This window comes from Arthrobacter sp. Helios, from assembly GCF_023167125.1.
Taxonomy (GTDB): Bacteria; Actinomycetota; Actinomycetes; order Actinomycetales; family Micrococcaceae; genus Arthrobacter_B; species Arthrobacter_B luteolus.
Genome location: NZ_CP095402.1, coordinates 3,579,395 through 3,636,368 on the forward strand (window position 1 = coordinate 3,579,395; position 56,974 = coordinate 3,636,368).

Annotated in this window: 51 protein-coding genes (1 of these 51 only partly in view); 23 read left to right on the top strand and 28 right to left on the bottom strand. The window is 66.9% G+C overall.

The window, feature by feature from the left end:
- Positions 1-18: 18 nt before the first annotated feature.
- Positions 19-1,095: a 2,3-butanediol dehydrogenase gene (locus ArtHe_RS16480; RefSeq protein WP_248317928.1), complete on the bottom strand. Its 1,077-nt coding sequence runs from the start codon at positions 1,093-1,095 to the stop codon at positions 19-21.
- A 94-nt stretch (positions 1,096-1,189) separates the two neighbouring features.
- On the bottom strand, positions 1,190-2,089 hold the full coding sequence (locus ArtHe_RS16485) for a MurR/RpiR family transcriptional regulator (protein ID WP_248317930.1): 900 nt from the start codon (positions 2,087-2,089) through the stop codon (positions 1,190-1,192).
- A 209-nt stretch (positions 2,090-2,298) separates the two neighbouring features.
- Here ArtHe_RS16485 and ArtHe_RS16490 point away from each other — a divergent pair, with 209 nt between their 5' ends.
- The 8 genes from ArtHe_RS16490 to ArtHe_RS16525 all read left to right on the top strand — a co-directional run bounded on the left by ArtHe_RS16490 (position 2,299) and on the right by ArtHe_RS16525 (position 11,992).
- Complete coding sequence (locus ArtHe_RS16490; RefSeq protein WP_248317932.1) at positions 2,299-3,855, top strand: ABC transporter substrate-binding protein; 1,557 nt, start codon at positions 2,299-2,301, stop codon at positions 3,853-3,855.
- A gap of 57 nt (positions 3,856-3,912) precedes the next feature.
- Entirely contained in the window at positions 3,913-4,884 is a 972-nt protein-coding gene (locus ArtHe_RS16495; protein WP_248317934.1) for an ABC transporter permease, read from the top strand.
- Positions 4,881-5,768, top strand: a complete 888-nt coding sequence (locus tag ArtHe_RS16500) for an ABC transporter permease (RefSeq protein ID WP_248317936.1) — start codon at positions 4,881-4,883, stop codon at positions 5,766-5,768. Before ArtHe_RS16495 ends, ArtHe_RS16500 begins: the two co-directional genes overlap by 4 nt.
- On the top strand, positions 5,765-6,688 hold the full coding sequence (gene murQ / locus ArtHe_RS16505; RefSeq protein ID WP_248317937.1) for an N-acetylmuramic acid 6-phosphate etherase: 924 nt from the start codon (positions 5,765-5,767) through the stop codon (positions 6,686-6,688). Before ArtHe_RS16500 ends, murQ begins: the two co-directional genes overlap by 4 nt.
- Entirely contained in the window at positions 6,685-7,854 is a 1,170-nt protein-coding gene (locus ArtHe_RS16510) for an anhydro-N-acetylmuramic acid kinase (RefSeq protein WP_248317938.1), read from the top strand. Before murQ ends, ArtHe_RS16510 begins: the two co-directional genes overlap by 4 nt.
- 66 nt (positions 7,855-7,920) lie before the next feature.
- Complete coding sequence (locus ArtHe_RS16515; RefSeq protein ID WP_066299647.1) at positions 7,921-9,066, top strand: serine hydrolase domain-containing protein; 1,146 nt, start codon at positions 7,921-7,923, stop codon at positions 9,064-9,066.
- Between the two features lie 68 nt (positions 9,067-9,134).
- On the top strand, positions 9,135-10,790 hold the full coding sequence (locus ArtHe_RS16520) for an ABC transporter ATP-binding protein (RefSeq protein ID WP_248317939.1): 1,656 nt from the start codon (positions 9,135-9,137) through the stop codon (positions 10,788-10,790).
- Positions 10,791-10,792: 2 nt separating this feature from the next.
- Complete coding sequence (locus ArtHe_RS16525; protein WP_066299650.1) at positions 10,793-11,992, top strand: hypothetical protein; 1,200 nt, start codon at positions 10,793-10,795, stop codon at positions 11,990-11,992.
- Positions 11,993-12,012: 20 nt separating this feature from the next.
- On the opposite strand, the gene ArtHe_RS16530 is transcribed toward ArtHe_RS16525, so the two are convergent.
- The 5 genes from ArtHe_RS16530 to ArtHe_RS16550 all read right to left on the bottom strand — a co-directional run bounded on the left by ArtHe_RS16530 (position 12,013) and on the right by ArtHe_RS16550 (position 17,795).
- On the bottom strand, positions 12,013-13,371 hold the full coding sequence (locus ArtHe_RS16530; RefSeq protein ID WP_248317940.1) for a dipeptidase: 1,359 nt from the start codon (positions 13,369-13,371) through the stop codon (positions 12,013-12,015).
- A gap of 2 nt (positions 13,372-13,373) precedes the next feature.
- Entirely contained in the window at positions 13,374-13,817 is a 444-nt protein-coding gene (locus ArtHe_RS16535; protein ID WP_248317941.1) for a hypothetical protein, read from the bottom strand.
- The gene (locus ArtHe_RS16540) at positions 13,814-15,271 is read right to left on the bottom strand and encodes an APC family permease (RefSeq protein ID WP_248317942.1); all 1,458 of its coding nucleotides are present in this window, start codon (positions 15,269-15,271) and stop codon (positions 13,814-13,816) included. Before ArtHe_RS16540 ends, ArtHe_RS16535 begins: the two co-directional genes overlap by 4 nt.
- A gap of 150 nt (positions 15,272-15,421) precedes the next feature.
- The gene (locus ArtHe_RS16545) at positions 15,422-16,924 is read right to left on the bottom strand and encodes an MFS transporter (RefSeq protein ID WP_248317943.1); all 1,503 of its coding nucleotides are present in this window, start codon (positions 16,922-16,924) and stop codon (positions 15,422-15,424) included.
- A gap of 55 nt (positions 16,925-16,979) precedes the next feature.
- Positions 16,980-17,795 carry a serine hydrolase gene (locus ArtHe_RS16550; protein WP_248317944.1) on the bottom strand — a complete coding sequence of 272 codons (816 nt, stop codon included), beginning with the start codon at positions 17,793-17,795 and terminating at the stop codon, positions 16,980-16,982.
- A gap of 38 nt (positions 17,796-17,833) precedes the next feature.
- Between ArtHe_RS16550 and ArtHe_RS16555 the strand changes: the two genes are divergently transcribed.
- Complete coding sequence (locus tag ArtHe_RS16555) at positions 17,834-18,811, top strand: LysR family transcriptional regulator (RefSeq protein ID WP_248317945.1); 978 nt, start codon at positions 17,834-17,836, stop codon at positions 18,809-18,811.
- 23 nt (positions 18,812-18,834) lie between these two features.
- On the opposite strand, the gene ArtHe_RS16560 is transcribed toward ArtHe_RS16555, so the two are convergent.
- From ArtHe_RS16560 to ArtHe_RS16590, 7 genes are all read right to left on the bottom strand, one after another.
- Positions 18,835-20,436: a D-aminoacylase gene (locus ArtHe_RS16560; protein ID WP_248317947.1), complete on the bottom strand. Its 1,602-nt coding sequence runs from the start codon at positions 20,434-20,436 to the stop codon at positions 18,835-18,837.
- Positions 20,436-21,203 carry an amino acid ABC transporter ATP-binding protein gene (locus ArtHe_RS16565; RefSeq protein ID WP_066299680.1) on the bottom strand — a complete coding sequence of 256 codons (768 nt, stop codon included), beginning with the start codon at positions 21,201-21,203 and terminating at the stop codon, positions 20,436-20,438. The genes ArtHe_RS16560 and ArtHe_RS16565 overlap by 1 nt, the downstream gene beginning before the upstream one ends.
- Positions 21,196-22,146, bottom strand: a complete 951-nt coding sequence (locus tag ArtHe_RS16570) for an amino acid ABC transporter permease (protein WP_066299682.1) — start codon at positions 22,144-22,146, stop codon at positions 21,196-21,198. Before ArtHe_RS16570 ends, ArtHe_RS16565 begins: the two co-directional genes overlap by 8 nt.
- Positions 22,133-23,038: an ABC transporter substrate-binding protein gene (locus ArtHe_RS16575; RefSeq protein ID WP_248317949.1), complete on the bottom strand. Its 906-nt coding sequence runs from the start codon at positions 23,036-23,038 to the stop codon at positions 22,133-22,135. Before ArtHe_RS16575 ends, ArtHe_RS16570 begins: the two co-directional genes overlap by 14 nt.
- A gap of 173 nt (positions 23,039-23,211) precedes the next feature.
- Positions 23,212-24,087: a LysR substrate-binding domain-containing protein gene (locus tag ArtHe_RS16580; protein WP_248317950.1), complete on the bottom strand. Its 876-nt coding sequence runs from the start codon at positions 24,085-24,087 to the stop codon at positions 23,212-23,214.
- 116 nt (positions 24,088-24,203) lie between these two features.
- Positions 24,204-25,250, bottom strand: a complete 1,047-nt coding sequence (locus ArtHe_RS16585; RefSeq protein WP_248317951.1) for a quercetin 2,3-dioxygenase — start codon at positions 25,248-25,250, stop codon at positions 24,204-24,206.
- Positions 25,231-26,241 carry an alpha/beta hydrolase gene (locus ArtHe_RS16590; RefSeq protein ID WP_248317952.1) on the bottom strand — a complete coding sequence of 337 codons (1,011 nt, stop codon included), beginning with the start codon at positions 26,239-26,241 and terminating at the stop codon, positions 25,231-25,233. Before ArtHe_RS16590 ends, ArtHe_RS16585 begins: the two co-directional genes overlap by 20 nt.
- Positions 26,242-26,382: 141 nt before the next feature.
- Here ArtHe_RS16590 and ArtHe_RS16595 point away from each other — a divergent pair, with 141 nt between their 5' ends.
- The 4 genes from ArtHe_RS16595 to ArtHe_RS16610 all read left to right on the top strand — a co-directional run bounded on the left by ArtHe_RS16595 (position 26,383) and on the right by ArtHe_RS16610 (position 30,229).
- Positions 26,383-26,823 carry a helix-turn-helix transcriptional regulator gene (locus tag ArtHe_RS16595; RefSeq protein ID WP_066299691.1) on the top strand — a complete coding sequence of 147 codons (441 nt, stop codon included), beginning with the start codon at positions 26,383-26,385 and terminating at the stop codon, positions 26,821-26,823.
- Between the two features lie 14 nt (positions 26,824-26,837).
- Positions 26,838-27,245 carry a VOC family protein gene (locus ArtHe_RS16600; protein WP_248317953.1) on the top strand — a complete coding sequence of 136 codons (408 nt, stop codon included), beginning with the start codon at positions 26,838-26,840 and terminating at the stop codon, positions 27,243-27,245.
- Between the two features lie 47 nt (positions 27,246-27,292).
- Entirely contained in the window at positions 27,293-27,898 is a 606-nt protein-coding gene (locus ArtHe_RS16605; protein WP_248317954.1) for a class I SAM-dependent methyltransferase, read from the top strand.
- 303 nt (positions 27,899-28,201) lie between these two features.
- On the top strand, positions 28,202-30,229 hold the full coding sequence (locus ArtHe_RS16610) for a sialidase family protein (RefSeq protein ID WP_248317955.1): 2,028 nt from the start codon (positions 28,202-28,204) through the stop codon (positions 30,227-30,229).
- A gap of 102 nt (positions 30,230-30,331) precedes the next feature.
- Here the strand turns inward: ArtHe_RS16610 and tatA are convergent, their stop codons facing one another.
- The 9 genes from tatA to ArtHe_RS16655 form a co-directional block, all read right to left on the bottom strand.
- Complete coding sequence (gene tatA, locus ArtHe_RS16615) at positions 30,332-30,634, bottom strand: Sec-independent protein translocase subunit TatA (protein ID WP_248317957.1); 303 nt, start codon at positions 30,632-30,634, stop codon at positions 30,332-30,334.
- Entirely contained in the window at positions 30,631-31,644 is a 1,014-nt protein-coding gene (locus ArtHe_RS16620; RefSeq protein WP_248317959.1) for an alpha/beta hydrolase, read from the bottom strand. Before ArtHe_RS16620 ends, tatA begins: the two co-directional genes overlap by 4 nt.
- Positions 31,641-32,315 (bottom strand): N-acetylmannosamine-6-phosphate 2-epimerase, encoded by a 675-nt coding sequence (locus ArtHe_RS16625; protein WP_248317961.1) that lies wholly within the window; start codon positions 32,313-32,315, stop codon positions 31,641-31,643. Before ArtHe_RS16625 ends, ArtHe_RS16620 begins: the two co-directional genes overlap by 4 nt.
- Complete coding sequence (locus ArtHe_RS16630; RefSeq protein ID WP_248317962.1) at positions 32,308-33,279, bottom strand: ROK family protein; 972 nt, start codon at positions 33,277-33,279, stop codon at positions 32,308-32,310. The genes ArtHe_RS16625 and ArtHe_RS16630 overlap by 8 nt, the downstream gene beginning before the upstream one ends.
- A 5-nt stretch (positions 33,280-33,284) precedes the next feature.
- Positions 33,285-34,217, bottom strand: coding sequence for a dihydrodipicolinate synthase family protein (locus tag ArtHe_RS16635; RefSeq protein ID WP_248317963.1), 933 nt, complete (start codon positions 34,215-34,217; stop codon positions 33,285-33,287).
- Positions 34,218-34,244: 27 nt separating this feature from the next.
- A complete protein-coding gene (locus tag ArtHe_RS16640; protein ID WP_066299715.1) occupies positions 34,245-35,057 on the bottom strand; it encodes an ATP-binding cassette domain-containing protein in 813 nt (270 codons plus the stop codon).
- On the bottom strand, positions 35,054-37,180 hold the full coding sequence (locus ArtHe_RS16645) for a dipeptide/oligopeptide/nickel ABC transporter permease/ATP-binding protein (protein ID WP_248317964.1): 2,127 nt from the start codon (positions 37,178-37,180) through the stop codon (positions 35,054-35,056). Before ArtHe_RS16645 ends, ArtHe_RS16640 begins: the two co-directional genes overlap by 4 nt.
- A 2-nt stretch (positions 37,181-37,182) precedes the next feature.
- The gene (locus ArtHe_RS16650; protein WP_066299721.1) at positions 37,183-38,142 is read right to left on the bottom strand and encodes an ABC transporter permease; all 960 of its coding nucleotides are present in this window, start codon (positions 38,140-38,142) and stop codon (positions 37,183-37,185) included.
- Between the two features lie 70 nt (positions 38,143-38,212).
- Positions 38,213-39,823: an ABC transporter substrate-binding protein gene (locus tag ArtHe_RS16655; RefSeq protein WP_248317965.1), complete on the bottom strand. Its 1,611-nt coding sequence runs from the start codon at positions 39,821-39,823 to the stop codon at positions 38,213-38,215.
- Between the two features lie 205 nt (positions 39,824-40,028).
- On the opposite strand from ArtHe_RS16655, the gene ArtHe_RS16660 reads away from it, so the two are divergent.
- From ArtHe_RS16660 to ArtHe_RS16670, 3 genes are all read left to right on the top strand, one after another.
- Positions 40,029-40,766 (top strand): FadR/GntR family transcriptional regulator, encoded by a 738-nt coding sequence (locus ArtHe_RS16660; protein ID WP_248317966.1) that lies wholly within the window; start codon positions 40,029-40,031, stop codon positions 40,764-40,766.
- On the top strand, positions 40,763-41,506 hold the full coding sequence (locus ArtHe_RS16665) for a glucosamine-6-phosphate deaminase (RefSeq protein ID WP_248317967.1): 744 nt from the start codon (positions 40,763-40,765) through the stop codon (positions 41,504-41,506). Before ArtHe_RS16660 ends, ArtHe_RS16665 begins: the two co-directional genes overlap by 4 nt.
- Before the next feature lie 67 nt (positions 41,507-41,573).
- Positions 41,574-42,929: an amidohydrolase family protein gene (locus tag ArtHe_RS16670; protein ID WP_248317968.1), complete on the top strand. Its 1,356-nt coding sequence runs from the start codon at positions 41,574-41,576 to the stop codon at positions 42,927-42,929.
- Positions 42,930-43,016: 87 nt separating this feature from the next.
- Here the strand turns inward: ArtHe_RS16670 and ArtHe_RS16675 are convergent, their stop codons facing one another.
- From ArtHe_RS16675 to ArtHe_RS16685, 3 genes are all read right to left on the bottom strand, one after another.
- Positions 43,017-43,304, bottom strand: a complete 288-nt coding sequence (locus ArtHe_RS16675) for a DUF1905 domain-containing protein (protein WP_248317970.1) — start codon at positions 43,302-43,304, stop codon at positions 43,017-43,019.
- Positions 43,305-43,744: 440 nt separating this feature from the next.
- Positions 43,745-44,776, bottom strand: a complete 1,032-nt coding sequence (locus ArtHe_RS16680; protein ID WP_248317972.1) for a 2-oxoglutarate and iron-dependent oxygenase domain-containing protein — start codon at positions 44,774-44,776, stop codon at positions 43,745-43,747.
- A gap of 152 nt (positions 44,777-44,928) precedes the next feature.
- Positions 44,929-45,828, bottom strand: a complete 900-nt coding sequence (locus ArtHe_RS16685) for a hypothetical protein (RefSeq protein ID WP_248317973.1) — start codon at positions 45,826-45,828, stop codon at positions 44,929-44,931.
- Between the two features lie 123 nt (positions 45,829-45,951).
- On the opposite strand from ArtHe_RS16685, the gene ArtHe_RS16690 reads away from it, so the two are divergent.
- Positions 45,952-46,251 (top strand): type II toxin-antitoxin system VapB family antitoxin, encoded by a 300-nt coding sequence (locus ArtHe_RS16690; protein ID WP_066299736.1) that lies wholly within the window; start codon positions 45,952-45,954, stop codon positions 46,249-46,251.
- Complete coding sequence (locus tag ArtHe_RS16695; RefSeq protein WP_248317974.1) at positions 46,244-46,924, top strand: LytR C-terminal domain-containing protein; 681 nt, start codon at positions 46,244-46,246, stop codon at positions 46,922-46,924. The genes ArtHe_RS16690 and ArtHe_RS16695 overlap by 8 nt, the downstream gene beginning before the upstream one ends.
- Here ArtHe_RS16695 and ArtHe_RS16700 read toward each other — a convergent pair.
- On the bottom strand, positions 46,921-47,643 hold the full coding sequence (locus tag ArtHe_RS16700; protein ID WP_248317975.1) for a DsbA family oxidoreductase: 723 nt from the start codon (positions 47,641-47,643) through the stop codon (positions 46,921-46,923). The genes ArtHe_RS16695 and ArtHe_RS16700 overlap by 4 nt on opposite strands.
- 124 nt (positions 47,644-47,767) lie before the next feature.
- Between ArtHe_RS16700 and ArtHe_RS16705 the strand changes: the two genes are divergently transcribed.
- On the top strand, positions 47,768-48,562 hold the full coding sequence (locus tag ArtHe_RS16705; RefSeq protein WP_248317976.1) for a 4'-phosphopantetheinyl transferase superfamily protein: 795 nt from the start codon (positions 47,768-47,770) through the stop codon (positions 48,560-48,562).
- 21 nt (positions 48,563-48,583) lie between these two features.
- Here the strand turns inward: ArtHe_RS16705 and ArtHe_RS16710 are convergent, their stop codons facing one another.
- Positions 48,584-49,783, bottom strand: a complete 1,200-nt coding sequence (locus tag ArtHe_RS16710) for a heparan-alpha-glucosaminide N-acetyltransferase domain-containing protein (RefSeq protein ID WP_248317977.1) — start codon at positions 49,781-49,783, stop codon at positions 48,584-48,586.
- 513 nt (positions 49,784-50,296) lie between these two features.
- Between ArtHe_RS16710 and ArtHe_RS16715 the strand changes: the two genes are divergently transcribed.
- The 4 genes in view from ArtHe_RS16715 to ArtHe_RS16730 are tightly spaced (at most 13 nt apart) and all read left to right on the top strand, a layout consistent with a single transcriptional unit that may run on beyond the window.
- On the top strand, positions 50,297-54,385 hold the full coding sequence (locus ArtHe_RS16715; RefSeq protein ID WP_248317978.1) for a Pls/PosA family non-ribosomal peptide synthetase: 4,089 nt from the start codon (positions 50,297-50,299) through the stop codon (positions 54,383-54,385).
- A 13-nt stretch (positions 54,386-54,398) separates the two neighbouring features.
- Complete coding sequence (dapA, locus tag ArtHe_RS16720; RefSeq protein WP_248317979.1) at positions 54,399-55,346, top strand: 4-hydroxy-tetrahydrodipicolinate synthase; 948 nt, start codon at positions 54,399-54,401, stop codon at positions 55,344-55,346.
- Positions 55,343-56,698, top strand: a complete 1,356-nt coding sequence (locus ArtHe_RS16725; RefSeq protein ID WP_248317981.1) for a heparan-alpha-glucosaminide N-acetyltransferase domain-containing protein — start codon at positions 55,343-55,345, stop codon at positions 56,696-56,698. Before dapA ends, ArtHe_RS16725 begins: the two co-directional genes overlap by 4 nt.
- Positions 56,695-56,974 carry the beginning of a hypothetical protein gene (locus tag ArtHe_RS16730; protein WP_248317983.1) on the top strand. It continues 767 nt past the right edge of the window, so 280 of the gene's 1,047 nt are visible here — the first part of the coding sequence; its start codon is at positions 56,695-56,697; its stop codon lies off the right edge, out of view. The genes ArtHe_RS16725 and ArtHe_RS16730 overlap by 4 nt, the downstream gene beginning before the upstream one ends.

Consider the following 56,974-nt stretch of genomic DNA (forward strand, 5'->3'; position numbering starts at 1 on the left):
GTACGCGCCCAACCGAACTTACAGGCCCCTTCCCGAAGGGGAGACCAGGATCTTCACCGCGGTCTCATTGCGGTTGATGAGGGTGTCGAAACCCTCATCAACCAGGCCGTCCAAGCCGATCCGGCCGGTGATGAAGGGGGAGAGATCGATCTTTCCGGACTCCACGAGCTTGATGGTCGCCGGGTGGGAGTTGACGTAGGCGATGGTGCCGCGCATATCGATTTCCTTCATCACCAGCTTGTGCATATCGAAATCCGCCCGCTTGCCCCAGATGGACACCACCACCAGCACCCCGGTGGGGCGCAGCGCATCCATGAGCGTATCCAGGACCACCTGGACACTGGTGCATTCGAAGGCGATATCGGCACCCTTCCCGTCCGTAAGCCGGTGCACCTCTTCCACCACGTTGACCTCCGACGGGTCCAGGGCATGGTCGGCAACCCCGGATTCGACGGCTTTCTGCCGGCGCAGCGGGCTCAGCTCCGACATGGCCACCGTGACGCCCTGTGCCTTGAGGACGGCAGCTGTCAGGAGCCCGATCGGCCCTGCCCCGCCGACCAGGGCAAAGTCCCCGGCCTTGGCTCCGGAACGCTCCACCGCGTGATAGCCAACGGACAGCGGCTCAATCAGGGCAGCCTGGTCCAGGGGCACGGACGGGTCAATGGGATGGACCCAGCGGCGCTGCACCACAACCTTTTCTCCCAGTCCGCCGCCCCGGCCGGCGAGCCCAATGAAGTTCATGTCCGGCGACAGATGGTAGTCCCTGCTGTCCGGGCCGGTGTCGACGTCGTCCCGGATGATGTAGGGCTCGACGACGACGTGCTGGCCGACCTGAAGATCATCCACTCCCTCGCCCACGGCATAAACCACCCCGGAAAATTCGTGTCCCAGGGTGACGGGCAGGGATTCGCCGGAGATGGGATGCGACTGGCCGTGCGCGGGAGCGAAGATGGGCCCCTCAAGATATTCGTGCAGGTCGGTGCCGCAGATACCGCACCAGGCGACGTCGATCCCCACGGTTCCCGGAGCCACCTCCGGCTCGGGCAGATCATCAATCCGGATATCCCCGCGGTCGTAATAACGGGCGGCTTTCATGGTTGCTCCTTACATCTGCTGGATCGCGGATAACCTCCCACGCTCCTTCAATACTCACCGGTTCCGGCGGTGTAGGGAAGAACCAGCTGGTGGTCTATGCGTTGCCCTGTCCGCTGCGGTCGTGCACTATGCGGTAGGTATTGCGCAGCGCTTCCATGGATGAATCGTAGGAAGCCTGCGCGACGGCGGTGAAGAGGCAGTCGACAACCATCAGCTGGGCGATCCGGCTGCCCAGGGCACCGGACCGGAACCGGGTTTCCCGCGCGGCAGTCCGGAGCACCACGTCAGCGGCGGACGCCACAGGGGAATCCTGGAAATTCGTAATCGCGATGGTCGCAGCACCGGATTCCTTGGCCGCGGTCAGGAATTCCAGTGTGTCCCTGGTGTTTCCCGAATGGGAAATGGCGATGGCAACGCAGGTGCTGTCGAGCGTGGCCGCGGCGGTCCAGGCGGAGTGCGAGTCGGCCCAATTCAGGACCGTCCGGCCGATCCGCGACAGTTTCTGCTGGAGGTCCAGGCCCACGAACGAACTGGCGCCCATGCCGAACGTATCGATCCGCCGTGCCTGGGACAGCAGGCTGACAGCCTCGCCCAGGGCTTTGGTGTCCAGGGTGCGGGCAGTATCGGCAATGGACAGGGTTTCGTTGGTCGCAACTTTCGCCACGATGTCCTCGAGCGAATCGGTGCGGCCGATGTCGCCGGACACCGGCGGGAGGCTGGAGATGGCGAGTTCCTGGCGCATGGATTCCCGGGTGATATCCATCAGCAGGTCTTTGTAATGGGAGTAGCCCATCCGCTTGTAGAAGCGCACCACCGAGGTAGTCGAGGTTTTGCACAGTTCAGCCAGGTCGGCCACCGAGAGCGATGCTCCCGCAGTGGGATTGTCAACGAAAACCTGGGCGATCCGCCGCTCTGATGGGCGCAGAGAAGGAAGGGCAGCCCGAATCCGAATCAGCACTGTCTCAGACTCCGGTGCTTCCAACACGTGGTTCACGTTCCGCTCCCTCATCCGGGTCATTCTCCCCGGCCAGCCGCCGAAACGGCGGAAAGCAAGCCGGAAAATCTCTTTAGGGAATATCTTTACATGAATCGCGGGGTGAAGGTACGTTAATGACCAACCCGGACTTCCGATGCTCTACCGGGGGACCTGCGGGGGCCGACGCGGCATGCAGGATGCATCACTTGTCACCGAGGAGATCAACCATGCAAAGCGGTTCCAGATTCATCCGTGGCACGCTTTCGGCGTTCGCTGTAGCCGCTACTGCGTCCCTTGCCCTATCCGGCTGTGGTGCCCCGGCCGCACAGCCGGACCAGGAACCGGCGGCTACGGCCGGCGGAAGCCTCGTTATTGGGGTAACCACTGACCCGGACACCCTCTTCCCCTGGAAGGCCACCCAGTTCCAAGCGGTCTCGGTCCTCCAGAACCTCTACGGCACCTTGACCGAGTTCGATCAGGATCTGGCCGTTGTCCCCGGGCTGGCCGAGTCCTGGGAAGCCTCCGAGGACGGGCTGACAGTCACCTTCAAGCTCCGGGAAGGCGTGACCTTCAGCGACGGCAGCGCACTGGATTCCGAGGACGTCAAGTTCTCCCTGGACAAGATCAACGAGGAGGCGACCGGCGCCGTCGCCCGCACCTCCCTGGCGGCAGTGACCTCAGTTGAGGCTCCGGACCCGGCCACCGTCGTCGTGAACCTCTCGGCTCCGGACGCTGCCCTGCCCGCCAACCTGGCCGTGATTAACATGGCGATCCTCTCATCTGAGGACACGGAGACCGCCCTCATGACCGAGCCGAACGGCTCCGGGCCCTTCGTCCTGGAGGGCCGTGTCCCGAGCCAGTCGCTGACACTCGCGCGAAGTGATTCGTACTGGGGCGACAAGGCCAAACTGGACAGCGTGGAACTGCGGGTCATCCCGGATGAATCCTCGATTGTCTCGGCAATGCAGTCCGGGAATGTGGACTTCGCTGTGTTCAACAGCCCGCTGGTCGCCAAGACCGCTGAAGGTCCCAACCTCACGGTCGCGAAAACGCCGCAGCTGAGCTACCACGCGCTGCAGCTAAACGCCGGGCGGGAGGCCCTCGCCGATGAAAACGTCCGGCTGGCCATCCAGTGCGCCGTGGACCGCCAGGAAGTGCTGGACACCGCAGCCCTGGGCGAAGGTGAAGTCACCGGGCCCATCACCTCCCCGGCCTACAAGTCGGACCCTGCGGACCGCCCCTGCCCCGAGAAGGACCTCGGCAAAGCGGCCGAATACCTGAAGAAGGCCGGTAAATCAGACGGGGTGACCATCTCCACGATCGTCTCCCAGGGGGAATACGCCACGTCCGTTGACGAGGCCCAGAACCTCAAGGCCCAGCTCGCCGAAGCCAACATCACGCTCGACATTGAGGTGCTGGAGTCCGGTGCCTTCGTCAGCCGCTGGAAGGAAGGCGATTTTGACGCCGCGGTTGCCCTCAACGGCGGCCGGCCGGACCCGGACGGTATGTACGGACGCTACTTCACCAGCACCGGAAACCTGAACGCGGTTGCCGGCTACAGCTCGCCGGAGCTCGATGCCCTCTTCGCCGCCGGGAAGTCGGCCTCGGACCCCGGGGAACGCAAGGACATCTACACCCAGGTTTCCCAGGAACTGGAGAACAACGCGGCGTGGGTCTGGCTGTTCACCAGCTACACCTACACCACTACGAGTACCTCCGTCGACGGATTCATTCCGATGGCGAACGGCTCGCTCCAGTACCTGCGCACCACAACGAACAACTAACCGCCCCGAAGGCAGGCCCCGGCAACGGGGCCTGCCCCAGGCGAGAAAACCAGGCACATGCGCCAGACACTTACCCACAACCCCCTGCTGCGCCGCATCGCTGCTGCCGCAGGCACCCTGCTGGGAGTGGCAGTCTTCGTTTTCATCATGCTCCGTGCAATACCCGGCGATCAGATCACTGCCGGCCTCGGAACCGAAGCTGCCGCCCTCACCCCGGCCCAGCAGGCCGCGCTGGAGAGCTACTACGGACTGGACCAGCCGCTCTTTGTCCAGTTCTTTTCCTGGCTGGGAAACCTCTTTACCGGAAACCTCGGTTTCTCCTCCCGCGCCCAGGAAAGCGTCCTGGACCTCACCCTGAGGTCCCTTCCGGTCACCTTCGAGCTGGCCATCTTCGCGATTGTCCTGGCTCTGCTGATCGGTGTGCCGCTGGGCATGCTGGCCGCGTCCCGCCCGGATTCACCGCGCGACGGCCTGGCCCAGGTGGTCAGCCTGGCCGGACTCTCCGTGCCGGCCTTCCTGCTGGCCACGACACTGCTCTCAGTTTTCGCAGCCTCCTGGGGCTTCAACCCGAACGGCCAGGGCTTCGCCGCATTTACCGAGAACCCGCTGCTGAACCTGCAGCAGATGCTCCTGCCCTCGGTGGTGCTCGGTTTCGGCATCGCTGCCCCGATCATCCGGACGACGCGCACCGCGGTCCTGGAAATCCGCTCGAACGACTTCATCCGCACCGCCCGGGCCAAGGGCGTCCCGGAAGGCCGGCTGCAAGCCAGACACGTGCTTCGCAACGCCCTCGTTCCGATTGTCACGATGACGGGGCTCCAGTTCGGCTATCTGCTGGGCGGCGCCGTCGTTGTGGAGCAGATCTTCTCGATTCCCGGGATCGGCCGGCAGGTCCTGCTCGGAATACAGCAGAAAGAGTACGCCCTCGTGCAGAGCACCGTCCTTGTTATTGCCCTGACTTTCGTCATCGTGAATCTCCTGACCGACCTCCTCTACCGGGTCATCGACCCGCGGGTGCGTGCCGCATGACCGGCGTCCCCGTGACCACGGATAGCAGTCCGGTCCCCGCCGCCCCGGGCCGCCGGGTTCCGGCGCTGCTGAAGAGCCCTACAGGCCTGGCCGGGCTGATCCTCATCTGCCTGCTCGCCATCCTCTCTGTCCTGTCCTTCACCAACTCCCTGCCCTACGATCCGCTGACGCAGGACGCGCCGTCCAGCCTCCTGGCACCGTCCGCGCAGCACTGGTTCGGCACCGACCAGTTCGGCCGAGACGTCTTTTCCCGCGTCGCCGCAGGCGTGGCGAATTCCGCCCTCATCGCCGTCGTCGCGGTAGCCTTCGCCACGGTCATCGGCACGCTGGGGGGTCTGGTTGCCGGGTTCTACCGCGGTGCGGCTGACAGCGTTATCGGCGGGATCACGAACGTCCTGTTCGCCTTCCCGCCCCTGCTGCTGGCACTGGCCCTGGCCTCGGTCTTCAACCGCAACTGGTTCACCATTGCCGTGGCAATCGCCGTCGTATATGTCCCGATCTTTATCCGGGTCACCCGGGGACCCGTCCTCTCGCTGCGCGAAATTGACTATGTGCGGGCCGCCACCAGCACCGGCCAGAGCCGGGTGATGATCATGTTCCGGCATGTGTTGCCCAACATCACCTCCATCATCATTGTCCAGGTGGCCCTGTCGCTGTCCTGGGCGGTGCTGACCGAGGCGTCACTGAGCTTCCTTGGCCTGGGCACCCCGCCGCCAGCGCCCTCACTGGGGTCGATGATCTTTGAAGCCCGCACGCTGGTCTACGTCGCGCCGTGGACCATGATTGCCCCCGGCGTGGTGGTGGTCCTCCTCGTCGTTGGCCTGAACCTGTTGGGGGACGGGCTGCGCGACGGCTTCGACCCCCGGAACCGAGGAAAGCGATGACTTTGACTCCCGGTGAGATTGCCGGACTGACCGGACTGGAAACGGAAACCGCTGACCCCCGTTTTGCTTCCATTGACACGATGCCGGTCAGCGAACTGGCCCGCACCATGAACAACGCGGACGCCGCCGTTCCGGGAGCGGTCCAGCAGGCCCTGCCGCAAATTTCACCCGCCATCGAAGCCACCGCGGAGAGGATGAAAGCGGGCGGACGCATGATTTACGTGGGCGCGGGCACCCCCGGGCGGATCGGTGTGCTCGACGCCTCGGAGTGCCCGCCCACCTTCGGGACACCGCCGGATCAGATCTTCGCGGTCATTGCCGGCGGCCCTAAAGCGGTTGTGGCACCCTGCGAAGGGGCGGAGGACGACGTTGACGCCGGTGCGCTGGCGATGGACACGGCAGGCATCGGGCCGCTGGACACGGTGATCGGCATCGCTTCCAGCGGCCGGACTCCCTTCGTGATCGCCGCCGTCACCCGGGCCCGGGCCAGGGGCGCGCTGACCGTGGCACTGACCTGCAACACCGGAACCCCGCTGGCCGCTGCCGCGGCATACCCGATCGAAGTCATCGTCGGCCCGGAGGTTGTGGCCGGATCGACCCGGCTGAAAGCAGGAACCGCCCAGAAGCTCGTGCTCAACATGTTCTCCACCATTGTGATGGTCCAGCTGGGCAAGACCTACGGCAATCTCATGGTCGATGTAAAACCCACGAACGTGAAACTGCGCGAGCGGGCCCTGCGGATGGTGCAGGAGATTACCGGGGTAGCCCGGGCTGAAGCCCAGGACGCCCTGGCGGCGAACAACAATTCCGTCAAACAGACCATCACCGCGCTCCGGCTGGGACTGGATCCGGTGGCTGCTGCGGCCCAACTGACCAAGCACGGCGGCCTGCTGCGCGCGGCGCTAGGAGAGCAAGCATGAGAATTCTGGGAATGATCTCAGGCACCTCCCATGACGGGATCGATGCCGCCGTCGTGGAATTTGAGGAGAAGGACGGGCACCTGACCGGGACTCTCCAGCACTCCGGCAGCACCCCGTATCCCCAGGCTCTCCGGAGCCGGATCATTAACGCGCTTCCGCCCGCCTCGACCACGCTGGCAGAAATGTGCGAGTTGGATACCCTGGTTGGCCAGCAGTTCGCCCAGGTGGCAACGGAGACCATCCGGCAAAGCGGTCCCGTGGACCTGGTGGTCTCCCACGGGCAGACCGTATTCCACTGGGTGGACGGAGGGCAGGCCCTGGGCACCCTGCAGATTGGTCAGCCGGCGTGGATTGCAGAGGCGACCGGAACGCCCGTGCTCTCCGACGTCCGCGCCAGGGACATTACCGCCGGTGGCCACGGCGCGCCGCTGGTTTCCTACCTGGACGCCCTGCTGCTGGCCGGTCATCCCGGCACCGCCGCTGCCCTTAACCTCGGCGGGATCGCCAATATGACGGTTGTTCCGTCGGCCGGGGAATTGTTCGCGTACGACATCGGGCCTGCCAACGCCCTGATCGACGCCGTGGTGGTGACCCGGGAACTTGGCGCGGAAGGGTACGACGCCGACGGCAGGATCGCCGCCAGCGGCACCGTCGACGAGGACCTGCTCGACGTCTTCCTCAAGGATGCCTACTTCCAGCTGCCTGCTCCCAAATCCACCGGCAAAGAACACTTCCACCTGCCCTACGTCGAAGGCATCCTCCGGGACGCCGGCGCCGAGCCCGGTGACGCTGACCTGGTGGCAACCCTCACCGAACTGACGGTCCGGACCGTGGCGCAGGAGATCCGGGCGCACGGGATCGACCTGGTGGTGGCTTCGGGCGGAGGCTGCCGGAACGGCGTCCTGATGGAGGGACTCCGAAAGGCTCTGCCCGGCGTCGTCATCACTCAATCCGATGACTACGGTGCTCCCGCGGATGACAAGGAAGCGATTGCCTTCGCCCTTATCGGCTGGTGCACCGCCCATGGGCTGCCCGGCACCGTCCCGGGAGGAACCGGAGCCCGGGACGCACGCATTCTTGGCAGCATCACCCCCGGCAGCGGACCCCTCGTCCTGCCGCCGCCCGCCGGGTCAGCGCCCCGCACCCTGACCCTTTCCCGGGCTTAGGGCAGTGTCCATGCGTTCGGTGCTGCGGCGGGCAGCCTCCCGTATGGTTCCAGCGGCGTGGTCCGGATGAGCACACTGGAATCCGCGGCCAGCCTCCTGCTCTCCACCCGCCTGTCCGGAGCCGCTGCCCAGGAGCCGCCGCCCGGGGTGACGCTGGGGCTCCGGACGCCGGAAACCACGGCCGTGGTGAGCGCGGGGTTCCGCACCGTCAGCTGGTCCGGAGGTGGGCGCCGGGGCATCGACGCCATGCATCCGGACACCCACCATGACCTTGCCTCCGTCACCAAGGTGCTCGGCACCACCGCATGCCTTCTCCGGCTCGTCTCGGACGGACTGGTGGACCTCGACGCCGAAGTCCGCCGGTACCTGCCGCGGTTCCGCGGCGCCGGTAGGGAAACCGTCACGGTCCGGGACCTGCTGCTGCACCGGGGCGGGCTTCAGCAGTGGTATCCCCTGTATCTGGCGGCCGACGGCGAAGCGGACGCCCACCGCGTCATCGAAACACTTCCGTTGGCCTGCCCGCCCGGAACGGAACGCCGCTATTCGGACCTCGGATTCATTCTCCTGGGCCGGGTGGTCGGCGCAGCGGCAGGGCTGGACCTTGCCGCAGCGACCGCGCAGCTGGTCACCGGACCGCTCGGCCTCGAAGCAACCCGGTATGCAGCCCCCGCCGGTGCCAACGTGGCAACCGGTGCCCGCGATGACCGGATCGAAGCGGCCATGCTAGACACCCAGCGGCCCTATCCCGTTCCCTTCCGAAGCAGCGACTTCGCCCGCTGGCGGCGCTCGCCCGTGCACGGCCAGGTCGCGGACGGGAACGCCTACCACGCTTTCGGCGGCGTCTCCGGGCATGCTGGCCTGTTTTCCACGGTCCCCGACCTGCTGCGGTTCGCCGGGGCGCTGGCCGATTACCGAAACCACGATTCCCTCTGGAGCCCGGAGACCGCCGAAGAGTTCTTCGCGGCCGGGCCTGATGCAGGGCAATCGCTGGGCTTCCGCCGGTACCGGCTGACCGTGGCCGGTGAGGCCTTGACCATCCTGGGACACCCCGGCTACGTCGGGTGCGCGGTGGGGTTCGTGCCCGGCCGGCACCTGGCTTTTGCGCTGGCCAGCAACCGGCTGCTCGTGGACGGGGAACCGGTCCCGACCGAGACCCTGTGGGCGGAGTTCCTCGGGGCAGCCGGAACCCACCTCACCGGCGGTGCACCATGAACGCACAGATCCCGAGGCCAGGCACCCACGTTTTCCCGCAGCTGCAGCACCCAAGAGAGGCACCAGCCATGACCCCCCAATCACCGCTCCTTTCCATCCAGGACCTCTCCATTGCCTTCGGAACCGGGAAACGCCGGCAGGCCGTGGTCCACCACTTCTCCCTGGATGTGTTCCCCGGGCAGACAGTGGCCCTCGTGGGCGAATCCGGTTCGGGCAAGTCCACTACGGCCGCGGCAGTGAACCGGCTCCTACCCGGGACGGGCCAGATCACCGGGGGCGAGATTTTCTTTGCGGGACGCAACCTGGCCGAGGCCACCGAGCGGGAAATGCTTGCCATCCGCGGCGCCAGGATCGGCTTCGTTCCGCAGGACCCCATGTCCAACCTGAACCCGCTGATGCGTGTCGGCGACCAGATTGCCGAAGCGCTGGAGGTTCACGGGAAGTCCCGGGGCAAGGGCAGCCGGGAACAGGTGGTCGAGCTGCTGGAGATGGTGGGGATCCCGGACCCGGAACGCCGGCTCAGCCAGTATCCGCACGAATTCTCCGGCGGTATGCGGCAGCGTGTCCTGATTGCCATGGGCCTGGCCTGCCGTCCGAGCCTGCTGATCGCCGACGAGCCCACCTCGGCACTGGACGTGACGGTCCAGCGCCGCATCCTGGACAAGCTCGGTGAACTCACCGGGCAGATGGACACCGCGGTGCTGCTGATTACGCACGACCTTGCGCTCGCCGCGGAGCGTGCGGACTCCATTGTGGTGATGCGGCAGGGCGAGATCGTTGAGTCCGGGCCGGCAGCCCGGATCATGACTGATCCCCAGCATGACTACACCCAACGGCTGCTGACGGCAGCACCCAGCCTGGCCTCCCGGTCCATCCTCACCGCCGAACGCCCGGCCGCTGCTGCGGGACCCGGCATGGAAGCGCCGCCGGAGAACATTGTTGAAGTGCGCAACCTGAGCAAGGTGTTCACCATCCGTGGCCCCGGCAGCCGGGGCGGGACCGCTTTCACTGCCGTCGATGACATCAGCTTCACCATTCCCCGCGGCCAGACGGTTTCCATAGTCGGGGAATCCGGGTCCGGCAAGTCGACGACGGCGAACCTGATGCTGGCGCTCGAGGACATCACTTCGGGAGAGATCTTGTTCGAGGGGACGGGTATTTCCTCGCTGAGCCGCCGCGGGCTCTTCGAGTTCCGCCGCCGGGTGCAGCCGGTGTTCCAGAACCCGTATGCCTCCCTGGATCCTCGCTACACCGTCGCGGAGTCCGTGACGGAACCGCTGCGGGTGCACCGGTTGGGCACCAAGGGTGAACGGCACAAGCGCTGTGTGGAACTGCTGGACAAGGTCGCCTTGCCGGCGGCGCTGGCTGGCCGGCTGCCCCATGAGCTCTCCGGCGGCCAGCGGCAGCGCGTGGCCATCGCCCGTGCGCTCGCCCTTTCGCCTGATCTGGTGGTGCTGGACGAGGCCGTCTCCGCCCTGGATGTCCTGGTCCAGGCACAGACCCTGGAACTGCTCGCGGACCTGCAACGGGAACTGGGCCTGAGTTACCTCTTCATCAGCCATGACCTGGCCGTGGTCCGGATGATCTCCCATGCTGTCCATGTGATGCAGCGCGGCCGCATCGTGGAGAGCGGCACTCCCGCCGAGATTTTCGATGCCCCGCAGGCTGACTACACCCGCGAACTTCTGGCAGCCGTCCCTGCCGCCCGGGCAGTAGGCGGATAACGTTGCTCCGCAGCGGGAGACACCTTCTGAGCCTGCGGGCGCAGAAGGCCGGACTGTTCGCCGCCTTTGCCGGGATGGGCGGCACCGCGTCGATCATCCCCGCGTTGATCCCGCTCGCAGCACACAACGCCGACAGGCCGGTTGCTGGCTACCTCAGCGCTGTGCCGGCACTCTTCTTCGGGCTGATGGCCGGGGTGCTGCTGGCTTCGGTCCTGCTGCGGGTAATCACGCCTGCGGCCACCCTGGCTGCGGGATCAGCGCTGCAGGCCGCGGCGCTCCTTGCAGTGGCCGCCGCCCCGGATGGTGGCACTTTCACCGCCGCAGCAGCAGCGGCTGGCCTGGGCTTTGGCCTCTGCGAAGCCAGCGGCAGCATCCTGGCCCGGGTTCTGGCCGGGGAAGGAACCACCGGTCTGCTGTCAGCGCTGACGGGAACGGTGGCCCTGGTTGCAGCCCTGGGCCCGCTGCTGATTGCCGCGGGGCCCACGGGCGGCAGCCCGGCTCCCTTGCTGCTCGGCGTGTCACTGCTGCACCTCGCCACCGCTGGCTTGTTCTCCTTCCCGCGGTCCTCCCCGTCTCGCCCGGATGCTTCGGATGCTTCGGATGGCGCCGGAACCGCCAGGCCTGCTCTGTTCCTCCTGCTGGCGCCCATCTCCGCTGCCCTCTTCCTTTATGTGGGCATCGAAACAATCTTCGCCGGGTGGTCTGCGGTCATCCCCGCGGAAGTACTTGCCCTCGACGCCGCTTCCGCCGCAGCCGGAACTTCAATCTTCTGGGTCCTGATGGCCGTGGGCCGCTACAGTACCTGGTTCATCCTGAAGTCCAGGGTGACGCCGGCGGCGGTCCTCATCGTCACCTGCACACTCGCGGCAGCGTGTCTGGCTGCTGCGGGATTCCTCCGGGGACCGCAACCGGAAGCGGCGCTGGGAGCCACCGGCGTGGCAGTGGCCTGCCTTGGACCGATGTACTCACTGGTTCTCGGCATCGGGCTCACACGAGTGAGAGTGCAGGACGCCAAAAAAGCGGTCGGTCTGCTGGTTGTCAGCGGTGCAGCGGGTGGCGCCTGCCTTCCTGCGGTGATTCTCGCCTTCACGCCAAATCCGGGAAACGCGGGAGTTTTCCTGGCGACGGCGGCGCTGGCCGCCGCCGTCGTCGTATTAATCGTTGGTTCTGGTCCAGGAGCCTCCCGGTCCTCGGCGCCGTAGGTCCAGCGGCACTGCCGGAATCACACATTCCCTGAGCGGCCCTGGTCGGCGTAACGCCGCAGGAAAAGGACCTCGGTCAGGGCCATGTGCTCGATCTCGCCCGGGTCCACGCTTTCGTTGGGAGCGTGGATGAGGGCCTGCGGTTCCTCGACACCGATCAGGATGATCTCCGCACCGGGGTACGTCTGCTCGAACACGTTGCACAGCGGGATGGACCCGCCCTGCCCCAGCTTCGCCAGCGGCCGCCCGTAGGCCTCCTGCGCGGCGGCTGCCATGGCCTGGTAAGCCGGCCCGTCGGTGGAAGCCTCGAACGGAGAACCGGTTGCCTCGACATCCACCGTGACGTGGACACCCCAGGGAGCAGCGTCCTGCAGATGCGCTATGAGGGCCGGCTCCGCGGCGTCGGGCGCAGTGCCCGGCGGAATCCGGAGGTTCAGCCGGGCGGCCGCCCGCGGAACGATGGCCGCAGCCGAGCCGAGGACCGGCGGGCAGTCGATGCCAAGAATTGTCAGCGCCGGACGCGCCCACAGCATGTCGGCGACGCTGCCGTCGCCGAGCAGGGAGACCCCGTCCAGCACGCCGGCATCGGTGCGGAACTGATCAGCCGCGTAGGGCGCACCCGACCAGGACCGGCTGTTGTCCAGCCCTTTGACCGTGGTGTTCCCGCGCTCGTCACGGAGGGTGGAGAGGATGGCCACGAGCGCGGCGAGGGCATCAGGTGCGGGCCCGCCGAACATCCCGGAATGGATCTCGGTGGCCAGGGCTTCCACTGTGACGACGACGTTGACCATGCCGCGCAGGCTGACGGTGGCGGCCGGATAGCCCACTGCGGCGTTGCCGGTGTCGCAGACGAGAATCGCGTCGGCACGCAGGAGATCGGGGTGGGCTTCAACGAAGGCCTCGAGCCCGCCGGTGCCCTGCTCCTCCGAGCCTTCGACCACCAGTTTGAGGTTGACGGGGACGTCCTGGCCCAGGGCACGCAGGGCGGCCAGGTGCATCACGATGTTCCCCTTGCAGTCGGCGGCGCCTCGCCCGTACCAGCGGCCGTCTACCTCGGTCAGTTCGAAGGGCGGCGTCCGCCAGGCACCGTCGTCGAGAGGCGGCTGGACGTCATAGTGGGCGTAGAGCAGTACGGTGGGAGCCTGCGGATCGGCGCAGGGCCGGGACCCAACCACCACCTTGCTGCCGTCCGAAGTCTGTTCCAGGCGGGCATCGGCGAAACCGAGGTCCGCGAACCTTTCCCTGACCCACCCCGCGGCGCGCTCGCATTCTTCGGCGGGGAACTGGCGGGGATCCGCCACGGACCGCAGGGCCACAAGTTCGGTCAGTTCCTCATGGGCCTGCGGCATCAGCTGCGCCACGTTCTCCCGTGCGTCCATGCTCAGCCTCCCGTGTTTTCGGTCTTGAGTTCCTCGATGGAGGCTTTGAAATCGTCCAGATGCTCGGGGCAATAGACCTCGATGATGAGCAGCTGCCCCTTGACCGCGCGGCTTTCGGAAATGATCGGCCGCGCGCCGGGCCCGGTTGCCCCGTTGGCCAGCATCGAGTTCAGGGTTGCCCGGCTGAGCGCGGCGTTCGGATTGGCGCAGGCCGCACCGCCGTCGTCGCCCAGCACACGGGCCACCTGATCCTGGTCTGGAGCGGTTTGGCCGGATGCCTCAACCAGGGCAATAAACCGCTCCGCTTTCTCTTCTGCCTGGCGGTTGTTCCTGGCCGTGTTGAACGCCAGCAGCGCCCATACCGCCAGCCCGGCGAGGAGCACACAGGCCGTGATGTAGATCCAGGTGCGCTGGCGTTTGGGTTCATGCTCCGCTGGCGTGCTCACGAGTCCACCTCCGTGGCTGCGCCCTGCTTCCAGGACGGCTTCCGGAACCGGTAAAAGAGGAACGGCACCAGCAAGCCAAGGCCGAGGGCACCGCCGCCCACGACCAGGACGTAGATTCCTGGATTGCCGGACGCGAACTGCGACGGCGGGACGAACCCGACCAGCAGTGCGGCCAGGGAGGCAGCGAAGCCCACCCCGCACAAGCCCAGCAGCATGGGAGCCCGGAAACCGCGCGGGTGGTCGGGTTGCTTCCGGCGCAGTCGGACGGCGGCAACGAACATCAGCAGGTACATGATGAGGTAGACCTGCGTCGTGATTACGGAGAAGATCCAGTAAGCGCTGGAGACGTTTGGGAGCAGCGCGTAGGCGAGGCCGATGACCGTGGTGACGATTCCCTGGACCACCAGGATGTTCTGCTGGACGCCGTTCTTGTTCAGTTTCTGCAGGAACGGCGGCAGATACCCTTCCTGCCGGGAGATGAGCAGCAGCCCCTTGGAAGGCCCGGCCAGCCAGGTGAGCATGCCGCCAAGGGAGGCGGTGACCAGCATGATGCCGACGATCGGAGTCAGCCATTGCCAGCCAAAATTGGCAAAGACCGCGTCGAAGGCCTGCATCACCCCTGCGGTGAGGGACAGCTGCTCGGCGGGGACAATCCAGCTGATTGCCAGGGCCGGCAGGATGAAGATGGCGAGCACCAGGCCCATGGCCAGGAACATGGACTTGGGGTATTCCTTGTCCGGGTTCTTCAGCGAGGACACATGGACAGCGTTCATTTCCATTCCTGAGTAGGACAGGAAGTTATTGACGATGAGCACGAGGCTGGAGAGTCCGGCCCAGGCCGGGAGAAGATTCTCAGCGGTCATTGGCGCGGCAGAAACGTTGCCCTGGCCGAGAAAGACGATGCCGAGGGTGACGAGGACGACGCCGGGGACCAGCGTCCCGATGATCAGCCCGCCGCTGGCGAGCCCGGCCACACCCTTGGTGCCGCGGGAGGAAACCCAGACACCGGACCAATAGACGACGATGATTACGCAGGCCGTCCACACCCCGCTGCTGGCGAGCTGGGGATTAATGACGTACGCCAGCGTGCTGGCGACGAACCCCAGGAGACTGGGGTAGTAGAAAATGGTCATCGCGAACTGGCACCACACCGCAAGGAAGCCCATCGGTTTGGAGATGCCCTCCGACACCCACTTGTAGACGCCGCCGGTCCAGCCCGAGGCCAGCTCGGCGGAAACCAGTGAGGTGGGGAGCAGGAAGACGATCGCCGGGACAATGTAGAGGAAGACACAGGCCAAGCCGTAGACAGCCATGGTGGGCGCTGCCCGGAGACTGGCCACTGAACTGGTGGTCATCATCGCCAGCGCGATCCAGGAAATCCACTGGGTGTTGGTCGGGCGGGTGCGGGCGGGCGGCGGCGGTGCGGTTCCGTCCGGCGGTGCGTCGGCACTCACGTTGCTTCCCGAAAAATCGCTCGCTTACTCATGAGTGCCTCCGTTCGACGATGGCAAATCAGGGATGTGGCTCAAGTATGAAACCCGGCACCCCGGGGCACTAGCCGCAGTGCCCGTAATGGCCTGACAGGGTCCGTTATTGGGGCGCGCTCAGCGGTCCTGTTCCGTAGCCGCCGGTGTCGCCGAGGTCGGCAGCGTGAAGGTGGCGGCTGCGGCGGAGGCCGCGGCGTCGTGCACTGTGCCTTTCACCCTGCGGTGGCGCGCGATGACGAAGGCCATCAGGACTCCGATGAAGCTGAAGACTGCCATCGCCCACGACGCCGCTGCCAGCCCGGAGGCGAGGGCGTCGCCAGCTGATGCCCCGTCCGCCGTCCTGGCCCCGATGACGTTGCCGTAGATGGTGGCGGCCAGCGCGGTGGCAACCGCAGCGCCCACATACCGAGCCATGTTGGATACGCCGGAGGCCCCGCCCACCTGGTTCTCCGGGACGGCAGCGGTAGCTGCCGACGACGCCGGGCCGTTGGACAGGCCCATGCCGACGGCAATGGCGATCAACGGAGCCAGGAACAGGGAATAGGCCCACGATTCGTGGACGAAACCCACGATCACGAAACCAGCCGTCGTCAGGGCGAAACCGAAGCCGATCGTTTGCCGGCCGCCGATCTTCGCCGCCATCCTGGGCACGAACGGGGCAACCACCACGAGCCCGACCGTTGCCGGAAGCATTGCCAGCCCGGCTTGAAGCGGGTTGAGGCCCAAGGTCGCCGGATCCTGGAAATAAAGGCTCAGCAGGTACATCAGGGCGTTGATGGTGCCTGCCCCGATGAGGATGGCGATGGTCGAGCCGACCAGGACGCGGTTGCGAAGCAGGGCGAGGTCCAGGAGCGGAACGGCCACCCGCCCTTCGACGAGGATGAAGGCATAACCGGCGGCGATGGAGACCGCGAAGCAGCCGAGAGTGGCGGGGGAGAGCCACCCCCACTCCCCGCTTTGGGTGACGCCGAGGATGAGGGGGGTGAGGGTCAGGGCAATCAAACCGGTGCCGGCGTAATCGATCGTCCGCGGCCGGTTCGGGTCCCGCGACTCGGCAACGGTTGCCGCTGTCAGCAGCACGCACAGTGCGGCGATGCCAGCGTCGATCCAAAAAAGCCCCTGCCAGCCTGTGGCGTCAACCAGCAGGCCCCCGGCCAACGGGCCGGCCGCAGCGCCGACAGCCGCAGCCGCACCCCACAGGGACACTGCCCGCAGCTGGGCGTCGCCGGAGTTCGCAACTGACAGCAGACTCAGCCCGCAGGCCAGGATGGTTGCGCCGGCCGCTCCCTGGATGAGGCGGCCCGCAATGACCATCCCGCCCGAGCCGGCAAGCGCAATCATGACGCAGGACACGATGAACAGCAGCAGTCCGAGCTGGAATATCCGCCGGCGTCCGAAAACGTCGCCCAGCGATCCCGAGGTGACGATCACGGCCGCGCCAATCAGCGAGTAGCCGGTTACCGCCCACTGCAGGGTCGTCACCGGCATTCCGGTATCCGCGGAGATTGCCGGCAGCAGGATGCTGACTGCCGAGGTATTCGCGTTCACCACCAGGGTGGAGATACAGGTGGCTGCGAGCACTCCGCCCGTCCGGCTGCTGATCTTTGCGGCGTCGCTCATCGCCTGGTCCTTCCCGTCACCGGCCCGGCACCGTGCGCCTCCCACCTACGGTAAATCAGGCGTCAGCCGGGAGCGAGACAGTCAGCGCAGACTGCACCGCTGAAGCGACAGACCGGATCGCTTCCAGGGCCTGCTCCTGCTCGTAGCCCTGGGTACAGACGGCAAGCACATAAGAGCCGGCAGCGCCCGGGGTCCCAACGAACGCTACGTCGTGGTGAATGCCGTCCACCCAGCCGGACTTGCTGCCCCAGTCGGCGGCGGCGGGCAGAGCGCTGCCAATCACGGGATGCTCCTGGCGGCGCAGCTGCTCGAGCATAAACCGGGTGCCGGCCGGTCCGGCCGCTGCACCGGAAACGATGGTGTGCATCATCCGGGCCAGATCGGCGGCCGTCGTTTCGTGCGTGAACCCGGCATCCCGGGCGGGATGATCGCTGATGAGACGCTCCAGGCGCGACGACGCCGCCCCGCAGAGCTCAAGGGCTTCTGCCGCCGCTTCCATGCCGGTCAGTTCCAGGACCATGTTGGTTCCGGAGTTGGAGGAGGCATAAACCATCCGGCCCAGGGCTTCGGCCAGGGCAATGGTGCTGCCGGCCGGCGGCATCCCCTGGTCTGTCTCTGCGGGTTCGAAGACGAAGTCCCCGGCGCCCGGAACGCGGCTGGGGAACCGGTCCTTCACCGTGACCGGCTGCTGCAGGCTGAGCTGGCCCGCATCGATCTGCCGCACGGCAGCGATCAGGACAGCGAGTTTGATGGTGCTGGCGGAGTAGAAAACGGTATCGGCACCGCGGGAAGCCAGCACCCGGCCTGCCGCGTCGACGGCTTGGTAGGAGAGCTTTGGAACGCCGTCGCTGTAGGCGGAACTCACGGGCATGGCGAAATGCTCTCATATGGCCGGGACAAGGCGGAATAATGGCGGGCATGCTGTCCTTCGCCCGCTTGGTCGCCCTGCTCGAAGTCTCCCGGACGGGCAGCATCTCCGCTGCCGCCAAACGGCTGCAGCTGACGCCCTCCGCGGTGTCGCACCAGATCTCGACGCTCGAGCGCGAGCTGGAGACCCGGCTCATCGAGCGGGGCCCCCGGGGTGTGTGGCTCACCGCCGCGGGCAGCCGGCTCGCGGAGTACAGCGAGTCCGTCGCGGAGCTGATGCAGCGGGCGGAGCAGGAAATCCGGGAGCTCGGCGGGGGCGAGCGCGGCCGCCTGAGCCTGGGATTCTTCGCCTCGGCCGGCCTTGAGCTGGTGCCCACTGCCCTGTCCGCGTTTATGGCCGGACGTCCCCACGTTGAACTGAACCTCATTCCCGGCCAGCCCCATGAGCTGGTCCCGCGGCTGCTCAGCACGGAACTCGACGTCGCCGTCGTTTTCGACTATTCGGCGGGACCCCCCAAGACCAGCCCGGGCAGGACACCGAAGGTCACCTATGAACCGCTGCTGGTGGATCCGCATTTCATTGCCGTCCCCCCGGGCTACCGGCCCCGCGCCCGGGGACTGATCAGCATCGCGGACCTCTCCGGCGAGCAGTGGATCGCCACCGAGGGAATGGATAACGAGGTGGCCCTCGTGGACCGGATCTGCGCCGCGGCCGGCTACACGCCCAACGTCCGCTGCCGGACGGACCACTACGACGTCACCCTGGGCATGGTCTCGGCAGGCATCGGTTTTGCCCTGGTGCCGGCGCTCAGCCTGGGACCGGTCGCGGAACGCAGCCGGGTGCCGCTGCGCACACTGTCCACCCCGCATCCGTCGGCACGGCACATCCGGGCCGCCACCCGGGCGGACAATCCCAATCCGCTGGTGCCCGCCTTTATGGAGCACCTCCGGGACACCGCGCAGCGGCTGGATGCGGAGATGCGGCAGCTTGCGGCGGCCGTCGACGCCGCGTCCTCCTGACACGGTGTCCCGGTTCTGCACCGCTAGGGCCGGCGCCGCACGGCGACGCCCGGAGCTGCGCCGGTCAGCTGCTGGCCGCGGAGCACCTCCTGCCCGGCGACGAAGACGTGCTCGATGCCCAGCGGCAGCTGCAGCGGGTCGGTGAACGTTGCCTGGTCCGTCACGGCCGCCGGATCAAAAACGACGACGTCGGCCACGGTTCCGGGGGCAAGCAGGCCCCTGCCGGCCAGCCCGAACCGCTCGGCCGGCAGTGCTGTCATCCGCCGGACGGCGTCCTCGAGGGAGAGCAGGCCGAGTTCACGCACGTACCGGCCCAGGATCCGCGCGAAGGTACCGGCCCAGCGGGGGTGCGGTTTGCCGTCCCGCGGCACACCGTCCGAGCCGATCATGGTGCCGGGGTGGGCCAGCACGCGCTGCATGTCCGCCTCATCCATGGAGTGGGAAATGATGGTGACGGCTCCGGATTCGGCCAGCAGCAGGTCCGCCACGAAGTCCACCGGGTCCTGCCCGGCCTGCGCCGCGAGCTTGGCGATGCTCTGCCCTTCGGCTGCCGGATGCCGCGGAGCGCCGGCGACGTCGATACGGTCCCAGCCACCGTTGCCGATGGTGTTCTCCCAGCCGGGTTCACCGTGTTCGATGGAGGCCCGCATCCGCTCCCGCTGCACCGGTTCTGCCAGCCGGGCCAGCAGGGCCTGGAACCCGCCGGCTGACGCCCACGGTGGCAGCATCGCGTGCAGGGACGTACTGCCCGCCACATAGGGATACACGTCGCAGGTGACGTCCAGGCCTTCCGCCCGTGCAGCGTCCATCATGGCCAGCGTCGCTGCGGACTTTCCGACGGCGTACTTGCCGGCGGTTTTGTGGTGCGAAACGTGCAGGGTCGTGCCGGACTGCCGGGCGATTTCCAGCGCTTCGTCCAGGGCTGCTTCCACGCCGCTCATCTCGTCCCGCAGATGCGTCACGTAGGGCGCCCGGTGCCTGGCTGATATCCGGCCGAGGGCGATGAGCTCCGCGGTGTCAGCGTAGGTTCCCGGCGGGTAGATCAGCCCGGAGGACCATCCCGCCGCCCCGGCGGCCAGGGCCTCGTCGAGCAGCGTGCACAGCCGGCCGGTTTCCTCCGGCGCTGCGCTGCGCTGGGCGAAGCCCATAACCGCCGCGCGGAGGGTCGAATGCCCCAGCAGCGACGCGATGTTGTTGACGCGTGCGGCATTGTTGTGACGCTCGGCGAAGCCGTCCATGCCGGGAACCGGATCGCCGGCCGGGCCGAGCAGTGCGGTGCAGAAGTCCCGCAGGCCCGCGGCATGCGCGCCGTCCTGGGCGGCGGGGAAGAGGGAGTAGCCGCAGTTGCCGGCAATTTCCGTGGTGACGCCCTGCCGTGCCGCGGCCCAGGCCAGGTCCGGGGGAGTGGGGCGGGGATCCAGGGCGGTCGCATCGGAGTGGGTATGCACGTCGATGAATCCCGGGCTGACCACCAGACCGGTCACGTCGAGAACGGCCGCGTCCTGCGGGTCGACGGTTCCCGGCGGCACCACGCGCCCGTGGGACAGGGCGACGTCGGCAGGCACGGCAGGGGCCCCGCTGCCGTCGACCACCAGTCCACCGCGCAGCAGGTAAACGCCCGGCACTAGCGGACCCTGGCCAGGAAGTCGGCGGTGCGCTGGTGCTGCGGATCGGACAGGACCTGTTCGGCACTGCCGGACTCCACAACGACGCCGTCCGCCATAAAGATCACCCGGTCGGCGACCGTCCGGGCGAACGACATCTCGTGCGTGACCACCACCATCGTCATCCCGGAGTCCGCCAGGTCCTGCATCACTGCCAGCACTTCACCCACCAGCTCCGGGTCCAGCGCCGAGGTTGGCTCATCGAAGAGCATCAGCTGGGGTTCCATGGCCAGCGCCCGGGCGATGGCCACGCGCTGCTGCTGGCCGCCGGAGAGCTGGGCCGGGTGGAAATGCATCCGATCCCCGAGCCCCACGCTGGTCAGCAGATCCTCGGCGCGGGCTACCGCCGCCGCACGCGGTTCACCCTTGATCTTCCAGGGGCCTTCCACCACATTCTCCAGCGCCGTCATGTGCGGAAAGAGGTTGAAGCGCTGAAAGACCATGCCGATGCCCTGGCGTTGGCGCCGCAGGTCGTCATACCGGCGCTCCAGGAGTGTTCCGTCAGGCTGTTCCACGAACCCCAGCAGCTCTCCGTTGATCCACACCCGGCCGGAATCGATGGTTTCCAGACGGTTGAGGCAGCGCAGCAGGGTGGTTTTGCCCGAGCCTGACGGGCCGATGATGCAGACAACCTCTCCGGCGGAGATGGAGAGGTCAATTCCCTTGAGGATGTTGTTCTCCCCGAAGCTCTTCCGGACGGAGCGGGCATGGACAATCAGGTCATTCATGGCGCCCTGGCTTTCTGAGGGATGACGGGGAGAGATTTGCCAGTACTTTGCTCCGTACGGGAGTTCTGCCGTCAAAGCCTTTGGAGTACTTCTTCTCGAGGAAGTGCTGGCCGACGGTGGCCACCGTGGTCAGGACCAGATACCAGATGGACGCGACAATCAGCATCGAGATCACCTCGAAATTGCCCAGATAGATCCGCTGCACCACCGTCATCAGGTCGGAGCCGGCGATGATCGAAACCAGCGAGGAGGTTTTGAGCATTGAAATGAACTGGTTGCCGGTGGGCGGCAGGATGATGCGCATGGCCTGGGGCAGGATGATCCGGCTCATGATGCGGCCCCGGGACATGCCCATGGCCTCGGCAGCTTCACGCTGCCCGCTGTCAACCGAGAGGATGCCGGCCCGGATGATCTGCGACATGTAGGCCCCCTCGTTGATCGCCAGGCCCAGCAGTCCGGCTACGAAGGGCGTGATGATGGACGCCTCCACGCCAAAGAGCTTGGGCCCGCCGAACGGGATGCCGAACTCCAGCCGGGGGAAGATCACGCCGAGGTTGAACCAGAAAAGCAGCTGTACCAGCAGGGGCGTGCCGCGGAAGAACCAGGAGAAGGCGCCGGCGACGAGCCGGAGCACCGGGTTTTTGGACAGCTGCATAACCGCAGCCACCAGTCCGATGACGATCCCGATGACCATGGAGATGGTGCTCAGGGCGATGGTCACCCACAGGCCCTCCAGGACCGGCCCGGCGGTGAGGGAGCCGGCCACCACGTCCCAGTGGATGTTCGGAGTCACCACCAGGACGTAGAGGACCCACAGCCCGAAAACCGCGGCGGCCGCACCGCCGATCCAGCGCCCCCACGCGGGTGCGCGCCGGGCATTGAGCGGAAGCTCCGCGGCGTCCGTGCGCGCTGAATCCGAGGTGTCGGTATTACTGGCCGGCATTGATTTCAGCGGTCTCGACGGCGGCACTGGACACTCCGTACTTCTCCAGCAGGGCCTGGTACCGGCCGTCGTCGATCAGTTCCTGCAGGGCGGCCTTCACCGCGTTGGTCAGCTCCCGGTCGGCTTTGTCCACGGCGATGCCCCAGGGGCCTGCCTCGTACTGCTCTTCCAGCACCTCGTACTTGCCGGACTTGGCCGCCAGCTCGGCGGCGACCGGGTAGTCGACCACGGTGGCGATGGCCCGGCCGGTGTCCAGCTGCAGCAGCCCGGTGGGAGCGTCCTCCGACTCCGAAATGGTCATCGGAGTGCTGCACTCGGTCTCCGAGTAGTCCTGCAGGATGGCGAGGTTCGAAGATCCCTTGGCTCCGACCACATTCGTTCCGCACAGGTCGGCGATGCCGGTGATGCCTTCCGGGTTGCCCTTGTTGACCATGATGGCGCCGCCAGCAACGAAGTAGTCGACAAAGTCGACTGCCTGCCGGCGTTCCTCGGTGTCGCTCATGGAGGAGATAGCCAGGTCCCACTGGTTGGACTGCAGGCCGGGAATCAGGCCGGGAAAGGAGGCATTGGTGATCTCGAACTTCAGCCCCAGCTGCCCGGCAATCAGCTCTGCCAGTTCCGGATCCACACCGATCAGTTCGGTGGTGCCTTCCTTGTACATCTCCATCGGGGGATACCCCTCGGCGGTCGCGGCCTTCAGGACTCCCTTCTCGCGGAGGTCCGCCGGAACCAGGCTCTCGGCTGCTGCGCCTGCGTCCACGGAGGCGGAAGCCGAGCTGCCGCCGTCGGCTGCCGGGGCCGCGGACCTGCCGCATCCGGTTGCCGTGACCAGCAGAGCGATCATGCCGATGCTGGCTGCTGCCCGTCCGAATCCTCTGGATTTCGCCTTCATGACTCTGCCTGCTTTCCTAGGTCTTCCTGTCCGGCCCGGCCCAATGCAGCGCGGTGCGTTGCAAGGATGCTTCCAGCCAAACCGGTGGACCACAATAATTTTCATGAATTAGATGCCTGGCATCGATTTATGTCATATCGGAGGACAGATCATTCAGGCCGCGGACCGCAGGTTCAGGAATTTGCCAGCGCTGTTGCCAGACCAATGAATTGATCCAGCGCCGGTGAGGTCTTGCCTGACCGGAGGAACAGTGTGGTGGTGGCCGGCGGCGCGTCTTCGATCGGGATAAAGCGAAGTCCCGGGCGGTCGTACGTGTCTGCTGCGGCAGTTCCGGCGATATTGACGCCCAGGCCGGCGCTGCACAGTTCCAGGACCTCTTCGAAGTTTCGTGCAGCGGCCAGCATCCGCGGTGCACCGCCGACGGCGTCCAGTGCGCCGAACCAGCGGGTGGATGCTTCCGCGTCCCGGACGCTGATAAAGGTTTCCTCAGTCAGATCGGCCAGCTTCACGGTTGCCCGGCCGGCCAGTGGGTGCTGTTCGGAGGCGACGAGCACGCAGGGTTCCTGCCAGAGCGGGACAGACCGAAATTTGGGAGGCAGCTCAAGGCCGAGGTCGATGATGAAGGCACAGTCCACCTCGTTCTTTTCCAGCGCATCAAAGCAATGCAGGAATCCCAGCTGCCGGATGTCCCACTGCACCCTGGGCATCTGTTGAGCAGCGGCAGCCATGATGGTGCGGAAGCCGGTGCTGGAGACCATTAGGCCCACCCTGAGGTGGGCTTCTTCCGCTGCCTTCTCACCCCACTCCAGGACTTTGTCCATCGCTGCGGCCGCTTCCTGCGCCAGGGGAAGCAGCCGCTGACCGTAGTCGGTTAGCTCCACAGTGCGTGAGGAGCGGTGGAACAGCGGGTGGTTCAACCGGCCCTCCAGGTTTGAGATCTGCTCGCTGAGCGCCGACGGGCTCAGATGCAGCTGCGAGGCCGCCCGGCCAAAGTGCAGTTCCCGGGCCACGGCTAAGAAACACCGGAGGTGATGAATGGTGAGGTCCATAGTGCTGCTCGTCTGTTTGGTGTGGTCCTGCCACAAGTGGCGGGTTTGGACCTATCCTGCCAGCAGGGCCCGGGGCGGCACGGCAGGCATCACGGCAGCGTGGACCAGCCAGACCGCTACAGTCCGGCGGCCCGGACACGTTCCGGCGGACCGCCCACGACCACCAGGTCCAGATCCGGGGTGCTCTGGATCCCGCGCATAACCACGGACGGGTCGATCAAGCCTTCGGTGTGCACGAACTCATCAGTGGGTACACCCGTGACATCGAAGAACGGCTCGAAAACGTCCGACGTGAGCAGTCCGAGCATCTGGGTGTTGTGGGCAGCGATCGCAAAGCTGTGCACCGTTCCGGCAGGAGCATGCAGGAAGTCCCCAGCCGTGAGGAGAAGCTCCTGGCCGTTGACCCAAAGCCAGATGCGTCCGGTGAGGCAGAGGAAATTTTCGGTGTGCTGCTGGTGGAAGTGCCGGATGATGTAGGGCTGCGGGGCGGCGAGGGTGTTGACCGCGAAATACCGGCCACCCGTGGTGCGGCCCCGGGCCGCGTAGGCGTTAAGGGAGTCGGGCCACCCGCGCCGGTCACCTCCGCGGGAGCGGACGAAGTACCCCTCCTCCGCTGCTGGAAGGGTTTCGTCCCAGATCTCCTGTGCGGCGACGCGCGGCAGATCATGCAGTTGGGCGGTGCCGGGCAGATACAGTTCGCCTGTTCCTTCCGTCGAATAGACGTGGCGGTCCACGGTCCGGCGCGTTCCGGTGAGCGCGTCAAGCGCCCCGGAGGGGGCGGAGAAGAACAGGAGCCTGGTCATGTGGGACAGCATCCGGTAGGCCACCGGAGCCCCTTCGGGGACGTGGATGGAGTCCCCCGGCACCAGGATCCGGGATTGCCCCGAGAGCCAGAACTGTACGCTTCCCTCGATAACGAAATAGGAGCGCTGATGTGACGGAAGGCTGTGGAAGGGCGACTCCGCCCCGCGCGGACCGAGGATGTAGGCGGCATCGAACAGCCCGCCGGTGTCGGTTCCTCTGGCAATGACTGTCCATAGCTGGCCATCGCATTCGTAACGCAGCCCCTCGCCCGAAGCGAGGTAGTAGGGGACGGGCTCACCGGGCAGGGCATTCACAACGGGCGCGAGCCCCTGCATGGTCTCAAGATTGGTACTGGTCAAGGGGTTTTCCTTCCGTAGATTCTGCTGTTTCAGCGAAGAGATGGCGGCGGAAGAAAACCTCGATGTCTTCGAAGGCGAACACCGTCTCCTTCAGGTCAGGTTGAGCCGAGGTGCGGCGCAGGGAGGGGGTTGGTTCCTCGGCCAACAGCCGCCCGTCGTCCATGACCCCGCTGAGCTGCACGTCCAGCAAGCCGGGCGGATTGAGGAATCCGTGCCGGTAGCCATCGAGAAGGTGAAGCTCGCTGGAAGCGCCGGCTGCGGTGAGGGCCTCATGCAGCAGCTCACTCTGCCGGTGGGAAACCAGGACGTCACCGGTGCCGTGGGAGATCTGGAACGGAGGAGCGGCCGCACTGATCCAGCTGAGTGGGCTGGCATACCGTGCGAGGTCCGGTAGTCCGGCCGGGTGGCCTCCCAGAAGCCGGGCCTCGGGCGACGATGCTCCGTTCATTCTCGGGATAGCGGCCTCAGCTTCGGCGACCACGGCGGCCAGGTCAACCGGACCGTAGGATTCAGCCACAGCCTGCACGGAGGCATCAGCCTCGCCCTCTGGTGCAGGTTCGCCGGGGAGCTGGGCAAGGTGACCGGTGAGTCCGGCCAGAGCAGCTAAGTGTCCGCCCGCCGAGGCACCCCACACCCCGACTGCGCACGGATCCAGGCCGAACCGTTCAGCACCGGCACGCAGGAAGCGGATGGCCTCGCGCACATCGAAGAGCTGGGCGGGGAAGAGTGCTTGCCCGGACAATCGGTATTCGATGCTGGCCACGGCGCACCCGGTGGCTGCGGCATGCCGGGCCAGGTCCGGTGCCAAGGCACGGTCGCCGGTGAACCAGCCGCCGCCGTGCAGCCAGAGCACCACGGGTACAGGGCCCTCAGCCCGCGGCGGATGGTAGAGGTCCAGTAACAGGTCACCGGAAGGCCGGGAGGCAAAGACGATGTCCGCCTCTACGCGGGCTCCTCCGTCATTGGAGGTCTCTGGAGCGGACAGGTTCATAAGTCCATCCTGTGGGGAGGGGACGGCGGAGGCCAGCGGGTTCTTCCGCAGACCCGTTCGGTGGTTCCGAACGATGGGCGGACGGTCAGTGCCTGCCGTACCCCCTACCGCTGTCCCCTCCCGCGGGCCTAAAGTAGCCGCATGCCCACCCGTGCACCCCATGAACAGCGCCTGCGCGATCTCGTGGTGCTGCGGAGGGTCAGGGATCGGATCGACCGGGAATACGCGCAGCCGCTGAATGTGGAGGCGCTCGCACGCGACGCACACCTTTCCCCCGGGCACCTCAGCCGGGAGTTCAAGCGGGCCTTCGGCGAAGCACCGTATTCCTACCTGATGACCCGGCGGATCGAACGGGCCATGGCACTGCTCCGCCGCGGCGACCTCTCCGTCACCGAGGTGTGCTTCGCCGTCGGCTGTTCCTCGCTGGGCACGTTCAGCACCCGGTTCACCGAACTGGTGGGTGTGCCGCCGAGTATCTACCGGCGCGAGCATGCTGAGTCGGTGAACGGGATTCCCGCCTGCATGGCCAAGAGGGTCCTCAAGCCGGTCAGGAATCGAGAAGCGCAGCCCGCGGCCCGGTAACTATCGTTACCGGCATGAACCTCAACATACACAACAGTTTCCTGCCCCAGACCGACCCCGATGAGTCCCTGGCCTTCTACCGCGACGCCCTGGGCTTCGAAGTACGGAACGACGTCGGCTATGAGGGAATGCGGTGGATCACCGTAGGCCCCGCCGACCAGCCGGAAGTCTCCGTGGTCCTCTACCCGCCGTCGGCGGATCCCGGCATCACGGAGGAGGAGAACCGGATGATCGCCGAGATGATGGCGAAGGGAACCTTCGCCACGATCGTCCTGGCCTCGCCCGATGTTGACGCTGCCTTCGACAGGGTGCAGGCCGCCGGTGCCGAAGTCATCCAGGAACCGACCGACCAGCCCTACGGCATCCGCGACTGCGCATTCCGCGATCCGGCCGGCAACCAGATCCGCATCAACGGGGTCTAGGCCTGGCCCCAGGACTTCTATCACTGCTGGACGCGTAGGCTTGAGGGGTGCGCAAAGAAACCCTGTGGGAAGCCAAAAAACGCCAGAACCCGGAGCATTCAGCCTGGTACATCGAACGCTTCGAGAAGATGCGGGAGCAGGGTGCCGACCTGGCCGGTGAAGCCCGGCTGATCGACGCCATGCTGCCGCGCGGAGCCCGGATTCTCGACGCCGGCAGCGGCCCGGGCCGGGTGGGCGGGGAACTCGCCCGCCGCGGACACGACGTCGTCGGTGTGGACGTGGATCCGGACCTGATCGCAGCCGCGAAGAAGGATTTCCCGGATGTCCCCTGGTTCACCATGGATTTGGCCGAACTGGACCTGCCCGCTGCCGGGATCGACGAGCCGTTCGACCTGATCGTCAGCGCCGGCAATGTGATGACCTTCCTCGCGCCGGGAACCGCCCCCGAGGTCCTGGCACGCATGCGCGGGCACCTCGCCCCCAACGGACGCATCGTGGCGGGCTTTGGAGCCGGCCGCGGTTATGACTTCGGGACGTTCTTCGAGGACGCCTCGGCGGCCGGGCTGGTTCTGCAGCAGAAGTTCTCCACCTGGGACCTGCGCCCGTTCGACGTCGAATCGGACTTCCTGGTCGCCGTGCTGGGACGCCGCTAGAAACACCGGCCGTTCGGAGCCGGGAAGCCAGCGGGGGCCGGGGAGTCCGCGGAGGCATCCCGGCCCACCCGGGGCCACTTCGATCGGCAGTCACAACAACTTTCGGTTCCCCGACTCCAAAAACCACGGACTCCATTGCTCCTAGTGAGACGCATCACTACGGTTGTAGGATGTCCAACGTTGGATTTCGTCAGGCTGTGCAGCACTGCAGCGGTGACTGTCCGGGGGAGGGCTGGCTCTGCCGCCGGTTTGGCGGCAGAAGCCCCAAGCCGGTGCCCGTGCCGGCCCACTGAAAGGACCGGAATGTCCCGAACATATCGCCGAAGGCCCTTCAAGCGCCTGAGCGCCGCTGCCCTGGCCGGCGTTGTAGCCCTCTCCGGAATGCTGGTGGCGGCAGTCCCCGCTGCGGCGGCTCCCACCGACCCGCCGGGGACGTTCAGCGAGCAGAACCTTGGCTCAACTGTGGTCAGTCCGTTTGCTGCCTACCGCATCCCCGCGCTCAGCTACCTCGGCGACGGCGTGGTGGTCGCAGCCTGGGACGGACGGCCCACCAACGCCGCGGACTCACCGAACCCCAACTCGATCGTGATGCGCCGCAGCACAGACGGCGGCGCCACCTGGGACACCCAGCGAACCATCCTGGCGGGCTTCGCGGACGCGGCCAACAACGGCACGGGCAAGTACGGCTACAGCGATCCCAGCTTCGTCTACGACGCCGAGACCGGAAAGCTGTTCCTGTTCTCGGTTTATTCCAAGAACACCGGCTTCGGCAGCGGTTCGTTCGGCAACGATGACGCCAACCGCAACGTCCTCAGCGCCCAGGTCACCGAATCCAGCGACGGCGGCCTCACCTGGGGGAAGCCCCGGCTGATCACCACCGTGGTCAAGCCCGGCGCCAGCACCACCAACCCGCAGCCCGGGGACGTGCGCGCCATGTTCGCCAGCTCCGGCGAAGGGATCCAGCTGCGCTACGGTGCCAACGCCGGCCGGCTGGTCCAGCAGTTTGCCGGTGACATCCGGCAGGCTGACGGCACCAACGCGATCCAGGCCTACAGCGTGTACTCCGATGATCACGGTGCCACCTGGGTCAAGGGTGCCAACGTGGGCACCCGGATGGATGAAAACAAGACCGTGGAGCTGTCCGACGGCCGGGTCATGCTTAACTCCCGCTCCAACAACGCCGCGGACAATGCCCGCAAGGTGGCCATCTCCACCGACGGCGGCGCCACCTATGGGCCCGTCACCCTGGACACGGCCCTGACCGATCCCGCGAACAACGCGGCCATTGCCCGGCTCTTCCCGGATGCTCCCGCCGGCAGCGAGGACGCGAAGAAGCTGATCTTCACCAATGCCGACCATCCGGACAACCGGCAGAATGTTTCCGCCCGGGTCTCCTGCGACGACGGCGCCACCTGGGGAGTTCCCCGCACCATCCGCTCCGGATTCTCCGCCTATTCCACCGTGACCCGGCTGGAAAGCGGGCAGGTCGGTGTGCTCTATGAATCGAACTACAGCAACGGGATTGTATTCGCCAATTTCAGCGACAGCTGGCTCAACAGCTGCACCCCGGCCCCGGCGCCCAGCACCACCACCATCGCCGGGGTGGAGATCTCCGGGACCCGCATCGATACCTCCCGCGACCTCGCGGCCAACCCGTACACCGCGGGCCAGGCAGTCAGCTACAGCTTTACCGTGACCAACAAAAACACCGGCACCGTCGCCGTCGCCCCCACCGCAGGCAACTTCGCGCCGCTGACCGCTCCGGGCACGGGCAACTGCCGCTACCTCTCGCTGGCTGCGGGGGCGTCCTACACCTGCAGCACACCGGCCCATACGGTGACGGCGGAAGAAGCCGCCGATGGCTACTTTGTGCCGGATACCACCTGGTCCGTTTCCGGTGCTGCCACCGGCACCGACAAGGTGCTCGGCTATCCGGTTGCGCTCAAGTCCGGAATCCAGGCTCCGACGGCGGCGGTCGCCGGGGTAACCGTCACCGGCAGCCGCACGGATACCGGGCGGAATGTCACTGCCAACCCCTATACCGCGGGTGAATCGGTTCCGTACCGGTTCGCGGTCAGTAACACCGGGACTGCGACGGCGTCCGTAACCCCCGCGGCCGGCAACTTCAGTCCGTTCCTGCCGCCCGGAGCGGGCAACTGCCGGTATCTGGGCCTGGGTGCTGGTGCCAGCTACACCTGTTCCACCCCGCAGCACACGGTGACCGCCGCGGATGTAACGCGCGGCTATTTTGTCCCGGACACCACCTGGAGCGTTGCCGGTGCGGGCAACGCAGCAGGGCGGCTTCTGGGTGAGCCGGTGCGGCTGAAGTAGAGCGCTCCGGCTGAACCCAAAGAAACAGAAAAGACTCCGGGGCTGCCGGTCACCAGTGGTGACCGGCAGCCCCGGAGTCTTTGTTGCTGGGTTTGCCGGGGGCTAATCCCTGGGGTGCGGCACTCCGGCGGGCGGCACCGGAGCGCCGGCCGGGGGTGTGGAGGCCGGGGGTGTGGAGGCCTGGGCGGTGCCGGCCGCAGGAACCACCGGCGGAATGACGGCGCCGGTCACGGGGTCCGTGACGGGTGCCGACGGGCCGTCCTCGTCCTTCAGCTGCCGCACCTCGGACTTGAAGATCCGCAGGGACTGGCCGACGCTGCGCGCCAGGCCGGGGAGCTTCGGTGCACCAAAAAGCAGGATCGCCAGAACGACGATGATGACGATGTGCCAGCCTTCGAGCCTCATAACAGTGAACCTTCCGCGGGGGTATTGGGGGTGGGGGTGGAAATCGTTGGGGAAACCGGCCTTGGCAGCGCAGCAGGCAAAGCCGCACCGTGCAGTGCCCGGACCAGCGCCTGGTCCCGGTCTCGCAGGCACTGGCTGCCCACTGAGGATTCCGGGCAGTTCAGTTCAAAGCCGTGATACACGCCCGGATAAACGTGCAGCTCGGCCGCAACGCCGGCCTGGAGCAGCCGCAGCGCAAAGCTGATGTCCTCGTCCCGGAACAGATCCAGCTCACCGGTCTGGATCAGGGTGGGCGGCAGTCCGGACAGATCCTGTGCCAGTGCCGGCGCAGCGTACGGCGAGGCACTCCCGGCACCGGCACCCAAATAGCAGTTCCAGGCGAACTGGCTGTGGGCCCGGTTCCAGGTGGGAATCCCGGTGAACTCGCGGGCTGAGCCGGAGCTGTGGGTGGGGTCGAGCATGGGGTACATCAGATACAGGTACGCGGGTGAGGGACCCTGCTGGTCCCGGTTCAGCAGCGCCAGCCCTGCCGCCAGGCCGCCGCCGGCACTGGAACCGGCCAGGGCTACGCGCTGCGGATCCACGCGGAGCTCCTCTGCGGAGGCGAACAGCCACTGCAGACCCGCCAGCGCGTCCTCCAAGGCGGCCGGATACGGATGCTCCGGTGCCAGCCGGTAGTCCACTGCCACCACTACGGTGTCCGTCCGGGAGCACAGGGCAGAGCAGTACGCGGTATCCAGCTCCACGCTGCCGGCAATCATTCCGCCGCCGTGGAGCCAGTACACCGCCGGGTGCGGTCCCGGGCCAGGCGGAGTGAACACCCGCAGGGCAAGGCCGTCCGCCGAGATGTCCCGGACCTCCACGCCCGCAGCGGCCACCGCAGCTGACGGCGCGGCGGCCCGGGCACGGAACTCCGCCAGCTCACCGGGCGTCACCGGCGGCGGAAACGCCTCCGAATACGCCAGGCCCGGCAGGAGCTCCGGGTCCACCCGGTCCCGAAAAGAGATCACGGAACCAGGGCGTCCGCGAACCAGCTGGTGATGGTGGCCGGATGGGTGATGGCGGTACCCACGACGATGGCGAACGCGCCCGCCTGCAGCGCGGCCGCACCCTGGGCCGGGGTGTGGATCCGGCCCTCGGCAATAACGGGCAGGCCCAGATCCAGTGCCATGAGCTCCTGCAGGAGTTCCAGGTCCGGTCCGGAGGTTTTCTCCCGCTCACCGGTATATCCGGCGAGGGTGGTGCCGATAATGTCAGCGCCTGCCTCGGCGGCTGCCACGGCGTCGGCCGCTGACCCGCAGTCGGCCATCACCAGGGCGGGGGAGTGCTTGTGGACACCGGCGATGGTCTCCGCCAGGGACAGTCCGTCCGGACGTCCGCGGCGGGTCCCGTCCAGCGCCACGATGTGCGCGCCGGCGCTCGCACAGGCCAGGGCGTGGTGCAGCGTGGGAGTGATGAAAACGCCGTCGTGCCCGTCTTTCCAGAGTCCGATCACAGGAACTTCGACGGCGGAGCGCACCGCCTGGATGTCACTGATGCCCTGCACCCGCACGGCCGCGGCACCGCCGGTGACCGCGGACTGTGCCACCTGGGCCATGGTGCGCGGATCACGCATTGGCTCGCCGGGGTAGGCCTGGCAGGACACGATCAGGGAGGAGCGGAGGGCTTCGAGCTTAAACATGGGTGCCTTCGGTAACAGGGAAGAGAATCAGGGCCCGGCGGGCGGCACCGCGGATCGCTGCCGTCTCGCCCAGCTGTGCGGGAACTATCCGCAGGTTCGCCAGCGGGGGGAGCAGTTCCCGGCGGGCTTCGGTTTCCATCCGGTCCCACCAGAGCGGGCCCGCGAAGGCCAGTCCGCCGCCAACCACAACGACGGCGGGATCCAGGATGTTGGCCAGCCCGCCGATCGCGGATCCGGCAGCAGCCGCACCGCGGCGCAGGGCCTCGGAAGCGGTTGGATCGCCGTCGGCCGCGAGACGGTAGACAGCGCGGGTGTCCTCCGCCCCTCCGCCCTCTGCAGCGCGTCCGCCCAGGCGCCGGTAGAGCGCGTGGATTCCCGGCCCGGAGGCCACGGCTTCCACATGCCCGGCACCGGCACAGCTGCAGGGCAGCGGCGCCCCCGCCTCATAGGCGAACGGGGACGCAAAGTGGCCCACATGCCCGGCCGTGAAACTGGCGCCTTCGATGCATTCGCCGTGCAGTACATAGCCGCCGCCCACGCCGGTGCCCATCCCGATGAACAGGACGCTGGGCACCCCGGCCCCGGCACCGAGCCAGCTCTCGCCGAGCGCATGGGCGTGGACGTCGTTCAGGGCGGTGGCGGGCAGGCCGGTCAGCGCGGAGAGTTCAGCCGTCAGCGCTGTTCCGGCCCACCCGAGGATGGCGTCGGTGGCGGATACCACCACGCCGCGCCCGGAGTCGATCACACCGGCCGAGCCGATGCCCAGCGCGTCGACGTCCAGGCCGCGCCGGGCCGCCTCGCGCTGGAGGGACCGGACCAGGACGGCGGTATTCTCCAGCACCGCTGCAGCGCCGGACTGCGCGGGGGTGGCGGCGGTGGAGGAGAACACAACGTTCCCTCCGCCGTCGACAATTCCGCCCGCGGTCTTGGTGCCGCCCAGGTCGATCCCGATGACGTGGCGCATGGAACTCAGAGGAGCCCGTTGTGCTCGAGGACCGTGCGGATCACGGCGGTCTCGGCTTCATTGAGTGCCGTCATCGGAGCCGACATAACGTTGGTTTCGATGACGCCCAGCAGCACCAGCGCGGTCTTGAAGGCGCCCAGCCCTGCGGCACCGGGGGAGACACGGCCGGGGGTGGGTGCGTAAACAATGTTGAACAGGTTGGCCAGGCGGTCCTGGATCCGGGCTGCTTCGGCGTAGTTGCCTGCCTGGGACGCGGCATAGAGTGCCGCGTAGCCGGCCGGATCCACGTTGCCCAGACCGGGAACCACGCCGTGGGCGCCGCCCAGCAGGGCGCCGTCCACCACTACCTCGTGGCCGGTGAACACGGCGAAGTCCGGCAGATCCTTGGTGGCCAGCAGCAGCTGGCGGAAGGAAACGTCGTCGCCGGAGGAGTCCTTGACACCGGCCAGGACGCCGTCCTGGGCCAGCTGGACCAGCACGGGCAGCGGCAGCTTGAAGTGGGTGCGGACCGGAACGTCGTAGGCGAACAGGGGCACATCGAGGGCCGCGTGCAGGGAGCGGAAGTGGGTTTCGGTTTCGGCGGCATCAGAGATGGCGTAGAACTGCGAGGTCGCCACGATGGCGTCGGCGCCCAGGTCGATCAGGCGGCGGCCCTCCTCGATGACACGCGGGGTGGTCTGCTCGCAGGCCCCGGCGATCAGGGGCACAGCGCCGGCGTTAACGCTGGCGACGGTACGCATGATGACGTCCCGCTCGTCATTGGTGAGGTAGGGAACCTCGCCGGAGGAACCCAGGACGAACAGTCCGGAAACGCCGCCTTCGAGCAGGTGCTTGGTCAGCTTTTCCAGCGACGCCGTGTCAACGGCCCCGTCTGCGGTGCGGGGTGTGACAACCGGCGGGACTACGCCGTGGAAGCGGGATGTGGGTGTGTGTGACAAGTGGTTCTCCAGTGCTTGGTTCTAGTTCTAGACGTGCAAAAGGCTGGGCGCTGCTCCGAGCAGGCTCTTGGTGTAATCATTGGTGGGCCGGTCGAAGACCTCGCGGGCGGGGCCCTCCTCGACGATGCGCCCGAAATACATCACGCAGATCCGGTCCGAGACATAGCGGACGGTCTGGATATCGTGCGAAATAAAGACCATGCCGAGGTTCAGTTCCCGCTTCAGGTCGGAGAGCAGGTTCAGGACCTGCGCACGCACCGAAACATCAAGGGCCGACGTCGGTTCGTCCGCCACGATCACCGACGGATCCAGGCACAGCGCCCGGGCGATGGCGACGCGCTGGCGCTGCCCGCCGGAGACCTGGTGCGGGGTTACCTCGGCGGCGGACTGCGGCAGCCCCACCAGGCTCAGGAGTTCCCGGACCTTGGCCAGCCGGGTCTGCTGGTTGCCGATGCCGTGTACCTGGAGCGGGTCGGTCAGGATGTCCTGGATGGTCATGCGCGGGTTCAGGGCGGTGGCCGGATCCTGGAACACCACGCCGACGGCGCGGCCGAAGGTCTTCTTCGAGGAGGAGGCCCGGGTGCTGACCTTGGTTCCCTGGAAGAGGACTTCCCCTGCCGTGGGCTCCTGCAGTCCCACCAGGACGGAAGCCAGCGTGGACTTGCCGCAGCCGGATTCGCCGACGATGCCCACGGTTTCACCGCGCCGCACCGTGAAGTCCACGCCGTCCACGGCCTTGACGATGTTGGGCCGGAACAGGGACCCGGTGCGGGCCCGGTGATGGACCTTGATGCCCTTCAGTTCCAGGACGGGGCTGTTGCTGCTGTCCGTGCTGCTCATGCTTCCTGCCTTGCGCTTGTGCCGGTTTCCACGAGGTCCTGGCGGTGGGACGTCTCATGGCTGGCCCAGTAGTGGTTGGTTTCGCCCACCTGGACAAATTCCAGGACCTGGTTCGGATCGGCGTCGGGCCGCAGCGACCGTTCGGCGAAGCGGTCGCCCGGGGCGAAGTCCCGCGGGGAGGGGACGGTGCCCTGGATCTGGTGCAGGCGTTCTGCGCCGGCCTCGATGGACAGCACCGCTCCCAGCAGGCCGCGGGTGTATTCGTGCCGGGGGTCGCCCAGCAGGTCCGGAACGTCTCCGGACTCCACTACCTGTCCGGCGTACATCACCGTGACCCGGTGGGCCAGCGAGGCCACCAGGGCCAGGTCGTGGCTGACGAAGACCATTGCGAAGCCGAGCTGCTCGCGCAGTTCGTTGAGCAGGTCCACCACCTGCTTCTGCACGGTGACGTCCAGTGCGGTGGTCGGTTCGTCGGCGACCACGATCTTCGGGGAACGGGAGAGCGCCATGGCGATAAGCACGCGCTGGCGCTGGCCGCCGGAGAGCTCATGCGGGTAGCTCTTCAGCGTGCGGTCCGGATCCAGCTTCACCAGCTCGAGCAGTTCGCGGGGGCTCTTGCGGCCGCCCCGCCGGGTGAGCTGCTGCATCTGGTCCTTGATGAGCATGGACGGGTTCAGGGAGCTCAGCGCGTCCTGGTAGACCATGGCGATCTGCTCGCCGCGCAGCCCCTTGTAGAGCTGGTCGCGTTCCTTCGGATCATTGGTGAGCAGTTCCTTGCCGTTGAACCGGATCGACCCGGTCAGCTGCGCGGTGCGGGGGAGCAGGCCCATGATCGCCAGGGAGGTGATGGACTTGCCGCAGCCGGATTCGCCGACCAGACCCATGGTCTCGCCCTCGCGGACGGTGAAGCTGACCCGGTCCACGATGGCGGTGTCGCCGTAGCGCTCCGGGAAGCGGATGGAGAGGTCCTTTACTTCCAGGATCACCGGGGCGTCCGCTGCCACGGCGGGCAGCCGGTCGGTGCGGGTCGCCTCGACGGCGGCGAGCATCTCCAGCTCGGCGGCAAGGGCTTCCAGCGAGCCCGGTTTGTGAACATTGGCTCCCGTGGAGGTGGCGGCTTCCTCTGCGGGAGGCCGGCCGCTGCCGGATTCTGTCAGCGAGGTGCCCGCTGCATCCAGGGCGGACGGCTGGGCGGCGGTGGCGACGGCGTCGACGGCGGCAGGCGCCTGCGTACCCTTCCGCGGCTTGCGGATCCGCGGGTTGACCATGGCATCGGTCAGGCCTTCGGCGAGGATGTTCAGCGCCAGGACGGTCAGCAGAATGGTGATGCCGCCGAACGTGGTGGGCCACCAGGAACCGCTGAAGACCACGTTGCGGCCGTCTGCCATCACGTTGCCCCAGGACGCGGCGGGCTGCTGCACACCGGCGCCCAGGAAGGACAGGGACGCTTCGAGGATGATCGCGTCGGCGACCATCACGGTGGCGAACACCAGCACGGGTGCGGCGCAGTTGCGGGCAATGTGCTTGAGCAGGATGTAGGTGCGGCTGGCGCCGATCACGCGTTCGGCCCGGACATAGTCCTCGCCGTACTGGGCCAGCACATTGGCCCGGACCACGCGGGCGAGCTGCGGGGTGTAGACAATGGCGATCGCGAGGATGATCACCGGAACGGTGGAGCCGAAGAGGTTCAGTGAGTGGTCGCGCAGGGCGAAGAGCAGGGCGGCGGCCAGCGCGATGCCGGGGAAGGCCATCATGATGTCGAGGATGCGCATCACGGTCTCGCTGACGGCCTTGCGCGACGTGGCTGCAACGGCACCGAGGATGGAGCCCAGGATCAGTGCCAGTGCGACGGCGCCGAGGCCGATCGCGATGGACACCCGTGCTCCGTAGAGCATGCGGGAGAACACGTCGTAGCTGGAACCGTCGGTGCCGAAAATGTGTTCGCCGCCGGGCGGCAGCACGGGTGCGCTGGATTCGTTTTCTTCGAACGGGGCGAAGAGCGGCCCGAAGATCGCGACCAGGACGATGAAGGTCAGGAATCCGAGGGCGAGTTTGGAGCTGAGGTTCAGAGCGGTGAAGCGGGCTCCGGTGTTGCTGAGCCGTTCGGCCAGTGAGTTGCGCATGGTTACACCGTCCGGATTCGGGGGTTGATGAGCAGGTAGAGAAGGTCCACCACGATGTTGACCAGGACAAAGGCGACGGCGATGGTGAGCACCGCGCCCTGGACCAGGTTGGTGTCCGACGTCGTCAGGCCCACCACAATCAGGTCGCCCATGCCGTTGAGGCTAAAGATTTTCTCGATGACGACGGCGCCGCCGAGCAGGTAGCCGACGCGCAGGCCCAGTACGGTGACCGGGGTGACCAGGGCGTTGCGCAGGACGTTGCGGGCCACCACTGTGCGGTAGGGGACACCGTTGCCGATCGCGGTGCGGACGTAGTCGCGGTCCAGCTCCTCCACCATGGAGGTGCGCACCACGCGGATGAGCGAGGCCGAGACGGGAATGCCCAGGGCCAGCGCCGGCAGCGTCATGGAGTAGAGCCACCCCACGAATCCGTACTGCTCTGCCCAGGCCAGCCCGCCGGTGGGGAAGATGGATCCCTCTGGAAGGGCGAACCACTGGATCAGCAGGATCGCCAGCCAGAAGGACGGGGTGGCGATGGCTGCGATGGAGAAGATGCGGATGGCCTGGTCCGGCCAGCGGTCCCGGTACAGGGCGGCGGTGATGCCGAGCGTGAGGGCCAGGACGATGGCCAGCAGGATGCCCAGGAAGGTCAGCTGCAGGGTGACCGGGAAGGCCGCGGCGATCTTGGTGGCAACGGATTCTTCGGGCGGGTTGGTGACGCCGAAATCCAGCCGGATAACGCCGCCCAGGTAGCGCAGGAACTGGACAACCAGCGGAGCGTTGAGGCCGCGTTCTTCACGCCAGGCCTCCTTGGCTTCCTCGCTGGCGTTTTCACCCAGGACGGCGGTGGCGCGGTCTGCTGGGACCACGGACAGCACGATGAACACCATGACCGTCACGCCCAGCAGCATGATCGGCAGGGCAGCAAGCCGGCGCCCAAGCAGGCGGATAAACATTGTCACTCAATAACTCCAATGCGCAGGAAAAATCCGGCGGGACGCCGCAGGTGGGCGCCCCGCCGGGGATGTGCCGTTACTTGCGGCCGACTCCAATGAAGGAGACGCCGGTAGTGGGCAGCGGCTGGAAGCCGTCCAGCGCGTTGCTGTCCCAGGCGGTGGGCAGCTTGCGGTGGAACAGCGGGTACAGCGGGACTTCCTCGGAAACAATGTCCACCACGTCGCCGTGGATACCCTTGGCCTTGTCGGCGTCGAGCTTCACGGCCTCGTCCAGCTTGGTCTGCACGGACGCGTACTCCGGGGTGGTGTTCCACCCGGCGCGGTTTTCCATCCAGGTGGCGCCGCGGTAGAACCAGCTGAGCAGGATGTCGCCGTCGTTGCCGAAGACCGAGGGATCACCCGGTGCGCACAGCACGTCGAAGTTCTTTCCGCCCACCTTTTCCGGTGCGTAAACCGCCGCGGACTGGAGGATTTCCAGGGTGGTGGTGACGCCGATGGCGTCCCAGTACTCCTTGATCAGCGGCACTACGCGGGTCACCCAGCCGGTGTCCGTGGAGGTCAGGGTGATGGTGATGTTCTCCATCCCGGCCTCCTTGAGCAGCGACTTCGCCTTCTCGGCGTCGTAGCCGTAGGAGCCGGCGGCCTTGGTGTAGGAAGGGTGCCCCTCCTGGAAGTAGGACGTCGCCGCGGTGGCGTTGCCGAGCAGGGCCTTGGTGATCACTGCGTCCGTGTCGATGGCGTAGTGCAGTGCCTGGCGGACGCGCTTATCAGCGAACTTCTGGCAGTTGAACATCAGGAAGAGCAGGCCGAAGGACTGCACGGACTCCACATCAACCTTGCTGGCGAGCTGGTCCACGTCCAGGTAGGGGACGTCCTCGATCGCCTGGGTCCGGGACGGAACGGCGGCCACGCGTGCGGCCGGATCAGCCAGCAGCAGCCAGGTCATGTCTGCGACGCGGGCCGGGTACTTGCCGTTGTAGTCATCGAACTTCTTGAAGACGATCCGGTCTTCCTTGACTGCGGAAACCAGGCTGTACGGTCCGGAGCCGACCGGCTTGAGGTCGAAGCCCGCGGGATCGGCGGTCACAACGGCCTTCGGCACGATCTTGATGACGGAAATACGGGGGCTGAAGCCCGGGAACGGGTACTTGAGCTTGAACTGGACGGTGGAGTCGTCCTTGGCCGTCACGGTGTCGATGAAGGGGATAAACCCTGCAAACAGGGACTTGTTCGCCGGATCGAGAACCCGCTCGTAGGAGAACACAACGTCCTCGGTGGTCACCGGGTCGCCGTTGTGGAACTTCGCGCCGCTGCGGAGCTTCACCTCGTAAGTGGTGTCGTCGACCTTGACGGGCTCTGCGGCGGCCAGGGCCAGGTAGGGCTCGCGGGTTGCGGGGTGAAGTTCGGTCAGGCCCTCAAACACATGCAGGTTTGCGGCCTGGGGTGTTGCTCCCGTGGAGAGCATGGGGTCAAACCCGGTTGAGAGCTGGTAGGAAATGCCGGCCTCGATCGATCCCGTGCCTTCTGCGGCGGCGGCACTGCCGCCCGTGGCCGGGCTTCCTCCGGGGCTGCAGGCTGAAATCGAGCCTGCAAAAGCTGCGGCGGCACCCATGACGCCCGCCAGCTTGAGGAAGTTGCGGCGGCTTGAGTCGTTCAGCAGCGCGCTGGTTTCAAAAGAATTGCTCATCTGTTGCCTCGCCATCCATGTCACTTATCGGACGTAGGATGTCCGATGCTTGTTCAGAACTGTAAGGTTCCTCACAACAGCACGTCAAGCGAATCACAATTAAGAATCAGCAACCCTGTCGTAAAGATAGGACATCCTATAACCTGTTGAGCATGCGGGTACTGTTACGCCGCGTGCACACCTTTTCGTTGTCCCAGGAGGACCTATGAGCCTGCCCTACGCCTCACCGCCGGCGGCCCGGTTCAGCGCCCAAAACCGCTCGCGGGCGCTGCAGGCCGACATTATGGAGCTGATTCTCGAGCGTGACCTGAAGGCCGGCGACGCCCTTCCCACCGAGGCAGAGCTCGTCGCCGCGCTCGGAATCGGCCGGAACACGCTGCGCGAGGCACTCAAGGTGCTCCAGGCGCTGGGCGTTGTGGAAATCCGGCACGGCTACGGCATGTTTGTGGCCCCGGCGAATTTCGATGCCCTGGCGGACGGCCTGACCTTCCGCGGCAGGCTCTCCCTGCGTCATGAAGGCAAAGAGGCGCTGCAGCTGGTGGATGTCCGGCAGGCACTGGAAGCCGGGCTCATCGGTGAGGCGATGGACCTGTGGACACCGGAGCACCTGGCCGAGATCGAGGAGACGGTCGGGGCCATGGAAGCCGCGGCAGCCAGCGGCAGGACCTTCACCGAGGTGGACGAAAAGTTCCACTACCAGCTCTTTGAACCCCTCGGTAATGAGCTGCTCTCCAACCTGATGTCCGTTTTCTGGAAGGTCTACCGCCAGATCCACCAGGAGCTGGGCGGGGATCCGCTGGTCAACCTCGTGGAAAACGCTGCGGTCCACCGCGGCATTGTTGAGGCCGTCAAGGCCGGAGACAAGGAACTGGCGTCGGAGCGGCTGCGGCGGCACTTCGACGGAATCCGGGCCCAGCTGGCGAAGCTGCGTGATGCCCCGTGAACACCGGAATGCTGCGCGGCACCGCCGCTGTCCAGGTAAGGTGCCTGGAACCTCAGGACCTCGGTCCGGTGGCCGCTGATTGTGTCTTCGAGGCGCTTGCATCGCGGCCGGAACCGGTGATCGGAGTTGCCACCGGCTCCTCGCCGTCGCCGCTGTACACCGCGCTGGCCGCGAACCCCCGGGACTTCGGGGGTGTCACCTGGTTTGCGCTCGACGAGTATGTGGGGCTGCCGCCGGGTCATCCCGAAAGTTATGCCGAGGTGCTGCGCCGCGAAATCGTAGAACCGCTGGGGCTGGATCCGCAGACCGTCCACGTGCCCAATCCGCACACCGGAGACCACCAGGCCGCCTGTGCCCGGTACGAACAGCAGATTGCGGCAGCCGGCGGGATCGACCTGCAGGTCCTGGGCATCGGACGCAACGGGCACCTGGCCTTCAACGAACCCGGCGGAGAGCTGGAATCCCGCACCCGGCTGGAAACCCTCACCGAGGACACCCGCAGCGCCAACCAGCGGTTCTTCGACTCTCCCGAAGACGTTCCGACGCACTGCCTCACCCAGGGGCTGGGCACCATCCTGGCGGCCCGGCACCTGCTGCTCATCGCCCAGGGCGCCGGCAAGGCCGAGGCGCTCCGTGCGGCGTTGAAGGGACCGGTTAGCCGGGACTGCCCGGCATCGGTACTGCAGCTGCACGGCCGGGTCACTGTCCTGGCCGACGCCGCAGCGGCGTCGCTGCTCTGACCGGCCACCTGTCCTTTCCGAGCCACCCGTCCTTCCCGAGTCGCCTCCGCACCGAAAGGCCAACCGCATGACCGCCAACCAGGCGAAGCCTCCGTTTACTCCGGCGCAGCATTCCACGACGCCGGCACCCGGCCGCGCTTCCGTGCAGACCGGGTCCGCATCCGGTGACCGCACCCGTACTGTGCTGCGTGGAAGTGTCCTGCGTGGAACTGTGTTGGGCGGAACTGAGTTGAGGGAGGATGCGCTCACCGGGGCCCAGATCCTGGCGGATTCCGCAGTTGTGGTGGACGGCGAGGAGCTCAGCTACGTGGGACCCGGCAGTGGCCTGGTCCCACGCCCGGGCGACGTTGTCGTCGAGCTGGCGGCCGGCGAGGTGCTGGTTCCCGGACTGGTTGACCTGCACTGCCACGGCGCCTACGGCGTCGACTTTTCCGGTGCGGACGCGGAGGAAGCGCGCCGGGCCGTTGAGGCGCTGCACACCACCGGAGCCACCACCGTCATGGCCAGCCTGGTGACGTCTGCTCCGGCGACGCTGCTGCGGCAGCTTGCCCTGCTTGCGGATCTGGCAGAGGAGGGCCTGATCGCCGGCCTGCACCTGGAGGGTCCGTTCCTCGCGGAGGCACGCTGCGGCGCCCAGGATCCACAGTGGCTTCGCGCTCCGGACCTCGGGCTGGCCCGGGAATTCGTCAGTGCCGCCCGCGGCCAGCTCCGCACCATGACCTACGCGCCGGAACTGCCCGGAGCCGCTGCCCTGGTGGAGCTCCTGGCGGAGAACGGAGTGGTGCCGTCGCTCGGCCACACCGCTTGCTCACCGGAGGAAGCCGAGCAGTCCCTGGCACTGGCCCGGCAGCACCTCACGGCATCCGGTGTTCCCCAGGAGGCCGCCCGGCCCACGGTCACCCACCTGTTCAACGGGATGGACCCCATCCACCACCGGGCACCCGGGGCCTTGTCCGCCTGCCTGCGCGCAGCGAAGGCCGGCGGCGCGGCAGTGGAGCTCATCACTGACAACACCCACCTGGATCCCTACCTCGTGGCCACCATGTTTGACCTGCTGGGCGCGGAGAACATTGCCCTGGTCACCGATTCCATGTCGGCGGCCGGCCTGGCCGACGGACAGTACCAGCTAGGGCCCTCCGAAGTGACGGTGCGGGAGGGTGTTGCCCGGCTCGCCTCAACCGGCTCCATTGCCGGCGGTACGGCCACCATGCTTGACCTGGTCCGCAATTCCGTCCGGGCCGGAGCCAGCCTCAACGATGCGGTCACCTCGGCTGCAGCCGTGCCGGCCGGAGTCCTGGGCCGCGGGCAGGAAATTGGCGTTCTTGCCGCCGGCGCCGCCGCGGACCTTCTGGTGCTGGGGCCGGCGCTTGAGCTGGCCCGGGTGATGCGCCGGGGCCAGTGGCTTGCCCCGCAGCCGGCCTGACGGACGTCAGGGCCCAGGGGGCCAACATGGCCTGTTCCGGCCTGTTCCGGCCCGTTCCGGTCAGTTCCGGTGCTCAGCCCCCGGCGCTTAGGTCAGGCGCTCGGTCAGGTGGACGGTGACGGTGTCTCCGATTTCCTTGCCGAGTTTCTTCCGCAGCTGGGCACTGATGGAGAGCATGTGGCCGCCCGTTCCGGTGGGCATCAGACCTCCCCTGATCGGTTCGTCATCCACTGTGGCGACAACCTTCACGGTCTTTCCGGTGCCAAAGAACCCGGCGGATCCGGGCATCTCCACGCAGGACCAGATATCACCCTTGACGTTCACCCCGATGGGAGCGGTAAACGTGTGATCGAGGGGACCCGGAACTTCAGCCATCGTGTTCTCCTGTTTCTGCCCGGCAACTTTGCCGGGGCTGCAAACCCTACCGGTTTCGGGTGTGCGGAGGAACCGAGGGTCAGCGGCCGAGCGGGGACGGGCCGGGGAAGGGCGCGCCCTTGCTAGGATCGGCGCGTTGTCCCGTCCGCGAAAGCCCGCCTGATAACCGGCTTTGATTCCAGTCCCTCCTGAGCGAACCCCCGATCGCGCCGGACACGCACCGGGAACTACTCCGCACCTGACGGGCCGGACGGCGTTCGTCAGCTTCATCTTTTTCGTCCTCGAACCCGGCCTGCCGGCTGAGTCCTAGAGGCCGCCAGCCTTAACGCCGGCGGCCCGGTTCCAGATGCTCAAGGCACCTGCTGCCGGGCCGCCGTCGTACTTCAGTGCTGAACGCGTATTTCAGTCCTGAACGCGGGCTGGGGACTGCGTGCTGACTGCTATTTCGCGGAGACCAGCTCCGGGTGGTGGATTGCGGCGACCTGCGGGTGGGCGCGGAGCCAGCCCTTCAGGACGTTCGCGCCGTAGGAGGCGAGCATCGGGTTCTGCGGATCGTCCGAGATACCGCGGGACTGGGCGGCCAGTGCCGGCGGAAGCTGGACCGGGTCGATCACCGAGTCCAGGCGCGGGGACCAGAAGAACGGAATGGCGTAGCGGTCCACGCCGGGCGGCGGAGCCTGCACACGGTGGATCGTGGCTGAGAGGTAACCCTGCGTGGCGACCTCGAGCATCTCGCCCAGGTTCACCACCAGGGCGCCGGGGATCGGTTCCACCGGCAGCCATTCGTCGGATTCGTGCGGCTTCACCTCGAGGCCGCCTACCTCGTCCTGCAGCAGCAGCGTGACAAAACCATAGTCGGCGTGGGCGCCGACGCCCTGGGTGCCGGCTTCCTTCACAACGCCGCCCACGTAGTGGATGAGCTTGGACATCCAGGCCGGGGTGCCTTCGAACGGCTCGGCGAAGTGGTCCTCGGGCAGCTCCAGCGAAACGGCGATGGCGGAAAGCAGCTCGGCGCCGACCTCCGACATCAGTTCGGCCCACTCCATGGAGGTTTTGCGCAGTTCCGGCAGGACGGTGTCCGGGAAGAGGTTGGGGCCCTGCACCAGCCAGAACGGCTGGTCAGCGGGGTAGTCTTCGACGGCGTCGCGCTCCGGACCGAAGTCCACCTGCTCGCGGGCATCGGGCCGGCCCTGGGTCAGTTCGGTGCCGAGCCGGGTGTAGCCGCGGAAATTCGGGGACTTCCGGTTGTCCAGCTCCAGCCGGTCATCCAGCGGCAGGTCGAAGAAGCGCTTCGTAACATCGAAAAGGTCCTTGACGCGTTCCTCACCGGCTCCGTAGCCCACCAGCTGGAAGAACCCGATTTTGTGGGTCGCTTCGCGCAGCTGGTCGATGAATTCGGCGTTGAAGGTTCCGTCCGCGCTGCGGGCGGTGCTGAGGTCCAGGACGGGGATCGATGTGGGGTTATCGCTCATTCCCGCAAGTTAGCACCGGGGGCTGTCAACTGGGAACCAAATGTTACGCAACACGGCGTCATGAGGCTGTGACCTGCGGCTTTGCAGCAGCCATAAGTTTGCTGCGCGTCATATTTGGAGTCAAACGGCCTCGAAACCCGGCCGCTCGGAACCTAGGCCACGCCGGCGTCGTCCGCCGCCAGCCCGGCAGCCATCGCAGCCCACCGGGCGAGGAAGGCCGCACCGGCGTCGTCGTGGATCAGCCCGGGCACCGTGAGCACCGGATACGGTGTGGCCGGCACCCCGTCGGCCGGGCGGACGTCCACATGTGCGACGTCGAAGCCCAGGGCATGCAGCTCATCGGCCATGGCGTAGTCCGTCCGGGAATCCCCGACGGTCCGCCAGGTCTGCGGAACCGGCGTTCCGGCGGCCTCCAGCAGGGACAGCGCCCGCCGGGCACCGAGGTCCTTGCCCACACCCAGCGCCTCGATGTCCGTTGAAATGATGGTGGGATCGATCCGGTAGTCCACGGAATCGTCCGAGTCCGGCGCATGGTGGTCCAGCCGGCACACACCCATGTCGAAGCGGGACATCAGCGCCAGGGCATCGGCGTCGAACGCTTCCTGCTCCGCGAGGTAAGCGGCATTCGCGACGTCGATGTTCTGTTCCACCGAAACCATGGCCAGCTTGGTTTCGTCGAAGAACATGTGACCCGTGTACTTCCCGGTGACCAGCTCCCGGACAGCGTCGGCGTAGGCGGCAGGCAGTGCCAGCGCCTCATCAACCTGGACGGCACCCGGGCCGGTGCCGGTGAAGGAAAACCAGACCGCACCCTTCTCACAGACCGCATGCACCTGCACGTCATCCGGAAGTCCGGCGGCGATCATGGGCTCCATCACCTGGGTGCGGATGAACTCGTCCGAGCGGCCGGTGTTGAAGACCACCGGCCAGCCGGCGGTGGCAAGCACCACCAGATGGCCGACCACAGCAGGTGAAACGGTGCGGGTAACCGGGGAAGCGATGGGGCCGTCGACGTCGAGGAGCAGGCCAAAGCGGGAAGCAGATGGGTTCACCCCTCCAGTATTCCCGTTCCCAGCGCTCCCGCCGGCATCCAATCAGCCCGGAACCGTGTAATGCTGGGCCTGCCGCCGGGGAGTCCTGTTTCCTTGGGTGCTTAACTTCTCTAGTCTGGGTTAGTGATCTTCAAAGCTGTTGGCGATGTACGCCCCTACCCCGACCACGGATACGTAACACCCAAGGACTGGGCAGCGGTACCTCCCCGGCAGGTTCGGTTGGATGAGCTGGTGACTACAAAAGCCACGCTGGATCTCGGTGCCCTGCTGGCCGAGGATTCCACCTTCTTTGGAGACCTGTTCCCGCACGTCGTGCAATGGAGGGGCACCATGTATCTGGAAGACGGACTACACCGGGCAGTACGGACCGCGCTGCACCAGCGCACAATCCTGCACGCCCGCGTGCTCGTGATCGATGACTAACCAGCCCCCTCGCGGGCAACATGACGGCGCTCAAGCAAAGGGCGCCCCTGAACAGTGGCACGGTCACAGGATCGTCACCGAAGAGGACCTCGGCACTGTCTTCAACGATGGCGGGGACGATACAGCGACTCGCCGCGCGAAACGCCGCCGCGCCTTTCACGGCGTTGTCCTCGGGCTTCTCATCGCTGTGCTGATTGCAGCCGCCGTCGTGGTGCAGGGAATTGCCGCGGGGTGGATCAACCTGCCCCGGCCGGATATCCGGCCCGGGGCCCAGGCCGATTGCCCCGCCGGCCCCTACCTCTACCAGGCGCCGGATACCGTGACGGTGAACGTCTACAATTCGACGCCGACTCCCGGGCTCGCCACCGAGGTGGCGGAAGCGCTGAAATCCCGCGGCTTCAACGTGGACCAGACCGGGAACAGCACGGTAAACCGGGCGGGAATGACAGCCATCATCCTTTCCGGACCGGGCGGTGAAGCGGCTGCCTTTACCGTGCAGCAACAGATTCCGTCCACCCACTACATCCAGGATGACCGGAAAGACTCCTCCGTGGACGTGGTGCTGGGGTCCACGTATGAGGGCCTGGTCCCGGTGGAAAAGGCGCAGGCAGCGATACCCGGACCCATCAGCTGCCCCTGGTCGTCAACCTCTCCGTCCGCGGACGCAGGCTAGCTGCAGCCCTCCGGCGAGCAGCTGGCTCCGTCCGGCGATGCATCTGCAGCTGCAGCGGCCGGCTGCAGCGGCTGGTGCCCGGCCTCCCACGCCTGGGCCAGCGCCTGCTCAAAGAGCTCGGCAGGCTGCGCCCCGGAAATGCCGTATCTGCGGTCCAGCACGAAGAACGGGACGCCGCTGACTCCCAGGGCCCGGGCCTCGGCCACGTCCTGCTCCACCGCCTCGGCGTAGTCAGAGCCCGCGAGGGTGGTTCGCACGGTTGCCGGGTCCAGGCCGGCCCGGGATCCGATCTCTGCCAGGACCCCGTGGTCCGCGATATCCAGGCCCTGCTCGAAGTGCGCCGAGAGCAGCGCTTCCTTGACGGCCGCCGCGGCTTCCTCGCCGCCGGACTCCCGGGCCAGATGGATGAGCCGGTGCGCGGTGAAGCTGTTGGCCACCACCAGGTCCGCGAACCGGTAATTCAGGCCCTCGCCGGCGGCCTGGGCAGTGACATGCTCCAGCATGCCCGCAACCTGGGCCGGATCCATGCCCTTGACCTTGCTGAGGTAATCGACCTCCGTGCCGTCGAAGTGCTCGGGGACCGTGGGATCCAGCTGGTAGCTGCGCCAGCGGACCTCCACCTCTCCGGCGTGCTCGAAGCGGGACAGGGCGGTTTCAAAACGCCGCTTGCCAATGAAACACCAGGGACATCCGATATCGGACCAAATTTCTACCAACACAAAACCCGCAACGTCCTGGGCCCTCCCGCTTATTCCCGGGACGTCGTCTCCGGCCCGCTCGCCGCGGGGGCCGCAGTGGCCGGGGGATTCCCCGAACCGCCGCCAGCCGGTAGGGTGCGGCAGGATGAAAACCTGGACTGGGACAAAAACTGAGGCGGGGATCGAGCCAGGCGCCGACGACGGGGCCGGGGCCGGCACAGATGCGGACGCCGTCCTGGCACTCGCCGCGCTGCAGCTGGCGGAACCTGACCCGGCTGAAGCTCCGCTGACCCGGGCCGAACTGCTTCGGGCCGGAGCCTTTGCCGTTCCGGCGGTGCAGCGCCGCTTCCTCGCTGCCCGGCAGGCCGCGCGGCGTTTCGTGGCTGGGCTGGCGGGTGTTGATCCTGCCGTGGTCACTGCCGATTACCAGTGCCCGGAGTGTGGTGCCGCTGCCACGCAGAGCCACGGAGTTCCGCGTTACCAGGTGCGGGGGAGAGCGGTGCCGTTCCAGGTCAGCTTCAGCCGCAGCGGGCAATGGCTGCTGGCCGGGGCCACCGCTGCCGGGCCGCTGGGTGTGGACCTGGCGGATCTCGCCGGATTCGGCGATCCACGGCTGGACGCAGTGATAGCCACGGACGCTGAACAGGCAAGGTACGACGTCGTTGCGCCAGCAAGCCGGGCACTGCGGCAGGCGCGGTTGTGGACCCGGAAAGAAGCCGTCCTCAAAGCCTCGGGAGACGGGCTGCGCACCGCCCCGCACCTGATTGAGGTCGGCTTGGAGGCGGGCACTGACTCCACCGTGGCCGTGGGCCCGGCCGGGGACCGCGTGTCAATCATCGATCTGGATACCCGGATGCTCGGCCTGCCAACCGGGCTGCTCGCCGCCGCGGCCCTTCCGGCAGCCGGTGGGCTCCGGATCGAGCGGCGCCGCTGGAACTAAGCTCCGGCGCAGGCCTGTCCCTCAGCCCGCCCCCGGTCCGCCGTCGGCAGTCGGCAGTTCCCTGCCACGGGCCAGTACCCGCCGTCGGGCCGCGCCTGCGGCCTTCCCGACCAGGTTTTCCAGCGGCCCCTGGCTGTGGAACTTACGCCAGATCAGTGCGAATGCGAGCACGGCAGCGACCTGCAGCACCAAGGAGACTTCGGGCTGGTCCTCATAGAAGCCGCTGCCCAGGACCAGAAGGTGGGCGGTGTAGAGCGTCAGGGTCATGCTCCCGGCGGCAGCCAGCGGGAGGAGATAGCGTCCGGCCACTCTGCCGAGGAGCAGCATGGCACCGAGCACGGCCGCGGCAACTCCGATGGTGTACACGAGGTCCAGCGGCGTGGTGGAGTGCGGAGCGAGGATGGCAAACCACCAGAACGTCGACGTGGACAGGTATCCTTCCGGCCCCCAGATGAGGACGTCCTGGACCGCTTCGGTGTCCATGCCCGGCGTGGCAGCCACAATCTGGCCAAGGCCGCCCAGCGGCCCCAGCAGCAGGGCCGAGGCCATCGCAGCGGCAAGGGCAGTGCCAACTCCCGCCGCCAGGACGGCCGTCTGGGTTTTCCACTCCCCGAGCCGCAGCCGTCCGATGGCAAGTCCGGCACAGATGTACGCCATCCACGGGATTGCTGGATAGGTCCCGGTCAGCAGCAGCTGGGTCACGATCTGCCACGGGTCCGTAAAGAGGTCCGTAAGGGTCGGGTCGTAGCCGGGTTCCGGAAGGTAATCGCGCAGGACCATCATCAGGGTCGGACCCAGGACCGCGAAGCCCGCCGCCGCGGCAAACAACACCCGGGCGGAGAGGCCCAGCAAGGGAACCGCCAGCAGGAACATCACTCCGTAGTAGGCCAGGATGATGAAGGCCGGCATGTCGATGTAGGCAATGGTCAGGCCGATTGCGCCGACCAGCAGCGCACGGACCGCGGTTCCCCGGCGCACGGCCGCCAGTTCCAGCCCCTGCTTCGGACGTACTCCGCCAGAGGAGAGTGCCAGGGTGACCCCGGCGAGGAGAGCGAACAGTGCGGCCGACTTTCCGGCGAAAAGGGACCAGGACCAGGTGGGGGAGAAATCGTCTGTCACCGCCGGGAGCACGTGGATGGCCATCATGCCGATGAGTGCGATTCCACGGGCCGCGTCAATTCCCGTAAACCTGGTTTTCGGCGTCATGCCGGAAGTGCTCATGGAACCCCTTCAAATGCTGCTGCCTGGTGCTGGCGTCTGCCCTGTTGCCCGTAATGCCAGTGTCGCTGGTCGTGTCTGTGGTGCCCGCATTGCCAGTGGTGCTGGTCGTGCCCTTGGTTCTGGAAGTGCCAGTGTTGCCCGTACTGCCGGTGTTTACCCGTGCTCACCGGTGTTTACCGGTACTTACCGTATGGACCGGAGGTGCCCGTCATTTGCTTCGGACCGCTGGTCCGAGGCAAACAATGCGGACTGTGCCACGGCTATGCGCTAACTGGGAGTTTCCTGTGAGCTATGAGTATCACGAGGTCAGCAGCACTGGAACGAGTAGGACGCCAGTAATTGCTCGGTGGAGGCCTGCGTACCGGGCAGCAGAGGGCAAGCCCCGGTACTCATGTTCAGGGCAGAAGGCCGTCCTTAGGCTACCTTTGGCCGCTGGTTCGAGTGTCTTGCTGGGAGACAGAGCGATGCGGCGAACAGCCATGCCATATCGCGCCACCAAGGAAGAAAAGCCCGATGACTCTGTCCGAAGACCGGTCCGAACCACTGAGCCCAACGAAGGGAATCCGTCAAAGCACCTGTACAGGCAACGCCGCGGCACTCTCCCGTGCGGAAGCAGACCGGATGCGGGTATTCAGCCGCACCACGCTGGCGCCCGACCACGCCGTTTACTACGGCGGTCCCGCGCCGGAGCAGCGCACCCTCGTAGACATCTTCAACGAGACGACAGCCGCTTATCCGTCCGCGCCGGCCCTGGACGACGGAACGGATCCGCTCACCTATGCCGAGCTCTCCACCCGGGTGCACGCCCTGGCCCGGAAACTGTGGTCAGCCAGCATCGGCGCCGGAGACCGGGTCGGGGTCCTGGTCCCCTCCGGATCCGCGGACCTGTACATCGCTATCCTCGGAGTCCTCCTCTCCGGCGCTGCCTATGTACCGGTCGACGCGGACGAGCCCTCCGGACGCGCGGACGTTGTCTGGGCCGAGGGTGGAGTCTGCGCCGTGATCGGCGAAGGACTGCAGCTGACCATCCGGCAGGGGGTTCCCATCCATGGCAGCGGCCCGGAACCGCACCCCGAGGACGACGCCTGGATCATTTTTACGTCCGGCTCCACGGGCAAGCCCAAGGGCGTTGCCGTGACCCACCGTTCCGCTGCCGCGCTGGTAGACGCCGAATCGCGGCTCTACTGCGTTGATCAGCCGCTGCGCCCGGGAGACCGGGTCCTCGCCGGGCTCTCCGTGACCTTCGATGCTTCCTGCGAGGAAATGTGGCTGGCCTGGGCACACGGTGCCTGCCTGGTCCCGGCTCCCCGTTCAGTGGTCCGCTCCATTATCGACCTGGGGCCCTGGCTCCAGGAGCGCAAAATCACGGCGGTCTCCACCGTGCCCACCCTGGCCTCCGTCTGGCCGGCAGAGACCGTCAGCCGGATCAGGCTGCTGATCTTCGGCGGCGAAGCCTGCCCGGTGGAACTCGGTGCCCGTCTCTCCGGACCCGGCCGGGAAGTCTGGAATACCTATGGCCCCACCGAAGCCACGGTCATCGCCTGTGGCGCCAGACTGGACGGCACCGACCCCGTCCGGATCGGCCTTCCGCTGGAAGGCTGGAACCTCGCCGTCGTGGATCCGGCTGGTAACCCGGTGGCCTGGGGCGAAGAAGGGGAACTGGTCATTGGAGGGGTGGGCCTGGCCCGTTATCTGGATTCCCGGATCAGCGCCGAGAAATACGCGCCGCTGCCGTCACTGGGCTGGAACCGGGCCTACCGCAGCGGAGACAAGGTGCGGGCCGAGCGCGAAGGACTCATTTTCGCCGGACGCCTGGACGAACAGGTGAAGCTCGCCGGCAGGCGCGTGGAACTGGGGGAAATCGACCATGCCCTGGCGGCGCTGCCGGGGGTCACCAGCGCTGCGGCGGCCGTGCAGGTCACCGCCAGCGGCAACGAGATCCTGGTGGGCTACCTGGTCGAGTCCGCCCCCGGGGGCGTGGATCTGGCGGCTGCCCGGACCGAACTCAGCACGCGGCTTCCGGCCACGCTGGTGCCCACTCTGCGGATCATTGATGAGCTGCCCATGAAGTCCTCCGGCAAGGTGGACCGCAACGCGCTCAGCGCCCCCGAAACAGCGGTGGAGCAGCAGCTTGACGTCGAAGTGGAGCTCAATGCCGACCTGCGCTGGCTCGCCAACCGCTGGACGGACCTGCTGGGGCCGCAGCCGCTGACCAAGGACAGCGACTTCTTTGCCCTGGGCGGCGCGAGCCTCGCGGCCGCGCAGCTCGTCTCCGCGCTGCGCGAACGCTATCCGAAAGTCTCGATCGCCGATATCTACGCCCATCCCTCCCTCCTGGCGATGGCCGGACGGCTCCGGGAAACCACTGACGACGGCGCCGCGAAGCGCGAGGTCCCCAACACCCCCTGGTGGACGGGCTTGTTCCAGGCCCCGCTGATCGCCGGCCTCTACGCCATCACCGGCCTGCGGTACGTCACCGGCATTGCCATTGTCTGCTGGGTGATGAGCAACGTGCTGGCCACGCCCTGGACACCGGATCCGCCGCTGCTGCCGCTGCTGGCCGCCTGGCTTGTGCTGTACAGCCTTCCGGCCCGGATGCTCGCAGCGGTCCTGGCCTGCCGGGCACTTCTGTTCCGGATCCGGCCCGGCGTTTATGCGCGCGGTGGGGGAACGCACCTGCGGCTATGGGCCGCCGAGCGGATTGTCACGTACGGCAAGCTGGAGCCCATCATGGGGACTCCGCTGGGACTCTGGTATGCGCGGGCCCTGGGCTGCGGCGTCGGGCCTAATGTGCATCTGGAGGCTATGCCTCCGGTGACCGGCCTGGCGCAGATCGACGCCGGTGCCGCCGTCGAATATGAAGTGGACCTGGCCGGGCACTGGCTCGACGGGCATCTCCTGCACATTGGGCACATCCGGATCGGAGCGCACAGCCGGGTAGGGGCGCGGTCCACGGTGACCGGGAACGCCCAGGTCGGCGAGGGAAGCGAGATTGAACCCGGGACGTTCGTTTCGGGACAGGTGCCGCCGGGCGAAAAATGGTCCGGGTCCCCGATGGAGTACCTTGGCTCAGCTGGCGAGGGCTGGCCCAAGAATCCCGGAACCAAGGGGCCGGCAGGTATGAACCTGCTGTACGCAGCTGGCCTGTCCTGGCTCACCATTATGACGCTGCTGGCCGTCCTTCCCGGCTCCATGCTGGTGCTCCTGCTGCTGCAGGACGCCCAGGACCTTGGTCCTGCGCTGTTGGAGCTGGCACTGTGGGCTCCCGTTTTCGTAGTGCTGACCATGGGCACGTACCTGGCCCTGACGGTGTTTTCCGTCCGCATGCTCCAATCGCTGCTGCCCGCCGGGATGCATCCCCTGGATGGTCCGACGGGCTGGGCCGCGTGGTTGACTAACCAGCTGCTGGCGAAGAACCTGATCTCCATGTACCCGCTGTACGCGGGGCTGCTCACTCCGGTGTGGATGGAATGGCTCGGTGCCAAGGTGGGCCGGAACGCTGAAATTTCCACTGTGGAGACCCTTCCGCACCTCACCGACGTCGGCGACCGCGCCTTCCTGGCAGACCACTCCATGGTCTCCGTGGCGAAGGTCCGGCAGGGATGGCTTTCGCTTGGATTTTCGCGGGTGGGAGAGAAGTCCTTTGTCGGGAACTCCGCCGTTGTGGGCGGCGGCGTCAGCGTGCCGGACCACTCGCTGATCGCTGTACTGTCCTCTGCACCCGCGGACATGCCGGAGAACTCCTCCTGGTTTGGACGGCCTCCGGTGGAGCTTCCCCGCCCGGTCGAAGAGCGGGATGCCTCCCGGACCTATGATCCGCCGCTCCGGCTGAAATTCGCCCGGGCCGCCGTCGAGGCGTGCCGCATCATTCCGGCCATCATCACGGTCTGGCTGGCGCTGGCCACCGTCTTCGTGCTGGCGTTCATCTCTGACGAAGCCGGTCTGCTGGCCGCAGTGCTGTGGTCCGGTCCGGTTCTGCTGGCGAGCGGGATCGCGGCCTGCCTGACGGCGATCGCCGCGAAGTGGCTGCTGCTGGGGCAGTTCCGGGTCTCGGAGCATCCGCTCTGGAGTTCCTTCGTCTGGCGCAATGAGCTGGCGGACGTCTTCTCCGAATCGCTGGCGGTCCCCGGTCTGGTCCGGATGTCCCTGGGCACGCCCATGCTCAACGCCTGGCTGCGCTGGATGGGTGCGAACGTGGGACGCGGCGTGTGGTGCGAGACGTGGTGGCTGCCTGAATTCGACCTCATTGAAATCGGCAAGGGCGCCAGCATCAACCGCGGCACCGTGCTGCAGACCCATCTGTTCCACGAACGGATCATGCGGATGGATTCCGTGTGGATCGGGGCGGGAGCAACGCTCGGCCCCAACAGCATTGTGCTTCCGGGCAGCACCATCGAGGACGGGGCAACGGTTGGCAGCTGCTCGCTGGTCATGCGCGAAGAAAGCGTACCGGCCCACAGCACGTGGTATGGGAATCCGCTGACCCATTGGGACGCCGTCGCCGGATCGGCTACCGCTCCGGAACACCGGGACGCGCTGAGCCCCCGCATTGATTCGCTTCCCCCGCACGGGCGCAGGCGCGCCCTGACCCAGTCACGATAGAGCAGGAGAGACCATGTTCAGCGAAGCAGCATCCTCGAAATCCTCGGTGGCTGAGGCTGCCTTCGGTCGTGTCCTCACGGCCATGGTGACGCCGTTCGACGCCGCCGGCAAGCTCGACCAGCCGGGCGCGGCAGACCTGGTCCGGTGGTTGTGCCGGGATGGCTGGAATGACGGAGTGGTGGTCAATGGCACCACGGGCGAGTCCTTCGCCACCTCCAACTGGGAGAAAGCCTCCATGGTCCACGCCGCCTCCAGCGTCCTGCAGGGGACCGGGAAAAAAGTGGTTGCGGGAGTGGGCTCAGGAGACACGGCCCACAGCATTGCGCTGGCCGAGGAAGCGGCGGCCCAATATGCCGACGGCCTGCTGGTCGTGGCGCCGTACTATTCCCGTCCGTCACAGGCCGGGCTGCTGCGCCACTTCCTTGCCGTTGCTGACAGCACGGACCTCCCCGTGATGCTCTATGACATTCCGAAACGGACCGGAGTGGCGATCAGCCCGGAAACGCTGGCAGCGGCGTCGCTGCACCCCCGGATCGTGGCGGTGAAGGATGCAAAGGGTGATCTGGAGTCCACTTCCAAGGTCATTGCGGAAACCGGGCTCGCCTACTATTCCGGGGACGATGCGCTCAATCTGCCGCTCCTGTCCGTGGGCGCGGCCGGATTCGTCTCCGTGGTCGGCCACGTGGCAGCCCACCGCCTTTCCGCGCTGCTGGCAGCTTACGGAGAGGGACGCGTCAGGGATGCGCTGGAGATCCACCGAAGCCTGCTGCCCGTCTACACGGGAGCCTTCCGGGCGCCGGCAGCTGCCTCCATCAAGGCCCTGCTGAACCGGATTGGCCTTCCCTCCGGGCCGGTGCGGCTGCCTCTGGTGGACCTCACAGCGGAGGAAACGGCCTTGTTCGTGCAGGACGCGGAGACCGCCGGGCTTTCCGGCGCCCTCCTGACCGCAGCGGTCCAATGACACCAGAGCCGGACTCCTTCCCCGCAGGGAAAGCGGGTCAACATGTGGCCGGGACCCGGCTTGAGGCCGCCCGGGATGCGGTCCCCGCCAAGTCCCGGCTGATGGGAGTGGATGCCGCCCGCGGGCTTGCGCTGCTGGCCATGATGGCCATCCACATCCTGCCTGCCGTGAGTGATGACCTGGAACCAACGCTGGCCTGGTCCCTGTTCGCGGGGCGCGGCGTCGCACTTTTTGCCCTGCTCGCCGGGCTGTCCCTGGCGCTCTCCTCCGGGGGGCCCCGCCGCCTGGACGGCCGCTCGCTGACCGCTGCCCGAGCCGGGATCGCGGTCCGCGCAGGCATCATAATGGTCATTGGGCTGCTGCTGGGATACCTGGCCATCCAGGCGCAGGTGATCCTCGCGTACTACGGTGTGATGTTCCTGCTGGCGCTGCCCCTGCTGAGGCTTTCGGTCCGGGCTTTGACCTGGCTGGCGGGATCGACCGCGCTGCTGATGCCATTCCTGATGCAGGGCCTGCGCGATTACCTGCCGGACCCCGGGGAGGAACAGCCCACCTTCACCGGCCTGTTCACGCATTTTGATGTCACCGCGGCACAGCTTCTCCTCACCGGGGTGTACCCGGTCCTGCCCTGGATGGCGTTTATCTGCGCAGGGCTGGCGATCGGCAGGCTGGACCTGCGCAGCCGCCGGGTGCAGACGGGCCTGCTTGCGGGCGGCTGCGGCCTGGCGCTCCTGACCACCCTGGCCTCCGCTTTCCTGCTCGGCCCCGGCGGTGGACTGGAGAACCTGGAAGAGGTCAGCGGCGGTGAGGAAACGGTCAATGACATTCTGGTGTGGGGACCGGATCCCACCCTTCCCACAGATTCATGGTGGTGGCTGGCCGGGATGGCACCCTACTCCAGCACCCCGCTGGCCATCCTGAACACCATCGGGATCTCCGTTGCCGTGCTGGCGGCGCTGCTCCTGCTCGGTCAGCGGGCGCGGCCGGTTATTTCACCCCTGGCCGCCATGGGGTCAATGACCCTGACGCTCTACACCGCGCACCTGCTCCTCCTGGCCACCGGCCTGCTGGCAGACTCCCCGGAAATCTCCCTGATTGTGCAGGTCCTCCTGCTCAGCGTCTTTGCCGTCATCTGGGGACAAAAGCGGGGCCAGGGACCGCTGGAACGGCTGGTATCGGCGGCAGTGAAGCGCACGCGCACGGCGGTGCTGGCCCGTAGCAGCAGCGGTCCGGGCAGCGGTCCCGGCCGACCCGCCCACGGCAAGCACGGGGCCCGGGCAGAGCACCACCCCGAACACGGCCACCACCGGGCCGATGCGCGGGACCCGGATCCACCCCCTTCAGGCCCGTGAACGCGGGGCTGCGCGGGATCCCGCGCATCAGTGCGGCGCTCGGCGCCGCAGCGGCGCTGCTCCTTATGGGGGCAGCGCCGGTTCATGCACTGCCTCCGGAAGCCCCGAGACCGCAGGACACCGCTGCGGCAGCATCAGCGTCAGCGGCTGCGGCGGCGCGAAGCGGAGTTTCACCCAATCCCTGTGAACGGCTGACAGCGGGTGAAGTGAAGTTCGACGTCGGTGCCGCGGACCGCGTCACGTTTGCCACGGCCCGTGCCTACGGCGAATCCGAGG

Bases quoted from the DNA above. Each gene is read 5' to 3' on its own strand.
- ArtHe_RS16480 (WP_248317928.1), bottom strand. From the start codon at position 1,095: ATGAAAGCCGCCCGTTATTACGACCGCGGGGATATCCGGATTGATGAT.
- ArtHe_RS16490 (WP_248317932.1), top strand. From the start codon at position 2,299: ATGCAAAGCGGTTCCAGATTCATCCGTGGCACGCTTTCGGCGTTCGCT.
- ArtHe_RS16495 (WP_248317934.1), top strand. From the start codon at position 3,913: ATGCGCCAGACACTTACCCACAACCCCCTGCTGCGCCGCATCGCTGCT.
- ArtHe_RS16500 (WP_248317936.1), top strand. From the start codon at position 4,881: ATGACCGGCGTCCCCGTGACCACGGATAGCAGTCCGGTCCCCGCCGCC.
- murQ (WP_248317937.1), top strand. From the start codon at position 5,765: ATGACTTTGACTCCCGGTGAGATTGCCGGACTGACCGGACTGGAAACG.
- ArtHe_RS16510 (WP_248317938.1), top strand. From the start codon at position 6,685: ATGAGAATTCTGGGAATGATCTCAGGCACCTCCCATGACGGGATCGAT.
- ArtHe_RS16515 (WP_066299647.1), top strand. From the start codon at position 7,921: ATGAGCACACTGGAATCCGCGGCCAGCCTCCTGCTCTCCACCCGCCTG.
- ArtHe_RS16520 (WP_248317939.1), top strand. From the start codon at position 9,135: ATGACCCCCCAATCACCGCTCCTTTCCATCCAGGACCTCTCCATTGCC.
- ArtHe_RS16530 (WP_248317940.1), bottom strand. From the start codon at position 13,371: ATGGACGCACGGGAGAACGTGGCGCAGCTGATGCCGCAGGCCCATGAG.
- ArtHe_RS16545 (WP_248317943.1), bottom strand. From the start codon at position 16,924: ATGAGCGACGCCGCAAAGATCAGCAGCCGGACGGGCGGAGTGCTCGCA.
- ArtHe_RS16550 (WP_248317944.1), bottom strand. From the start codon at position 17,795: ATGCCCGTGAGTTCCGCCTACAGCGACGGCGTTCCAAAGCTCTCCTAC.
- ArtHe_RS16555 (WP_248317945.1), top strand. From the start codon at position 17,834: ATGGCGGGCATGCTGTCCTTCGCCCGCTTGGTCGCCCTGCTCGAAGTC.
- ArtHe_RS16565 (WP_066299680.1), bottom strand. From the start codon at position 21,203: ATGAATGACCTGATTGTCCATGCCCGCTCCGTCCGGAAGAGCTTCGGG.
- ArtHe_RS16570 (WP_066299682.1), bottom strand. From the start codon at position 22,146: ATGCCGGCCAGTAATACCGACACCTCGGATTCAGCGCGCACGGACGCC.
- ArtHe_RS16575 (WP_248317949.1), bottom strand. From the start codon at position 23,038: ATGAAGGCGAAATCCAGAGGATTCGGACGGGCAGCAGCCAGCATCGGC.
- ArtHe_RS16580 (WP_248317950.1), bottom strand. From the start codon at position 24,087: ATGGACCTCACCATTCATCACCTCCGGTGTTTCTTAGCCGTGGCCCGG.
- ArtHe_RS16590 (WP_248317952.1), bottom strand. From the start codon at position 26,241: ATGAACCTGTCCGCTCCAGAGACCTCCAATGACGGAGGAGCCCGCGTA.
- ArtHe_RS16595 (WP_066299691.1), top strand. From the start codon at position 26,383: ATGCCCACCCGTGCACCCCATGAACAGCGCCTGCGCGATCTCGTGGTG.
- ArtHe_RS16600 (WP_248317953.1), top strand. From the start codon at position 26,838: ATGAACCTCAACATACACAACAGTTTCCTGCCCCAGACCGACCCCGAT.
- ArtHe_RS16610 (WP_248317955.1), top strand. From the start codon at position 28,202: ATGTCCCGAACATATCGCCGAAGGCCCTTCAAGCGCCTGAGCGCCGCT.
- tatA (WP_248317957.1), bottom strand. From the start codon at position 30,634: ATGAGGCTCGAAGGCTGGCACATCGTCATCATCGTCGTTCTGGCGATC.
- ArtHe_RS16625 (WP_248317961.1), bottom strand. From the start codon at position 32,315: ATGTTTAAGCTCGAAGCCCTCCGCTCCTCCCTGATCGTGTCCTGCCAG.
- ArtHe_RS16630 (WP_248317962.1), bottom strand. From the start codon at position 33,279: ATGCGCCACGTCATCGGGATCGACCTGGGCGGCACCAAGACCGCGGGC.
- ArtHe_RS16640 (WP_066299715.1), bottom strand. From the start codon at position 35,057: ATGAGCAGCACGGACAGCAGCAACAGCCCCGTCCTGGAACTGAAGGGC.
- ArtHe_RS16645 (WP_248317964.1), bottom strand. From the start codon at position 37,180: ATGCGCAACTCACTGGCCGAACGGCTCAGCAACACCGGAGCCCGCTTC.
- ArtHe_RS16655 (WP_248317965.1), bottom strand. From the start codon at position 39,823: ATGAGCAATTCTTTTGAAACCAGCGCGCTGCTGAACGACTCAAGCCGC.
- ArtHe_RS16660 (WP_248317966.1), top strand. From the start codon at position 40,029: ATGAGCCTGCCCTACGCCTCACCGCCGGCGGCCCGGTTCAGCGCCCAA.
- ArtHe_RS16670 (WP_248317968.1), top strand. From the start codon at position 41,574: ATGACCGCCAACCAGGCGAAGCCTCCGTTTACTCCGGCGCAGCATTCC.
- ArtHe_RS16675 (WP_248317970.1), bottom strand. From the start codon at position 43,304: ATGGCTGAAGTTCCGGGTCCCCTCGATCACACGTTTACCGCTCCCATC.
- ArtHe_RS16680 (WP_248317972.1), bottom strand. From the start codon at position 44,776: ATGAGCGATAACCCCACATCGATCCCCGTCCTGGACCTCAGCACCGCC.
- ArtHe_RS16695 (WP_248317974.1), top strand. From the start codon at position 46,244: ATGACTAACCAGCCCCCTCGCGGGCAACATGACGGCGCTCAAGCAAAG.
- ArtHe_RS16705 (WP_248317976.1), top strand. From the start codon at position 47,768: ATGAAAACCTGGACTGGGACAAAAACTGAGGCGGGGATCGAGCCAGGC.
- ArtHe_RS16710 (WP_248317977.1), bottom strand. From the start codon at position 49,783: ATGAGCACTTCCGGCATGACGCCGAAAACCAGGTTTACGGGAATTGAC.
- ArtHe_RS16715 (WP_248317978.1), top strand. From the start codon at position 50,297: ATGACTCTGTCCGAAGACCGGTCCGAACCACTGAGCCCAACGAAGGGA.
- dapA (WP_248317979.1), top strand. From the start codon at position 54,399: ATGTTCAGCGAAGCAGCATCCTCGAAATCCTCGGTGGCTGAGGCTGCC.
- ArtHe_RS16725 (WP_248317981.1), top strand. From the start codon at position 55,343: ATGACACCAGAGCCGGACTCCTTCCCCGCAGGGAAAGCGGGTCAACAT.